Origin of the sequence: Actinopolyspora sp. BKK2 (assembly GCF_011291845.1) — a bacterium.
Taxonomy (GTDB): domain Bacteria; phylum Actinomycetota; class Actinomycetes; order Mycobacteriales; family Pseudonocardiaceae; genus Actinopolyspora; species Actinopolyspora saharensis.
In genome coordinates this window covers 230,687-287,556 of record NZ_JAANTE010000002.1, presented here as the reverse complement: position 1 = coordinate 287,556, position 56,870 = coordinate 230,687, and the positions used below count along the sequence as shown (strand labels likewise).

At 68.3% G+C, this 56,870-nt stretch carries 54 protein-coding genes and 3 pseudogenes (2 of these 57 running past the window's edge); 36 read left to right on the top strand and 21 right to left on the bottom strand.

Annotation, left to right across the window (positions count from 1 at the left end):
* Together G9Q41_RS05110 and G9Q41_RS05105 are read right to left on the bottom strand one after the other, a co-directional pair.
* On the bottom strand, nt 1-1,350 hold the 5' portion of the coding sequence (locus G9Q41_RS05110; RefSeq protein WP_165631943.1) for a biotin carboxylase N-terminal domain-containing protein. It extends 771 nt beyond the left edge of the window; 1,350 of the gene's 2,121 nt are visible here — the first part of the coding sequence; its start codon is at nt 1,348-1,350; the stop codon falls past the left edge of the window.
* 57 nt (nt 1,351-1,407) lie between these two features.
* A complete protein-coding gene (locus tag G9Q41_RS05105; RefSeq protein WP_165631944.1) occupies nt 1,408-3,024 on the bottom strand; it encodes a carboxyl transferase domain-containing protein in 1,617 nt (538 codons plus the stop codon).
* A gap of 145 nt (nt 3,025-3,169) precedes the next feature.
* Between G9Q41_RS05105 and G9Q41_RS05100 the strand changes: the two genes are divergently transcribed.
* Together G9Q41_RS05100 and ctaD are read left to right on the top strand one after the other, a co-directional pair.
* Nucleotides 3,170-3,775: a TetR/AcrR family transcriptional regulator gene (locus G9Q41_RS05100; protein ID WP_165631945.1), complete on the top strand. Its 606-nt coding sequence runs from the start codon at nt 3,170-3,172 to the stop codon at nt 3,773-3,775.
* Nucleotides 3,776-3,988: 213 nt separating this feature from the next.
* Nucleotides 3,989-5,704, top strand: a complete 1,716-nt coding sequence (gene ctaD / locus G9Q41_RS05095) for a cytochrome c oxidase subunit I (protein WP_165631946.1) — start codon at nt 3,989-3,991, stop codon at nt 5,702-5,704.
* Between the two features lie 130 nt (nt 5,705-5,834).
* Here the strand turns inward: ctaD and G9Q41_RS05090 are convergent, their stop codons facing one another.
* The gene (locus G9Q41_RS05090; RefSeq protein WP_092525658.1) at nt 5,835-6,455 is read right to left on the bottom strand and encodes a hypothetical protein; all 621 of its coding nucleotides are present in this window, start codon (nt 6,453-6,455) and stop codon (nt 5,835-5,837) included.
* Nucleotides 6,455-7,450, bottom strand: a complete 996-nt coding sequence (locus G9Q41_RS05085; protein ID WP_165631947.1) for a hypothetical protein — start codon at nt 7,448-7,450, stop codon at nt 6,455-6,457. Before G9Q41_RS05085 ends, G9Q41_RS05090 begins: the two co-directional genes overlap by 1 nt.
* A 457-nt stretch (nt 7,451-7,907) precedes the next feature.
* Between G9Q41_RS05085 and G9Q41_RS05080 the strand changes: the two genes are divergently transcribed.
* Nucleotides 7,908-9,161, top strand: coding sequence for an MFS transporter (locus G9Q41_RS05080; RefSeq protein WP_165631948.1), 1,254 nt, complete (start codon nt 7,908-7,910; stop codon nt 9,159-9,161).
* Between the two features lie 284 nt (nt 9,162-9,445).
* Complete coding sequence (locus tag G9Q41_RS05075) at nt 9,446-10,276, top strand: aldo/keto reductase (protein WP_165631949.1); 831 nt, start codon at nt 9,446-9,448, stop codon at nt 10,274-10,276.
* A 344-nt stretch (nt 10,277-10,620) separates the two neighbouring features.
* Here G9Q41_RS05075 and G9Q41_RS05070 read toward each other — a convergent pair whose 3' ends face one another.
* On the bottom strand, nt 10,621-11,802 hold the full coding sequence (locus G9Q41_RS05070) for an FAD-dependent monooxygenase (protein WP_207630564.1): 1,182 nt from the start codon (nt 11,800-11,802) through the stop codon (nt 10,621-10,623).
* 217 nt (nt 11,803-12,019) lie between these two features.
* Nucleotides 12,020-12,220, bottom strand: a complete 201-nt coding sequence (locus tag G9Q41_RS05065) for a hypothetical protein (protein WP_092525653.1) — start codon at nt 12,218-12,220, stop codon at nt 12,020-12,022.
* Nucleotides 12,221-12,445: 225 nt separating this feature from the next.
* Between G9Q41_RS05065 and G9Q41_RS05060 the strand changes: the two genes are divergently transcribed.
* From G9Q41_RS05060 to G9Q41_RS22240, 4 genes are all read left to right on the top strand, one after another.
* The gene (locus G9Q41_RS05060; protein ID WP_165631950.1) at nt 12,446-13,063 is read left to right on the top strand and encodes a YigZ family protein; all 618 of its coding nucleotides are present in this window, start codon (nt 12,446-12,448) and stop codon (nt 13,061-13,063) included.
* A 178-nt stretch (nt 13,064-13,241) separates the two neighbouring features.
* Nucleotides 13,242-13,448: a hypothetical protein gene (locus tag G9Q41_RS05055; RefSeq protein ID WP_092525651.1), complete on the top strand. Its 207-nt coding sequence runs from the start codon at nt 13,242-13,244 to the stop codon at nt 13,446-13,448.
* 278 nt (nt 13,449-13,726) lie between these two features.
* Nucleotides 13,727-14,671 (top strand): sporulation protein, encoded by a 945-nt coding sequence (locus G9Q41_RS05050; protein ID WP_165631951.1) that lies wholly within the window; start codon nt 13,727-13,729, stop codon nt 14,669-14,671.
* Nucleotides 14,672-14,892: 221 nt separating this feature from the next.
* Nucleotides 14,893-15,021, top strand: coding sequence for a hypothetical protein (locus G9Q41_RS22240; RefSeq protein WP_278250798.1), 129 nt, complete (start codon nt 14,893-14,895; stop codon nt 15,019-15,021).
* Nucleotides 15,022-15,305: 284 nt separating this feature from the next.
* Here G9Q41_RS22240 and paaE read toward each other — a convergent pair whose 3' ends face one another.
* From paaE to paaZ, 6 genes are all read right to left on the bottom strand, one after another.
* Entirely contained in the window at nt 15,306-16,400 is a 1,095-nt protein-coding gene (paaE, locus tag G9Q41_RS05045; RefSeq protein WP_165631952.1) for a 1,2-phenylacetyl-CoA epoxidase subunit PaaE, read from the bottom strand.
* On the bottom strand, nt 16,401-16,940 hold the full coding sequence (gene paaD / locus G9Q41_RS05040) for a 1,2-phenylacetyl-CoA epoxidase subunit PaaD (RefSeq protein ID WP_165631953.1): 540 nt from the start codon (nt 16,938-16,940) through the stop codon (nt 16,401-16,403).
* On the bottom strand, nt 16,934-17,824 hold the full coding sequence (gene paaC / locus G9Q41_RS05035; RefSeq protein WP_165631954.1) for a 1,2-phenylacetyl-CoA epoxidase subunit PaaC: 891 nt from the start codon (nt 17,822-17,824) through the stop codon (nt 16,934-16,936). Before paaC ends, paaD begins: the two co-directional genes overlap by 7 nt.
* A 100-nt stretch (nt 17,825-17,924) precedes the next feature.
* Nucleotides 17,925-18,245, bottom strand: a complete 321-nt coding sequence (gene paaB, locus G9Q41_RS05030; RefSeq protein ID WP_165631955.1) for a 1,2-phenylacetyl-CoA epoxidase subunit PaaB — start codon at nt 18,243-18,245, stop codon at nt 17,925-17,927.
* Nucleotides 18,242-19,210, bottom strand: a complete 969-nt coding sequence (gene paaA / locus G9Q41_RS05025) for a 1,2-phenylacetyl-CoA epoxidase subunit PaaA (protein WP_165631956.1) — start codon at nt 19,208-19,210, stop codon at nt 18,242-18,244. The genes paaB and paaA overlap by 4 nt, the downstream gene beginning before the upstream one ends.
* Nucleotides 19,211-19,280: 70 nt before the next feature.
* Nucleotides 19,281-21,326 carry a phenylacetic acid degradation bifunctional protein PaaZ gene (gene paaZ, locus G9Q41_RS05020; RefSeq protein WP_165631957.1) on the bottom strand — a complete coding sequence of 682 codons (2,046 nt, stop codon included), beginning with the start codon at nt 21,324-21,326 and terminating at the stop codon, nt 19,281-19,283.
* 252 nt (nt 21,327-21,578) lie between these two features.
* On the opposite strand from paaZ, the gene paaI reads away from it, so the two are divergent.
* The 7 genes from paaI to G9Q41_RS04985 all read left to right on the top strand — a co-directional run bounded on the left by paaI (nt 21,579) and on the right by G9Q41_RS04985 (nt 29,667).
* On the top strand, nt 21,579-22,016 hold the full coding sequence (gene paaI, locus G9Q41_RS05015; RefSeq protein WP_207630565.1) for a hydroxyphenylacetyl-CoA thioesterase PaaI: 438 nt from the start codon (nt 21,579-21,581) through the stop codon (nt 22,014-22,016).
* Entirely contained in the window at nt 22,013-23,362 is a 1,350-nt protein-coding gene (gene paaK, locus G9Q41_RS05010; RefSeq protein WP_207630566.1) for a phenylacetate--CoA ligase PaaK, read from the top strand. The genes paaI and paaK overlap by 4 nt, the downstream gene beginning before the upstream one ends.
* Nucleotides 23,363-23,445: 83 nt before the next feature.
* Nucleotides 23,446-24,057, top strand: coding sequence for a TetR/AcrR family transcriptional regulator (locus tag G9Q41_RS05005; protein WP_165631958.1), 612 nt, complete (start codon nt 23,446-23,448; stop codon nt 24,055-24,057).
* Nucleotides 24,058-24,382: 325 nt separating this feature from the next.
* Nucleotides 24,383-26,059, top strand: coding sequence for an APC family permease (locus G9Q41_RS05000; protein WP_165631959.1), 1,677 nt, complete (start codon nt 24,383-24,385; stop codon nt 26,057-26,059).
* A 404-nt stretch (nt 26,060-26,463) separates the two neighbouring features.
* Nucleotides 26,464-28,137 (top strand): APC family permease, encoded by a 1,674-nt coding sequence (locus tag G9Q41_RS04995; RefSeq protein ID WP_165631960.1) that lies wholly within the window; start codon nt 26,464-26,466, stop codon nt 28,135-28,137.
* A 190-nt stretch (nt 28,138-28,327) separates the two neighbouring features.
* On the top strand, nt 28,328-29,254 hold the full coding sequence (locus G9Q41_RS04990) for a lipid kinase (protein WP_139186584.1): 927 nt from the start codon (nt 28,328-28,330) through the stop codon (nt 29,252-29,254).
* A 221-nt stretch (nt 29,255-29,475) separates the two neighbouring features.
* A complete protein-coding gene (locus G9Q41_RS04985; protein ID WP_092525628.1) occupies nt 29,476-29,667 on the top strand; it encodes a hypothetical protein in 192 nt (63 codons plus the stop codon).
* A gap of 91 nt (nt 29,668-29,758) precedes the next feature.
* On the opposite strand, the gene G9Q41_RS04980 is transcribed toward G9Q41_RS04985, so the two are convergent.
* On the bottom strand, nt 29,759-31,414 hold the full coding sequence (locus G9Q41_RS04980; protein ID WP_092525626.1) for an FAD-binding dehydrogenase: 1,656 nt from the start codon (nt 31,412-31,414) through the stop codon (nt 29,759-29,761).
* Between the two features lie 138 nt (nt 31,415-31,552).
* The gene (locus G9Q41_RS04975) at nt 31,553-32,236 is read right to left on the bottom strand and encodes an HAD family hydrolase (protein WP_092525624.1); all 684 of its coding nucleotides are present in this window, start codon (nt 32,234-32,236) and stop codon (nt 31,553-31,555) included.
* Between the two features lie 162 nt (nt 32,237-32,398).
* On the opposite strand from G9Q41_RS04975, the gene G9Q41_RS04970 reads away from it, so the two are divergent.
* The gene (locus G9Q41_RS04970) at nt 32,399-33,616 is read left to right on the top strand and encodes a dipeptidase (protein ID WP_092527908.1); all 1,218 of its coding nucleotides are present in this window, start codon (nt 32,399-32,401) and stop codon (nt 33,614-33,616) included.
* Nucleotides 33,617-33,618: 2 nt separating this feature from the next.
* Here the strand turns inward: G9Q41_RS04970 and G9Q41_RS04965 are convergent, their stop codons facing one another.
* The gene (locus G9Q41_RS04965; RefSeq protein WP_207630567.1) at nt 33,619-34,317 is read right to left on the bottom strand and encodes a hypothetical protein; all 699 of its coding nucleotides are present in this window, start codon (nt 34,315-34,317) and stop codon (nt 33,619-33,621) included.
* A gap of 708 nt (nt 34,318-35,025) precedes the next feature.
* On the opposite strand from G9Q41_RS04965, the gene G9Q41_RS04960 reads away from it, so the two are divergent.
* Nucleotides 35,026-36,597, top strand: a complete 1,572-nt coding sequence (locus tag G9Q41_RS04960; protein WP_092525620.1) for a Na+/H+ antiporter NhaC family protein — start codon at nt 35,026-35,028, stop codon at nt 36,595-36,597.
* Between the two features lie 691 nt (nt 36,598-37,288).
* Here G9Q41_RS04960 and putP read toward each other — a convergent pair.
* On the bottom strand, nt 37,289-38,809 hold the full coding sequence (gene putP, locus G9Q41_RS04955) for a sodium/proline symporter PutP (protein WP_092525618.1): 1,521 nt from the start codon (nt 38,807-38,809) through the stop codon (nt 37,289-37,291).
* 443 nt (nt 38,810-39,252) lie between these two features.
* A complete protein-coding gene (locus G9Q41_RS04950; RefSeq protein WP_165631961.1) occupies nt 39,253-40,059 on the bottom strand; it encodes a helix-turn-helix domain-containing protein in 807 nt (268 codons plus the stop codon).
* Nucleotides 40,060-40,135: 76 nt separating this feature from the next.
* Here G9Q41_RS04950 and G9Q41_RS04945 point away from each other — a divergent pair, with 76 nt between their 5' ends.
* The 3 genes and pseudogenes from G9Q41_RS04945 to G9Q41_RS22600 all read left to right on the top strand — a co-directional run.
* Nucleotides 40,136-40,852, top strand: coding sequence for an SDR family oxidoreductase (locus G9Q41_RS04945; protein WP_165631962.1), 717 nt, complete (start codon nt 40,136-40,138; stop codon nt 40,850-40,852).
* A 434-nt stretch (nt 40,853-41,286) separates the two neighbouring features.
* On the top strand, nt 41,287-41,469 hold the full coding sequence (locus G9Q41_RS04940) for a hypothetical protein (protein WP_207630568.1): 183 nt from the start codon (nt 41,287-41,289) through the stop codon (nt 41,467-41,469).
* A 107-nt stretch (nt 41,470-41,576) separates the two neighbouring features.
* Nucleotides 41,577-41,729 (top strand): annotated as a pseudogene (locus G9Q41_RS22600) (site-specific integrase); the annotation flags it as partial.
* Between the two features lie 729 nt (nt 41,730-42,458).
* On the opposite strand, the gene G9Q41_RS04930 reads toward G9Q41_RS22600, so the two are convergent.
* Nucleotides 42,459-43,382 (bottom strand): LLM class flavin-dependent oxidoreductase, encoded by a 924-nt coding sequence (locus tag G9Q41_RS04930; RefSeq protein WP_207630569.1) that lies wholly within the window; start codon nt 43,380-43,382, stop codon nt 42,459-42,461.
* Between the two features lie 125 nt (nt 43,383-43,507).
* On the opposite strand from G9Q41_RS04930, the pseudogene G9Q41_RS04925 reads away from it, so the two are divergent.
* From G9Q41_RS04925 to G9Q41_RS04915, 3 genes and pseudogenes are all read left to right on the top strand, one after another.
* A pseudogene (locus tag G9Q41_RS04925) lies at nt 43,508-43,765 on the top strand (tyrosine-type recombinase/integrase); the annotation flags it as partial.
* A 289-nt stretch (nt 43,766-44,054) separates the two neighbouring features.
* Complete coding sequence (locus G9Q41_RS04920) at nt 44,055-46,163, top strand: hypothetical protein (protein ID WP_165631963.1); 2,109 nt, start codon at nt 44,055-44,057, stop codon at nt 46,161-46,163.
* A gap of 501 nt (nt 46,164-46,664) precedes the next feature.
* Nucleotides 46,665-47,216, top strand: coding sequence for an HD domain-containing protein (locus tag G9Q41_RS04915; RefSeq protein WP_142074787.1), 552 nt, complete (start codon nt 46,665-46,667; stop codon nt 47,214-47,216).
* On the opposite strand, the gene G9Q41_RS04910 is transcribed toward G9Q41_RS04915, so the two are convergent.
* The 3 genes from G9Q41_RS04910 to G9Q41_RS04900 form a co-directional block, all read right to left on the bottom strand.
* Complete coding sequence (locus G9Q41_RS04910; RefSeq protein ID WP_165631964.1) at nt 47,209-47,679, bottom strand: NUDIX domain-containing protein; 471 nt, start codon at nt 47,677-47,679, stop codon at nt 47,209-47,211. The two genes, G9Q41_RS04915 and G9Q41_RS04910, sit on opposite strands and share 8 nt — an antisense overlap.
* 12 nt (nt 47,680-47,691) lie before the next feature.
* A complete protein-coding gene (locus G9Q41_RS04905) occupies nt 47,692-48,435 on the bottom strand; it encodes a helix-turn-helix domain-containing protein (protein WP_165631965.1) in 744 nt (247 codons plus the stop codon).
* 141 nt (nt 48,436-48,576) lie between these two features.
* Nucleotides 48,577-48,915, bottom strand: a complete 339-nt coding sequence (locus tag G9Q41_RS04900; RefSeq protein WP_092527902.1) for a GntR family transcriptional regulator — start codon at nt 48,913-48,915, stop codon at nt 48,577-48,579.
* A gap of 123 nt (nt 48,916-49,038) precedes the next feature.
* On the opposite strand from G9Q41_RS04900, the gene G9Q41_RS04895 reads away from it, so the two are divergent.
* The 13 genes and pseudogenes from G9Q41_RS04895 to G9Q41_RS04840 all read left to right on the top strand — a co-directional run.
* Complete coding sequence (locus tag G9Q41_RS04895; protein WP_165631966.1) at nt 49,039-49,389, top strand: hypothetical protein; 351 nt, start codon at nt 49,039-49,041, stop codon at nt 49,387-49,389.
* A gap of 614 nt (nt 49,390-50,003) precedes the next feature.
* Nucleotides 50,004-50,207 carry a hypothetical protein gene (locus G9Q41_RS04890; protein ID WP_165631967.1) on the top strand — a complete coding sequence of 68 codons (204 nt, stop codon included), beginning with the start codon at nt 50,004-50,006 and terminating at the stop codon, nt 50,205-50,207.
* A 70-nt stretch (nt 50,208-50,277) separates the two neighbouring features.
* Nucleotides 50,278-50,469 (top strand): hypothetical protein, encoded by a 192-nt coding sequence (locus G9Q41_RS04885; RefSeq protein WP_165631968.1) that lies wholly within the window; start codon nt 50,278-50,280, stop codon nt 50,467-50,469.
* 72 nt (nt 50,470-50,541) lie between these two features.
* A complete protein-coding gene (locus G9Q41_RS04880; RefSeq protein WP_165631969.1) occupies nt 50,542-50,748 on the top strand; it encodes a hypothetical protein in 207 nt (68 codons plus the stop codon).
* Nucleotides 50,748-50,933 (top strand): hypothetical protein, encoded by a 186-nt coding sequence (locus G9Q41_RS04875; protein ID WP_165631970.1) that lies wholly within the window; start codon nt 50,748-50,750, stop codon nt 50,931-50,933. The genes G9Q41_RS04880 and G9Q41_RS04875 overlap by 1 nt, the downstream gene beginning before the upstream one ends.
* 80 nt (nt 50,934-51,013) lie before the next feature.
* Entirely contained in the window at nt 51,014-52,498 is a 1,485-nt protein-coding gene (locus G9Q41_RS22595) for an FtsK/SpoIIIE domain-containing protein (RefSeq protein WP_165631971.1), read from the top strand.
* An 86-nt stretch (nt 52,499-52,584) separates the two neighbouring features.
* Nucleotides 52,585-53,145 (top strand): GGDEF domain-containing protein, encoded by a 561-nt coding sequence (locus G9Q41_RS04865; protein ID WP_165631972.1) that lies wholly within the window; start codon nt 52,585-52,587, stop codon nt 53,143-53,145.
* Nucleotides 53,142-53,327, top strand: a complete 186-nt coding sequence (locus G9Q41_RS04860) for a hypothetical protein (RefSeq protein ID WP_165631973.1) — start codon at nt 53,142-53,144, stop codon at nt 53,325-53,327. Before G9Q41_RS04865 ends, G9Q41_RS04860 begins: the two co-directional genes overlap by 4 nt.
* Nucleotides 53,328-53,338: 11 nt before the next feature.
* Complete coding sequence (locus G9Q41_RS04855; protein ID WP_207630570.1) at nt 53,339-54,301, top strand: hypothetical protein; 963 nt, start codon at nt 53,339-53,341, stop codon at nt 54,299-54,301.
* 91 nt (nt 54,302-54,392) lie between these two features.
* Nucleotides 54,393-55,907: a replication initiator gene (locus G9Q41_RS04850; protein WP_207630571.1), complete on the top strand. Its 1,515-nt coding sequence runs from the start codon at nt 54,393-54,395 to the stop codon at nt 55,905-55,907.
* Between the two features lie 2 nt (nt 55,908-55,909).
* On the top strand, nt 55,910-56,089 hold the full coding sequence (locus tag G9Q41_RS04845) for a helix-turn-helix domain-containing protein (RefSeq protein ID WP_092525590.1): 180 nt from the start codon (nt 55,910-55,912) through the stop codon (nt 56,087-56,089).
* Nucleotides 56,089-56,475: pseudogene (locus G9Q41_RS22590) on the top strand (site-specific integrase); the annotation flags it as partial. The gene G9Q41_RS04845 and the pseudogene G9Q41_RS22590, both read left to right, overlap by 1 nt.
* 3 nt (nt 56,476-56,478) lie before the next feature.
* Nucleotides 56,479-56,870, top strand: the 5' portion of a protein-coding gene (locus G9Q41_RS04840; protein ID WP_242687133.1) for a site-specific integrase. The gene runs 373 nt beyond the window's last position; only the first 392 of its 765 coding nucleotides appear in the window; it begins with the start codon at nt 56,479-56,481; its stop codon lies off the right edge, out of view.

Genomic DNA, 56,870 nt, shown 5'->3' with positions numbered 1-56,870 from the left:
GGTGTCCAGCCCGAGCAGCGTCGTCTCGGCCAGCGCCCCGTCCAACCTGCGCAGCGCCTCGGAGCGGGTCGCCCCCCACGCGATGATCTTGGCCAGCATCGGGTCGTACTCGGAACCGACCCGGTCACCGCCGCGCACTCCCGAATCGATCCGCACCCCGGCCGCGCGCGGCTCGTGGAAGCGCAGGACCTCACCACCGGTGGGCAGGAACTCCCTGGCCGGGTCCTCCGCGTAGAGCCGGGCCTCCACGGCGTGGCCCACCACGTCGAGCTCGTCCTGCCGGAACGGCAGGGTCTCGCCCTCCGCGACGCGGACCTGCCACTCGACCAGGTCGATCCCCTCCGGCCGCCCGTCCCCGCTCCGCGCGGGCCGGGTCGCGCGCTCCTGCTCCCGCCCCACGGAGGTGACCATCTCGGTCACCGGGTGCTCGACCTGCAGCCTGGTGTTCATCTCCATGAAGAAGAACTCCTCCGGCTTGTCCGCCGAGACGATGAACTCCACCGTGCCCGCGCCGACGTAGCCCACGGCACGGGCCGCCTCCACGGCGGAGGCCCCGATCTCCGCGCGCGTGGCCGGGTCCAGCAGCGGCGAGGGGGCCTCCTCGACGATCTTCTGGTGCCTGCGCTGCAGGCTGCACTCCCGCTCCCCGAGGTGGACCACGTTGCCGTGGGAATCGCCGAGCACCTGCACCTCGATGTGCCGGGGGCGCGTGACGAAGCGCTCCACGAACAGGGTGTCGTCGCCGAAGGCCGCGCGGGACTCCCGGCGGGCCGCGTCGATCGCAGGGGCGAGCTCCTCGGCGGTGTGCACGAGCCGCATCCCCTTCCCGCCGCCGCCCGCGGCGGGCTTGAACAGCACGGGGAGACCGGTTTCCAGCGCCGCTCGCCGGAGCTGCTCGTCGGTGGCCCCCTCGGCGCCGCTTCCCGGGACCAGCGGTACGCCCGCATCGGCCACGGTCCGCTTCGCGCGGATCTTGTCGCCCATCGAGTCGATCGCGCCCGCGGGCGGGCCGATGAAGGTCAGGCCCGCCTCCGCGCAGGCCGCGGCGAACTCGGCGTTCTCGGACAGGAAGCCGTACCCGGGGTGCACGGCCTGCGCCCCGCAGGCCACTGCCGCGTCCAGGATCCGGTCGCCGCGCAGGTAGCTCTCGGCCGCCGCTGCCGGTCCGATGCGCACGGCCGTGTCCGCCTCGGCCACGTGAGCCGCATCCGCATCGGCGTCGCTGTGCACGGCCACGGAACGAATCCCCAGCCGACGCAGCGTCCTGATGACGCGCACCGCGATCTCCCCGCGGTTGGCCACCAGCACCGCGTCGAAACGCCGCTCTCCCGACGGTTGTGCGTGCACCATCTCCCACCTCCGGCCTGCGCTCGTACTCGCCGACATCCGCTCTCGCTCCACGTTCGGTCACATGCGGAACACGCCGTTGTTCACCGGCCCCAGCGGAGCGTTCTCCGCCGTGGCCAGGGCCAGTCCGAGCACGTTCCTGGTCTGCTTCGGGTCGATCACCCCGTCGTCCCAGATGCGGGCGGTCGAGTAGTAGGGGTGGCCCTGCTGCTCGTACTGCTCCCGCACCGGTTGCTTGAACTCCTCTTCCTCCTCGGCCGACCAGTGCTGACCGCTGCCCTCTAGCTGGTCGCGCCGGACGGTGGCCAGCACCGAGGCGGCCTGCTCCCCGCCCATCACCGAGATGCGGGCGTTCGGCCACATCCACAGGAACCGCGGCGAATAGGCGCGCCCGCACATCGAGTAGTTGCCCGCGCCGAACGAGCCCCCGATCACCACGGTCAGCTTCGGGACGCGGGCGCAGGCCACGGCGGTGACCATCTTGGCCCCGTGCTTGGCGATCCCCCCGGCCTCGTACTCCTTGCCCACCATGAAGCCCGAGATGTTCTGCAGGAAGACCAGCGGGATCTCCCTGCGGTCGCACAGCTGCACGAAGTGGGATCCCTTGAGCGCCGACTCCGCGAACAGGACACCGTTGTTGGCGACGACGCCCACGGTCCTGCCGTGGATGCGGGCGAATCCCGTGACCAGGGTCTGCCCGTACTCGGGCTTGAACTCCGAGAATCGGCTGCCGTCGACGATCCGGGCGATCACCTCGCGCACGTCGTAGGGGGTCCTGCTGTCCGTGGGGACCACCCCGTAGAGCTGCTCCGGGTCCACGGCCGGCTCCTCGACCGGGGCCGGGAGCGCCGCCGAGGTCCGCCTCCCGCCGTCGGCGGTGCCCACGATGGAGCGCACCATGCGCAGCGCGTCGGCGTCGTCGGCGGCCAGGTGGTCGGTGACTCCCGAGGTTCGGGCGTGCAGCGCGCCGCCGCCGAGCTCCTCGGCGCTCACCTCGGCTCCCGTGGCCGCCTTCACCAGCGGCGGCCCGCCGAGGAAGATGGTGCCCTGCTCGCGCACGATCACGGCTTCGTCGCTCATCGCGGGGACGTAGGCCCCGCCCGCGGTGCAGGAGCCCAGCACGGCCGCGATCTGCGGGATCCCGCGCGCGGACATCGTGGCCTGGTTGTAGAAGATGCGGCCGAAGTGCTCCCGGTCCGGGAAAACCTCGTCCTGGCGCGGCAGGAAGGCCCCTCCGGAGTCCACAAGGTAGATGCAGGGCAGGTTGTTGTGCAGGGCCACTTCCTGGGCGCGCAGGTGCTTCTTCACCGTGACCGGGTAGTAGGTCCCGCCCTTGACCGTGGCGTCGTTGGCCACGACGACGCACTCGCGGCCGGCCACCCGGCCGATCCCGGTGATGATCCCCGCGGAGGGGGCCTCGTCCTCGTAGAGCCCGTGCGCGGCCATCGGGGAGAGCTCGAGCAGCGGCGAGCCGCGGTCCAGGAGCGCGTCCACCCGCTCGCGCGGCAGCAGTTTGCCGCGCTCGACGTGCCGCCGCCTGGTCTTCTCCGGCCCACCGGCGCGGACGCGGGCGAGCTGCTCCTCGAGGTCGGCGACCAGCGCCGCGTGCTCCGCGGTGTAGCGCGCGTAGGAGTCGGCCGTCGGGTCGACGGCGGTGGGCAGTACCGGCGCATCCATCTCGTTGACCGCACCTTCCGTTCTCGTTCCCGCCCCGCGCAGTGGGACTGCCGGCCGAACAGGCACACTCCCGGCAAAGTTGTTAGCATTCGTTAACGTATCTATGTTAACGTTTTCTAACTGACTTCGTCTAGTATCGGAGTCGATGACGAGCAACGCCGCCGAACAGCCTCCCGCCTCGCCCCGGACCCCCTCGCGGCGCGAGCAGATCCTCGGAGCCGCGGCGGATCTGTTCGCACGGTACGGATTCCACGGGGTCGGAATCGACGACATCGGAGCGGCTGTCGGCGTGTCGGGCCCGGCGCTGTACCGGCACTTCCGCAGCAAGGACGCCATGCTGGGCGAGATGCTCACCGGCATCAGCGAGAAGCTGCTCCGCGGCGGCCGCGCCAGAACGACGAGCACCCCGAACCCCGCCGAAGCGCTCGAGAGCCTGGTGCGCTGGCACATCGAGTTCGCGCTCACGAACTCGGCGCTGATCACCGTGCACCTGCGCGACCTCGACAGCCTGACCGAACCCGACCGGCACCGGGTCAGGGAGCTGCAGCGCGGCTACGTCGAGGTCTGGGTGCAGACCCTGCTGGCCGTCCGGCCCGAAATGGACGAGGACACCGCACGCGCCGCCACCCACGCCGTGCTCGGGCTGATCAACTCCACCCCCTACAGCGCGCGGCTGGACACCGGCACCATGTCCGAGCTGCTGCACCGCATGGCCATGGGCGCGCTGAACACCGAACCCGAGCCGGGCTGAGCCCGCCGACCGGAGCGCCCCGGACTCCCGACCGCTGCGCGACCGCCGCGCGACCGCTGCGCGGAGCGCTCCGCCCGCGGCCACGTCGCGCCACCTCGCGAACGGCCCAGCCTCCGAGCCGGACATCATCCCATCGGGCTAAGAGCACGTTTTGCGAGCCAACAGCACCGGCGCAAGACTGGACCGGCGTGCCACCGAGCCGAAGGAGGCGGGATGGCTACTTCCGGTACACGTCCGACACCGGTGCCCACGCGCGCGTCGGAAGGAGCACGCGCCCCGAAGGGCTCGGTGCTCGTGGCGCTGAGCCGCACCACCGATCCGAAGCAGATCGGGATGCTGTACCTGTCCACGGCTTTCGCGTTCTTCCTCATCGGCGGCCTGCTGGCCATGTTCCTGCGCGCGGAGCTCGCCGCACCCGGTCTGCAGGTGCTCTCCCAGGAGCAGTACAACCAGCTGTTCACCATGCACGGCACCATCATGCTGCTGCTGTTCGCCACCCCGATCCTGTTCGGGTTCGCCAACGTGGTGCTGCCGCTGCAGATCGGCGCCCCGGACGTGGCCTTCCCCCGGCTGAACGCGTTCTCCTACTGGCTGTTCCTGTTCGGCGGGCTGATCGTGATCGGCAGCTTCATCACCCCCAACGGAGCGGCCGACTTCGGGTGGACCGCCTACACCCCGCTGGCCAGGAGCGAGTACAACGCGGGGATCGGCGGGAACCTCTGGATCACGGGGCTGATCGTCTCCGGCCTCGGCACCATCCTCGGAGCGGTCAACATGATCACCTCGATCGTGTGCATGCGCGCGCCGGGGATGACCATGTGGCGGATGCCGATCTTCACCTGGAACATCCTGGTCACCAGCCTGCTGATCCTGGTCGCCTTCCCGATCCTGACCGCAGCGCTGTTCGGGCTGCTGGCCGACCGGCACCTGGGCGCGCACGTCTTCGACCCCGCCAACGGCGGCAGCGTGCTGTGGCAGCACCTGTTCTGGTTCTTCGGCCACCCCGAGGTCTACATCGTCGCGCTGCCGTTCTTCGGCATCATCACCGAGATACTGCCGGTGTTCTCGCGCAAGCCGCTGTTCGGCTACACCGGCCTGGTGTACGCGACCTGGGCGATCGGGTTCCTGTCCGTGGTGGTCTGGGCCCACCACATGTTCGTCACGGGTGCGGTGCTGCTGCCGTTCTTCTCGTTCACCACGTTCCTGATCGCCGTGCCCACCGGCATCAAGTTCTTCAACTGGATCGGCACCATGTGGCGCGGTCAGATCACCTACGAGTCGCCGATGCTGTTCAGCGTCGGCTTCCTGGTGACCTTCCTGTTCGGCGGGCTGACCGGGGTGCTGCTGGCCTCACCACCGCTGGACTTCCACGTCTCGGACACCTACTTCGTGGTGGCGCACTTCCACTACGTGCTGTTCGGCACGATCGTGTTCGCCGTGTTCGCGGGGCTGTACTTCTGGTTCCCCAAGATGACCGGCCGGATGATGGACGAGCGCCTGGCGAAGGCGCACTTCTGGCTGACCTTCATCGGGTTCCACACCACGTTCCTGGTGCAGCACTGGCTGGGCAACGAGGGGATGCCGCGGCGCTACGCCGACTACCTGCCGACTGACGGGTTCACCACGCTCAACGTGATCTCCAGCGCGGGAGCCTTCCTGCTCGGCGCCTCGATGCTTCCGTTCCTGTACAACATCTTCAAAAGCTACCGCTACGGCGCGGTCGTCAACGTCGACGACCCGTGGGGCCACGGCAACTCGCTGGAGTGGGCGACCTCCTGCCCGCCCCCGCGGCACAACTTCCACGAGCTGCCGCGCATCAGGTCCACCCGCCCCGCGTTCGAACTGCACTACCCGCACATGTCCGAGCGGATGGAGCTGGAGGCCCACGTCACGCGGCAGGGCGGATCCGGCGGGGAGCACCGGGCCTGACCCGGCCGGACCGCCCCGCACCGCGCTGACGACGGCGGAGCCGAGCCACCCGGCCGCGGGCGAGGCGGCGACTCGACGCGGTTGGAGCGCTCCCCGCTGAGCGCTCCCCGCCGGGAACTCCCCGGGGGAACTACTCCTCGGGCATCGGTGCGGCTCCGGGGATCTCCTCCCGGTACTCCCTGGTGCGCGGCGGCATGGTCGGACGCTGCTGCTCGATCCCGGCCGCGTCGAAGCGGGACGGGTGGGAGTTGTTGTTCGACAGGGGCTGGATCCGCTTGCCCGTGTTGACCACGCAGCCCTTGCCGGGAAGGGCCTTGCAGACGGGGCACTTGACCTGCAGCACGGTACGTCGCGCCCGGATGTCCTCGATCGCTTCGTCGGCGTCCTGTCCTCTGGCCTCCAGCAAAGCGGCCGTGGCCCGCTCCCAGCCGCGCAGCGACTCCTCCGCCGAGGGACGGCGCTTGGCCTTGATCTCCGCGCTCTCCGCCTTCTGGATCTGCTGGTTCCGGTACTCCACCCACTCCCGGTGGATCACGCTGGTCGTCACGGAGGTGGAGTTCCTCCGGTAGTGCTCGACGACCACGGACTTGGCGAAGTCGGCCGGGATGTCACCGAGCGCCGCGGCCCACGACTCCGCGGACAGGTCGGCCTTGCCCTGCTGCTGCTCCGTCTTCGGATAGGCCAGGGACTCGAACGACTTGTCGTAACTGGCGACGAGCTGGAAAAGCTCGGGCAGCTCGTAGGTCTCCATCAGACTCCTCCCTCGTTCGAGGACCCGTCGACGTCGACGACCCTGGAATCGTCCTCCCGCTCACGAATGTTCGCACGCAACCGCTGCTTGTTCTGCGCGGCGACGTAGTGCGCCTGCCTGGGCAGGTCGAACGCCCTGCGCCCGAACGTCGGCTCGGGCAGGCACTTCGGGCACTTGCGCACCCGGCCGTCGTCCTGCTCGATGTAACCGTTGTCGCACTCGGGGGTGCCGCAGTGCCCCGGCAGCGGCCGCGTGCGCGCGACGGTGCTGCCGGACGTGGAGAAGTTCGGAACGGTGACCTTCCGCTGCTCGGAGCCGCCGGGGCGTTCGGGCTCGGGAGAGCTGCTCTTGGCGACCTCCCTGCTCGAGGAGCCGCTCGAGGAGTTGTCGTAGACGTCGCGCGCGGAGCGCTGGAGCGCCTCCCCGTAGCACTCGGGGAACTTGCTGGGGGCGGCCTTTTTGTCCCTCCAGATGTTGAGCGCAGCTATGAGGTCACCGGTGTTGGCCAGCGGGGACAGCTCCCGCTTGGCCCGGATCTCCTTGGCCAGCTTCTCCAGTATGGAGTCGGGGAACGGCGTCTTCTGCTGCTCGGCCCACTGGCGCACGATGCTCTCCGAGGTCATCGTGTTCGCCGAGGGGGTCTCGCCCGCGGGCTCCTGCTCGGGCTCGCGCTGCGGGGTCTGCTTGGCCACCGGAGCGGTGACCTCGGTCGCCAGGGTGGTGCGCTCACCGCGGGGCACGGCGCCGGAGTGGACCGTCCAGCGCACGCTGCCCGACTCGGAGGCCCCGGTGAGCCAACCGCTGCCCTCCAGCTCGGCCACCAGCGCTATCGGGTCGGCGGCCCCGGCAGAAGCGAGGTCGTCCAGTCGAACGCGGCCGTGGGCCTGGATGAGTGCGTACGCTGCTCGGGCCTGCAGGCTCACGGAATTGTCCAGAGCCAGTTCGATCGGGACGGCCGTCCAGCCGTCCCACCCAACAGAAAGCGCACCATCCATAGGACGACTCCTCCATCGGTGTCACAACGCCGTGCCGGGACAGGCTATACCTGCGGACACGGGGCTCCGACAACGTGAGTCGCACTCGGGCCACGTCGCGTCGAGGCGTTCCGCTCGGGTCGTCGCGGATGTTCGGGCGGCTCCCGGAGCCCACCCTGCCGCACCCCCGCGGGAGTTCGGGGACACCACTCCGAGCTTGTCCTCCGGTCGAGTGAAACAGGGGCGATCACGTACGTGGCGCCGTTCATAATCGATGCAGGAACAAATCCCGAACGGGTAGCGTTGTGGTGTGCCGGGATGCGCGACGACGCGCGACCCGCATCGATCATGAACGGTCCGGGCCGAGGGCCCACGCTCATTCGACTGTCGTCCATCTCTCAACCGCCGGTGAGGACCAGATCAAGTCCCGCGGCGGACGAAGCTGTCGGCGTGTTCGCGCTACACCGGAGGAGAAGCGTTGCCTGTTGCCCTGCTGGCACTAGCCATCGCGGCGTTCGGGATCGGCACCACGGAGTTCGTCATGATGGGGCTGCTTCCCGAAGTGGCCACCGACATGGACGTGACGATCTCCGCCGCGGGCGGATACATCTCGCTCTACGCGCTGGGGGTCGTCGTCGGCGCACCGCTGCTCACCATCGCGGGCATGCGCGTGCGCAGGAAGACCATGCTGCTGAGCATGCTGGGGTTGTTCATCGTGGGCAACCTGCTGTCCGCCTTCGCACCCACGCACCTCTCGCTGCTGGGCGCGCGGTTCATCGCCGGGCTGCCGCACGGCACGTTCTTCGGCATCGGCGCCGTGGTCGCCGCGAGCCTCGTCAGCAGGGACAAGCGCGGACGGGCCATCTCGATGATGTTCGTCGGGCTCACCGTGGCCAACATCGTCGGCGTGCCGCTGGGCACTCTGCTGGGACAGGCCATCAACTGGCGCTGGACCTTCGGCTTCGTCGCGCTGATCGGGGCCGTGGCGCTCCTGGCGGTCAGCGCGCTGGTGCCGCGCCAGGCCAAGCCGACCGAGGCCAGCCTGCGCGGCGAGCTGACCGCGTTCAAGCGCCCGCAGGTGTGGCTGGCCTTCGCGGTCGTGGTGTTCGGCTTCGGCGCGATGTTCTCCTTCTACAGCTACATCAAGCCGCTGCTGATCCAGGTGAGCGGTTACACCCCGGTGGGGGCGACGGTGCTGCTCGCCCTGTTCGGAACCGGTATGACGCTGGGGACCGTGATCGGCGGCAGGTTGGCCGACCACTCCCCGATGCGCACGCTGTACGGCTTCCTGACCGCGCTGGCGATCGTGCTGATGATGTTCACCTTCACCGCGGAGAGCACGGTCCTCGTCGCGGCCAACGTCTTCCTCGTCGGCCTGACCGGTTTCGCCGCGATACCGAGCATCCAGGCACGGATCCTGGACCAGGCCAAGGAGGCCCCGTCCCTGGGTTCGGCGAGCATCCAGTCCACCTTCAACATCGCCAACTCCCTCGGCGCCTACCTCGGCGGGCTGGTCATCGCAGCCGGCTTCGGGCTCATCGCCCCGAGCTGGGTCGGCGCCACGCTCGCTCTCGTGGGACTGGCCTTCGCGGTGCTGTCCGGCAGGCTGGACCGGCTGGGCCGCGCCGGAACCACCGTCAAGGCGGAGGCGCACGGCAGGCACACCGCCACCCCCCAGAGCAGTGCGGAACCGGTGGACGCGGGGAGCGGTCCCGGCGACCGCACCGGCTGACCGCACCCATCCCGGCCGCCCGTCGGAGGGGTGCGCGGACCACTCCGCTCCGACGGGCGGGCACTCCTCCGCCGGGGAGAGCGGAAAACAACGACGCACCGCGACGCGCGAACGAGCACGCCGGGCGCGCACCAGCGAGAAGTGCTGAAATCAGCGCACCGGGAATGCTTGATCGATTCCAGTGGTTGACCGGAACGGTGCCGCCTCATCCGCACGGACGTCTCCACCCCGTCCGTGCGGGTGAGTCGTGCTGCTAGTCGACATTCGCGAAGGGAAAAGACCGCATGAGCCAGGTTCCGAACATCACGCTCAACACGGGCGCGAAGATGCCGCAGCTGGGTTTCGGCGTTTTCCAGATCCCGTCCGAGGAGGTCGTCGCGCCGGTGCAGACCGCCATCGAGGCGGGCTACCGCAGCATCGACACCGCGGCTGCGTACGGCAACGAGGAGGGGGTCGGCAAGGCCATCTCCCAGTCCGGCGCGTCCCGTGACGAGCTGTTCGTGACCACCAAGCTGTGGAACGACAGCCAGGGCTACGACAACGCGCTGCGCGCGTTCGACGACAGCCTGAACAAGCTCGGGCTGGACTACGTCGATCTGTACCTGATCCACTGGCCGATGCCCGGTCAGGACGCCTACGTGGACACCTGGAAGGCGTTCGAGAAGCTGCACTCCGAGGGCAGGGCCAAGGCCATCGGGGTCTCCAACTTCCACAAGGCGCACCTGCGCAGGCTGTTCGACGAGACCGGCATCGTGCCCGCCGTGAACCAGATCGAGCTGCACCCCAACCTGCAGCAGGCCGAGCTGCGCGAGTTCCACGCCGAGAACGGCATCGTCACCGAGGCGTGGAGCCCCATCGGCCAGGGCAAGGGCCTGCTGGAGGACTCCAGGCTGCAGACGCTGGCCGAGAAGTACGGCAAGTCCGCCGCCCAGGTCGTGCTGCGCTGGCACGTCCAGCTGGGTCACGTGGCCATCCCCAAGTCCGCGACTCCTTCGCGGGTGCGGGAGAACCTCGACGTGTTCGACTTCGAGCTCAGCGAGGACGACATGGCCTCGATCGGCGAGCTGGAGACCGGCAACCGCGTCGGCCCGGACCCGGACGTCTTCGGGGCGTGATCTCCGACCGTCCCCGCCGCACCGACGTCACGTGGACGTCGCCCCGACGGGGACGGCTCCCCTGCACAGGAGCGGGGCGTGCCGCGGCACGCCCCGCTTTTCGTGCTCGGTCCGCGGGGACGGGCACGGCTCACCGCTGCGCTGCGGTGGGTGCCCAGCTTTGCCCATAACTGCGAGTTTTTCCCCGGGAACCAGCCCGAGCAGCACCGGTGGCGGCACCGCGCCGTCGTCGACGGGGTGCGTCGACGGGGCTCGTCGACCGGGCGCAACGAGTGGCCGAACAGCGCAGGCGCACTGGCGCGCTCTCCACCGAACGGGTACCGGAGGGTCCCCGAAAACCTCGCTCAGGCCATCCCCACGCGCACGGAGGGATACGCCAGACCGCGCAGGATGTTGCTGCCGGAGCGCAGCGAGATCACCTGGCTGCGGGTGGCGATCCAGCCGGGGAACTTGCCGATGCGCTGCAGCGGGGTGCGCCGCTGTGCCGAGGTCAGCGCCGCCGTGCGGGAAACCTTGGCCACCCTGGGGCGACGTTGCTGCTCGTAGTCCCGCAGCATCGGCTCCGGATCCCCCTCCACGCGCGACAGCGCGGAGGAGAGCAGCCAGGCGTCCTCCATGGTCTGGTTGGCGGCCTGGGCCACGGCGGGCGGCATGGCGTGCGCGGCGTCCCCGATCAGCGTGGTGCGGGGCCCGCCCCACACCTTGGGGATCTGGTGGCGGATGTGCGGGAAGAAACCGAGGTCCTCATCGGTGACGGAGGCCAGCAGCTCCTCGACCGGATCCGGCCACCCGGCGAAGGCCGCCCGCAGGTCCGAGACCGTCAGCTCGGGGTGGTCCTCGCTCCACGGCATGTCGAACCACCAGTGGAGCAGACCGTCCCCCGCGGGGATGAGCCCGCAGTGCCCGTCCCGTCCCGCGATGTTCAGCGTCTGGTAGCCGTGCGCTATCGGGAGGTCGCTGTAGGTGAGGCCCTGCCAGCTGGCCCAGCCGGTCAGCCGCGCGGGCTCCCCGCCGAGGACCGTGCGCCGCACCATCGAACGCTGCCCGTCCGCACCGACCACCACGTCCCCGGTCTCCGAGCTGCCGTCCTCGAAGTCGGCGACGACGTGGTCGGCGTACTCCCGCACACCGACGCAGCGCCTGCCGAAGCGGAAGATCCCGTTCGGCAGCGCCTCCGCCATCCTGTTCAACAGCTCACGTCGGGGAATCTCGACCGTGGGTGCCCCGAGACGCTCCGTGACCTCGTCGAGATCGGCTTCCCAGAGCATCCTGCCCGCCGCGGTCATGGCCCGCAGGCTGTGCAACTCACGACCGACACCCTCGAGGGAGATCCCCAGCCCGCTCAACGCGGCCGTACCGTTGCTCCAGATGGTCACCCCGGCCCCGCCGTCCCGGAGCCGGTCCCCGTGCTCGTAGACCCGAACCCGGTGGCCCTTGTCGAGCAGGCCTTTGGCCACGGCGAGTCCGCCTACGCCTCCCCCGATGACCAGAACCCGCATCGTCTCCGTCCGTTCGAAAACCGGCATCCCTGCAGAGTGGGCGGGTCACCCGCCGGAGGGCCCCGGGCCCGTCTGCGACGCCGATTTTATCCGGAACGTTTCGGACGGAGTCATTATCCTTGCTCACATCGGGATCATCCGGTTCGCTCGGCCGAGCCGTGGGTCGGCGCGCAGCGGACCACCGCGAACCGCTCGTCGTCGGCTCCACCCCGGGGTCGGGGTTGCGGCCGACCGGCACTGGCGTTCAGCCTGTACGCTCAAGGAAACGACCGGCGACCAGGCCGGGTTCTTCGTCCCCGTCGAAGCGCACCCACAGCACGGGACCGTCGAACACGTCCGGTAGACCGGTCGCGGTCTCGACCACGGTCCCGATCTGATCCTGAAAGCGACCGAACGAAGCGCGCACACGCGTGCCGGGCTCCAACGGACTCGATGACTGCTCCATGAGAGTGGACGGTACGTGCCCGCTCCAGGCGACGAAAATCGCACCCACCGCTCCCGCTGCTCAAGCACGTGCGCAGGGAATAAACCCCCCTCACGCGAGGTGCCGGAGATCACACCCGATTCGGGGTGACCGCCGTCACGAATTCCGGCCGCGAGGCCGCCCCGCGGATCCGTTCACGACGAAAGCGGCGACGATGGGGCGGGGCGCCGAGAACGGGAGGGGGACATGCGCACCATTCGAGAAGCGGGATCCGCCGAGCTCGTGGAGAAGAAGTCACGCTTTCTGTGCCTGCTCGAACGCGTCGAGTCCGAGCAGCAGGCCCGGGACTTCATCGGCCGGTGCCGCAAACAGCACCCGGACGCCCGCCACCACTGCTACGCGTACGTGCTCGGCGACTCGGGGGAGAGCCAGAAGTCCAATGACGACGGCGAGCCCTCGGGAACCGCGGGCGTGCCCATCCTGGAGGTCCTGCGGCGCAACGAGCTGACCAACGCGGTCGCGGTGGTGGTGCGGTACTTCGGCGGAGTGCTGCTCGGCTCCGGCGGCCTGATCAGGGCGTACGGCACCGCCGTCACCACGGCGCTGGACGCGGTGGGAACGGTGCGGCGCCTGCGCGCCCGGACCGTGGTCGTCGCGGTGGAGCACTCGCTGGCGGGTAAACTCGATCACGAGCTGCGTGCCGCCGGGTACGCGGCCGCCGAGATCCGCTACGGGTGGCGCGCCGAGTTCGACGTGCCGATCGCCGAGGACTCGCTCGAGCAGTTCCGGCAGTGGGTCACCGAGAGCACCGGGGGTTCGGCGGAGATCACCGTTGGCGACGTCGTCTTCGCCGAGGTCGAGTGAGGACTCCCGAGCGCGACCACCGCAGAAGCTGACTCCACAGCAGACATTCCGCTCTCCCGCATTCGGACGAATCGGACGTGAGAAGATCAACATCTCCGTGTTCGGACGACTCCGCTGCGTGTTAACAACTCACGGGGCGATCGACCCCGCCCCGCAAGCACGCGTCCGAAGGAGTCGTATGACCGACATCGCAGAGAAGCTGAACAAGGCGTACGAGGAGTACGCGATCTCCGACCTCGCCGACGCCCCGGTGTCGGCCCTGAAGGGGGTCAGCGAGAACGACGCCAACCTGCTCGAAGAGGCGTTCGGGATCCGCACGGTGCGGGACCTGGGGACCAACAAGTACTTCCGCTGGGCACAGGCGGTAGCCAACCTCGTCGACTGACTCGGGGATCCACGACTCGGCCTGCTCGGCGCCCCGGGGAACCCCGGCCGAGGTCTCGTCGCGAGTCCCACGGCTGATCCCCGGCGGCGCCGAGAAACGAGGTGGGCATCGCGGCTCCGCTCATCCCGGGGACGCCCCGCGGCCCCGGAACGGACTCACGATGAAGTAACGATCACCGGACGTGGCCACGCCGGGGGAACCTTTCACGGAACCCTTCCGTTCGCGCGACGAATTCGCCGTCGAACCCGGCGAGACGGCCCGCTACGGAAGGACTGGACATGTTCAAGCGAATGCTGCAAGCGGTCGGCATCGGCGGCCCCTCGGTGGACACCGTCCTCCGGGAAGGACCCTGCCAGCCCGGGGAGAGCGTCTCCGGCGAGGTGCGCATCGGAGGGGCCAGCGGTAGCACCCGGATACAGCGGATCGACCTGGTCCTGATCGCCCAGGTCGAAACCGCCGACGACCAGCAGGGGGCACTGGAGTTCCGGCGAGTGACGGTGGCCGAGGACTTCCAGCTGGAAGCCGAGCAGCACACGAACATCCCGTTCGAGATCCCCCTGCCCTGGGAGACCCCGATAACCGCGCTGCGGGGTCAGGCGCTGCCCGGAATGCGGGTGGGCGTGCGCACCGAGGTGGCGGTCGCGCGCGCGGTCGACACCGGTGACATGGACCCGCTGCACGTGGAACCGCTGCCCTGCCAGCTGCCCGCGATCGAAGCGCTGTTCGGCATGGGGGCCCAGTTGAAGAGCGCCGACGTGGAGCACGGCACGATCAGCGGAGTCGCCCAGGAGTTCCCCTTCTACCAGGAGCTGGAGTTCTTCGCTCCGCCGGAGTTCTCCGGCCGGATCAACGAGATCGAGCTGACCTTCGTCACCCGCGCCGACAGCGTCGACGTCGTGCTGGAGGCCGACCGGCGCGGCGGGTTGTTCACCTCGGGCGGGGACGCGCTCGGCAGGATTCACCGCTCCCACGAGGAAGCGGTGCACACCGACTGGACCTCCGAGATCCGCAGCTGGCTGGAGGCCGTGGCCCAGTCCGCGGGCGGTTTCTTCGGCGGAGGGCACGACTCCCACGGCAAGCACGAGCACTCGGGCCACTCCGGAGGGCCCGGAGTCGGGGGCATGGTCGCTGCCGGAGCCGCCGGAGTCGCGGCGGGCGCCGTCGGCGGGATGATGCTCGACGAGGCGTTCGAGGGCGAGGAAGAGGAAGGCGACGAGGAGTGATCGAGGCCGCGCAGCGGTGCTCTGCGCGCAGGTGATTGCTCAGCAGGCACGTGAGTCGGCGCCTCGGGAGCGTTGGGCCGCTGGTGCGCAGCCACCTGCGCGGCGAGCGGCTTCGCCGCTCGACCGGACGACCGGACGACCGGACGACCGGCGCAACCGGGGGATCGACACCGCAGGACGAAGCGAGAGACCTAACGCCCACCGGAGGAAAGGGGAGAGTCGTGAGCTGGTTCGGCCAAGCACTCGAGGGAATCGGGGACATGGTGGAGGACTCGGCCGAGGAGGGCAGCGTCACCTCGGCGCTGGGAGACCTCGTCGAGGACCTGGGCGAGTCGATGCAGGAGGAGTGAGCGGTCGGCGCGAAGCGGCCCGCGTAGCGGGACGACGAACCTCGGCCGGGTCCTGACTTGTGTTTTCCGGCCGGTCTACCCCGCCCAGGGGTTCCTTTCGGCGCCGACAGCGTCGAAACGCCCCGAGCAGTCGGCACCGCCGCGGGTTCTCAGCCGAGTGCCCGGCGAGGACGGCCCCGACGTTGTGTAGGCCGCTACCCGATGTCGGGGCACCCGCAGCCGGGCGCCGGCTGAGGTTCCGCCACAGAACCCACTACGCCAACCGAGCCGCGATCTACACGACCTCAGACGTCGTAATCCACCGCCACTTCCTCCGACACGGGAAGCGCCTGACAGGTCAGCACGAAGCCGTCGTCCAGTTCGGACTGCTCCAGGGCGAAGTTGCGCCGCATGCGCACCTGTCCCTCGATCACTCTGGCCCTGCAGGTGCCGCAGACCCCGCCCTTGCAGGCGAACGGGAGATCGGAACGCACCCGCTGCGCCGCGTCGAGCAGCGGAGTTCCCCGGTCCAGCGCGATCTCGGTGGTGCGCCCGTCCAGGGTGACCCTGCCCGTGCCGGCGGAACCGTCGCCGGTCGTCTCCTCGTGCCGCACGGGCTCGGGAGGGAGTTCGTCCACGTAGAACAGTTCGCGGCGCACCCTGCCCGGGGGAACTCCCAGATCGTCGAGCACGCGCCCGGCCGCTTCGACCATTCCGTGCGGCCCGCACAGCCACCAGCGCTCCGAACCGTCCAGCGGGATCAGCGTGCCGAGCAGCCCCCGCAGCTTGTCCTCGTCCAACCTGCCGGTGACCAGCTCCGAGCCGCGCGGCTCCCTGGAGAGCACGTGCACCAGCTCGAACCGGGCCGGGTACCGGTCCTTGAGGTCGGCCAGTTCGTCGATGAACATCACCGTGTCGCTGCGCCTGTTGCCGTAGACCACGGCGACCGTGGAGTCCGTTTCGGCCAGCAGCGAGGAGGCGATGGACAGCACCGGGGTGATCCCGGATCCGGCCGCGATCAGCACGTGCCTTCCCGAGGTGTCCGGTTCCGGGGTGAACCGCCCGGAGGGGGGCTGCACCTCGATCTCGTCGCCCACGTCGACCTCGCCGGTCAACCAGCCGGAGAACAGGCCGCCCGGGACCAGGCGGACACCGATGCGGAGGCGTTCGCCGCGCCGAGCGCAGATCGAGTAGCTGCGGCGGTGCTCGCCCTCGGCCGTCCACCGCCGCAGGGTCAGCGTCTGCCCCGGCCGGAAGTCGAACAGCTCGGCCAGCTCGGTCGGCACGTCGAAGGTGACGGCGACGGCGTCGTCGCACAGCTTCTCGACGTCGGCCACGCGCAGCGCGTGGAAGGCGTTGCCGCTCCGCGTCCTCTGACTCGAAACCGTCGGCGTCGACACTCAGATCTCCTTGAAGTACTCGAAGGGCTCCAGACAGCTCAGGCAGCGGTACAGCGCCTTGCACGCGGTTGCGCTGAACTCCGAGGTCCGCTCCGTGCGCGTCGATGCGCACCTCGGGCAGCTGACGCGCCTGCGCGGTGGCTCCAGGGTCAGCGGGACCGGTCCTCCCGCTGTGCCGGGAATCCCCGCGGCGCCCGCCGCGGAGTCGTCCGGGGGGTGTATGCCGTGCTCGGCCAGCTTGCTCCTGCCCCGTTCGGTGATCCAGGAGCTGCTCCACGGCGGGGAGAGCTCGGTGCGGATCCGCACGTCGGTGAAACCGGCCTGGTTCAGCTCGCGCAGCAGGTCGGTGCGCATCTCGGTCAGCGCGGGGCAGCCGGAGTAGGTCGGCGTGATCGTGACCAGCACCCCGCCGTCCCCGCTCGGGCTGACGTCGCGCAGCACGCCCAGGTCCGCGAGGGTCAGCATCGGCAGCTCCGGGTCGGTGACCGTCTCGGCCACGGCCCGCGCCGCGGACGTGTCGACTTCACCTCCGGTCACCATGTCGCCTCCGGATCGCTGCGAGCGAGGCTCTGCATCTCGGCCAGCAGGTAGCCGAAGTGCTCGGTGTGGACCCCGTCCCGGCCCGCTCTGCCCGCGAGCGTGCCCACGGGGGTGACTTCGGGACGGGTAGCGGTGGCCCGCGCGCACACCTGGTCGAGCACCTCGTCGAACTCCCGGCGCAGCGCAGCGGGGTCGACCGCTACACCGGCCCGTTCGAGGCGGTGTTCCACGGAGTGCGGGGTGAACAGCTCCTCGGCGAACGGGAGCACATCGGCCAACCCCGCGTGCAGCCGCTCGGCCGAGTACTCGGTGCCGTCCCCGAGGCGCACGGCCCAGCGGGCCGCGTAGTCGCGATGGTAGGTGACCTCCTTGACCGCCTTGGCCGCCACCGCCGCCAGCACCGGATCGGCCGATCCGGTGAGCCGGTTCAGCAGGGCCAGTCGCCAGGTGGAGAACACCAGCAGCTCGGCCACGGTCCTGCCGAAGTCCCCGCGCGGCAGCTCCACCAGCCGCACGTTGCGGAACTCGTCCTCGGAGCGGAAGTGGGCCATCGCGTCCTCGTCCCGGCCGCTTCCGTCGACCGTGCCCGCGCGTGCCAGCAGCGCGCGTGCCTGGCCGAGCAGGTCGAGCGCTGTGTTCGCCAGCGCCACCTCGTCCTCCAGCTCGTGGGCGCGGGTCACCCACTCGGTGAGCCGCTGCGCGAGGATCAGCGCGTCGTCACCGAGCATCAGGCAGTAGCTCGCCAGATCGGCCCGGTCGACCCCGCCCGGAACGGTGGTGTCCACCCCGGACAGCGGGTCCTCGAAGCCGGTGCCGAAGGCCCAGCGCGCGTCCCCTTCCGGGTGCGCTTCGGCGATGGCCTCGTAAGCGTTGTCGAAGGACATGGTGTGAACCTCCGTCCGGGGCGACGTCCGCTGTGCTCACTGATGCTTCCCCGCCCTGTCGTGTCGATGGACCGAATCGGGGGCGAGCGGAAGATCTCGGTCAGATGTGCGGGACGTCGTCCGGTATCTCGTAGAAGGTGGGGTGCCGGTAGACCTTGTCACCGTTCGGCGCGAAGAACGGGTCCTTCTCGTCCGGGCTGGACGCGGTGATGTGCTCGGCACGCACCACCCAGATGCTGACCCCCTCGTTGCGCCGGGTGTAGAGGTTGCGCGCGTTGTGCAGCGCCATCTCCTCGTCGGGGGCGTGCAGCGAGCCGACGTGCACGTGGTTGAGTCCGCGCTTGCCGCGCACGAAGACCTCGAACAGCGGCCACGCGGCCCGCGCGCCCTCGGTGCCCTCCCGGTCCGGTCCGGTGCTCACAGCGCCGCCTCCCCTCGTTCGGCCTGCTTGGCCGCGTGGGCCGCGGCGGCCTCGCGAACCCACGCTCCCTCCTCGTGCGCGGCGCGCCTGCGCTCGACCCGCTGGGCGTTGCAGGGGCCGCCGCCCTTCAGCACGCGCCGGAACTCCGCCCAGTCGGGTTCGGAGAAGTCGTAGTGCCCGCGCTCGGGGTTCCACACCAGGCCGGAGTCCGGCGGGCTCACCCCGAGCGCCTCGGCCTGCGGCACCGTCATGTCCACGAACTTCTGGCGCAGCTCGTCGTTGGTGTGGCGCTTGATGCCCCACTCCATCGACTGGCGGGTGTTGGGCGAGTCCCCGTCCGGGGGACCGAACATCATCAGCGAGGGCCACCACCAGCGGTCGGTGGCGTCCTGCACGGCGGCCCGCTGCTTCGCGGTACCGCTCATCATGGTCATCAGCAGTTCGTAGCCCTGTCGCTGGTGGAAGGACTCCTCCTTGCAGATGCGGATCATCGCCCTGGCGTAGGGGCCGTAGGAGGCGCGGCACAGCGGCACCTGGTTCACGATCGCCGCGCCGTCCACCAGCCAGCCGATCACTCCGATGTCGGCGAAGGTCAGCGCGGGGTAGTTGAAGATCGAGGAGTACTTCTGGCGCCCGGTGACCAGCTTGTCGGTCAGCTCCGAGCGGTCGACGCCGAGCGTCTCCGCCGCCGAGTACAGGTAGAGGCCGTGCCCGGCCTCGTCCTGGACCTTGGCCAGCAGGATCGCCTTGCGGCGCAGGCTGGGGGCACGCGTGAGCCAGTTCCCCTCCGGCTGCATCCCGATGATCTCGGAGTGGGCGTGCTGGGCGATCTGACGCACCAGGGTTTCGCGGTAGCCGGAGGGCATCCAGTCCCGCGGTTCGATGCGCTGGTCCCTGGCGATCCGGTCCTCGAAGTGGTCCCGCAGCTCCGACTCGGTGCCGAGCGTGGCTTCTTCGGTACTCACACCGCTTCACCTCTCCCGCTGGGAACCGCCCCGCCTCGGCCGGTTCCGATTTCCGATTCCCGTCGACGACTCACTCGGAAGTCGCCCCCTCCTTGGCGACCAGGGTCAGGACGTCGTACTTCGCCACCGACTCGCCGTGCTGGTTGGTCACATCCGCGTCCCAGCGCACCTCGCCGTAGTCGGCGTTGTGCCGTGGTGTGATCCGCTTGGCCGTGAGAGTCACCGTGATCTCGTCACCCGGATAGGTCGGGGTGAGGAACCGCAGGTTCTCCAGCCCGTAGTTGGCCAGCACCGGCCCCGGCTCGGGGGAGACGAACAGCCCCGCCGCCAGCGAGACCACCAGGTAGCCGTGCGCCACCAGCCCCCCGAAGAACGGGTTGGCCGCGGCCGCCGCCTCGTCGGTGTGCGCGTAGAACTCGTCGCCGGTGAAGTCGGCGAAGTGCCGCACGTCCTCCGCGGTGATCCCGCGCGGTCCTCCCACGACGCTGTCCCCGATCCGCAGCTGCTCCAGGTGCTTGCGGAAGGGGTGGGCATCGGTGGTGGTCCGCGTACTTCCGGGGAACCACTGCCCGGTCAGCTCCGTGAGCGTGTCCGGATCCGCCTGGACGGCGGTGCGCTGCATGTGGTGCAGCACCCCTCGGATGCCGGCCATCTCCTCGCCCCCGCCTGCGCGGCCGGGGCCGCCGTGCACCAGCTGGGGCAGCGGGGAGCCGTGCCCGGTGGACTCCTCCGCGTCGGAGCCGTTGAGCACCAGCATCCGGCCGTGCCGGGAGGCCGCGCCCAGCACCACCTCGCGGACGAACTCGGTGTCGCCGGAGACCACCGAACCGACCAGGCTCCCGCCTCCCCGGTTGGCCAGTTCGACGGCGTGCTCGGCGTCCCGGTAGGGCAGCACCGTGGCCACCGGTCCGAACACCTCGATCTCGTGCGGCTGGGGCTGTTCGGGGTCGTCGCAGCGCAGCAGCATCGGGGGCACGAAGGCTCCCTGCTCGTAGTCGGCGTCGACCGGTTCGAAGGGCTGCCACGGATCGCCGTGGACCAGCCGTCCGGCCTCCAGCAGCCCCTTGAGGCCGCGCCGGACCTCCTCCCGCTGCTCCAGGTCGGCCAGCGCTCCCATGTCCACCTCGGGGTTGCGCGGGTCGCCCACCGCGACCCCGGACAGGCGGTCCGCGACGGCCTCCACCACCTCGTCGACACGTCCTTCGGGAACGAAAGCCCTGCGCACAGCGGTGCACTTCTGCCCGGCCTTGACCGTCATCTCGGTGACCAGCTGCCGCACGAACAGGTCGAACTCCGCGGTGTCCCGCGTGGCGTCGGGTCCGAGCACCGAGCAGTTCAGCGAGTCCGCCTCGGCGTTGAAGCGCACCGACTGCCGCACCACGTTGTCCTGGGCGCGGATCCGCTGCGCCGTGGCGGCGGAGCCGGTGAACGAGAGCAGGTCCTGCTCGGTCAGGTGGTCCAGCAGGTCCCCCGCGTTGCCGCAGAGCAGTTGGACCGAGCCCTCCGGCAGGATTCCCGACTCCACGATCAGCTCCACGAGCCGGTGGGTCAGGTGCGCGGTCTGCTCGGCGGGCTTGATCAGCGTGGGCACCCCCGCGACGAAGGCCGGTGCCAGCTTCTCCAGCGGGCCCCACACCGGGAAGTTGAAGGCGTTGATCTGCACCGCCACTCCCCGCAGCGGGGTGGCGATGTGCTGCCCGAGGAAGGTGCCCTGCTTGCCCAGCGGTTCCGTTCCCCCGTCGACGTGAACGGTGGAGTTCGGCAGCTCCCGCCTGCCCTTGCTGGAGTAGGAGAACAGCACCCCGATGCCGCCGTCGACGTCGAACTTGGAGTCCCCCCTGGTCGCGCCGGTGCTCGCCGAGAGGTCGTAGAGCTCCTGCCGGTGCTCCCTCAGGTGCGAGGCCAGCGACTTGAGCAGGGCTGCGCGCTGGTGGAAGGTCAGCTCGCGAAGCGCGGGACCGCCGACCTCCCTGCCGTGGGCGAGCGCGGCGGCCCTGTCGATGCCCGCGGTGGACAGCCGGGCCAGCTCCCCGCCGGTGACGGCGTCGTACAGCGCGGTTCCCTCGTCCGCGGGACTCCGCCACCGGCCCGCGGTGTAGCTGCGCAGCGGTTCCATCCTCGCGCTCTCCCTCGAAAATCACGTTCGCGTGGTTGTCGGCCCCGCGGCAGGCGCACTCGGCCCACTCTCACCAACCGACCAATCGGTCAGTAAGCATTGTGACGTAGAACAAGCTCGTGCACAATCACCGCATCAAAAGTTGCCCACGGCACAACCGGCAACCGAACAGCGGACACCTCGCCGAGAACCCGGTGAGAGGTGAAAACCAGTGACCGACTGTTCGGTCAGTATTCAAGGTGGTGAAGCCAGTTGGACGCGGAACGGGCACCGATAGCCGCCGCGGCAGCGGCCATGTTCGAGGACGACCAGGCCTCCAAGGCGCTCGGAGTGGAGCTGCTGGAGGCCACCGACGGCCGGGCGCTCACCCGGATGCGCGTCACCCACGAGATGGTCAACGGACACTCGATCGCCCACGGCGGCTACGTGTTCCTGCTCGCGGACACCGCCTTCGCCTGCGCCTGCAACAGCCACGGTCCCGTCACGGTCGCCGCGAGCGCGCAGATCACCTTCCTGGCTCCCGTGCACGAGGACGACGTGCTCTACGCCCGAGCCGTCGAACGACACACCCGGGGCCGCGGCGGCATCTACGACACGACGGTGTTCCGCGGCGAACCCGACTCCGAGACCGTGGCCGAGTTCCGCGGGCACAGCCGCAGCGTCGAGTCCCGAAAGGACGGCGAAACATGACCGACACGATCCGCGGAGAAGTGGGAATCCGACACGCGGGAGCGGACGGGAGTGCGCACGGGCGCGTGGAGTCGACCCCGGCGGAGGAGCTGAACCGTTCCGAGCTGGCCGAGCTCCAGCTCGAACGACTGCGCGAAACCCTGCACCACGCCTACGAGAACGTGCCGTGCTACCGGCGCAAGTTCGACGCTGCCGGAGTCCGCCCGCAGGACTGCCGCCGACTGTCCGACCTGGCGAAGTTCCCCACCACCACCAAGGAGGACCTGCGCGCGAACTACCCCGACGGGATGTTCGCCGTGCCGCAGGAACGACTCAGCCGCGTCCACGCCTCCAGCGGCACCACCGGCAATCCCACGATCGTCGGCTACACCGAGCGGGACCTGAACCACTGGGCCGAAGTGGTGGCGCGCTCCATCAGGGCGGCGGGCGGGCGCCCCGGGCACAAGGTGCACATCGCCTACGGGTACGGACTGTTCACCGGCGGACTGGGCGCGCACTACGGAGCCGAACGCCTCGGCTGCACGGTGATTCCCGCCTCCGGAGGCATGACCGAGCGCCAGGTCCGGCTCATCCACGACCTGCGGCCCGAGATCATCATGATCACCCCCTCGTACATGCTGACGCTGCTGGACGAGTTCCGCCGCCAGGGGATCGACCCCAGGAGCACCTCCCTGCGCATCGGCATCTTCGGCGCCGAACCGTGGACCGCCGAGATGCGCGCGGAGATCGAGGAGTCCGCCGGGATCGACGCCGTCGACATCTACGGCCTCTCCGAGGTGATGGGCCCCGGAGTCGCGAGCGAGTGCGCGGCCACCAAGGACGGACCGCACATCTGGGAGGACCACTTCTACCCGGAGGTCATCGACCCCGCCACCGGGGCGAGCCTGCCCGACGGCACGCACGGCGAGCTGGTCTTCACCTCGCTGACCAAGGAGGCGACTCCGGTGATCCGCTACCGGACCAGGGACCTGACCAGGCTGCTGCCCGGAACGGCCCGCCCCGCGATGCGCAGGATGGAGAAGGTCACCGGGCGCACCGACGACATGATCCTGCTCAGGGGGGTCAACGTCTTCCCAGGCCAGATCGAGGAGCTCGTGCTCCGGCAGCCGGGACTGTCCCCGCACTTCCAGCTCGAGCTGACCCGCCGCGGGCGGCTCGACGAGCTGTGCGTGCGGGTCGAGACCGACGGGGAAACGGCCTCGGGAGACCCCGCGGCCTCCACCGCGCTGGCCACGTCGATCAAGGACGCGATCGGGGTCAGCGCCGCGGTGGAGCTCGTGGCCCCCGAGACGCTGCAGCGCTCGACCGGCAAGTCGCGGCGAGTCGTGGACCTGCGCGAGGGCTGAGTCCGGGCTGGATCGGGCTCCCGGAGATCGCAGCGGGCCGGGCCCGGCGACGTCGGTGGAAGGACACTGCGAGACTGGCGAACATGGTGGGTGCGAGCACGAGCGACGGCGCGGGACGGAGAAAACCCGGTTACGACCTCGATTCCCTGCTGCGCACCGCCGTGAAGGTCTTCCACGAACGTGGCTACGACGGCACGAGCATGGAGGACCTGGCCAAGCGGCTCGGCATCACCAAGTCGGCCATCTACCACCACGTCTCGAGCAAGCAGGAACTGCTCCGCATGGGCGTCGACCGGGCCCTGGACGCGCTGTTCGCGGTGCTCGACGAACCGCGGTCCCGCGAGGGCGACCCCATGGACCGGCTGCACCACGTGGTGTGGCGCAGCGTCGAGGTGCTCATCGACGAGCTCCCGTTCGTCACGCTGCTGCTGCGCGTGCGGGGCAACAGCAAAGTGGAGCGTCAGGCCCTGGCGCGGCGCAGGGAGTTCGACCACCTCGTCGGTGAGCTGGTCGCCGAGGCCGAACGGACGGGAAACCTGCGCTCCGACCTGGACCCCGCGCTGACCAGCAGGCTGCTGTTCGGGATGGTGAACTCGCTGATCGAGTGGTACCGGCCGCGGCAGGGACTGAGCAAGGACGAGATCGCCGAAACCGTGACCCGGATCGCCTTCGACGGGATGAAGCGCAGGCAGTAGCGGGGCCTCCTCTTTCCCCGCCTGCCCGGAGGATCGTTCGGCGGGGCCGTCACCGGCTCCCGCGACGGGGAACACGGCCCGCGGCGCACTGCCTCCGGACGCCCCCGATTCGCGCGGTTTCGCGCGGAACGTTCCTTCTGATCGGGCCGGAAGCTCCCGCACCGCCGCGCACCGACTGCCCGCGACCCCGCCACCCTGGGACAGGGTGGCGCAGTTCCGAGCGGAAAAGCAGGCGCTGCCGCTCCGTGTTGCCGAGCACCGCTTCGTGACCGAGAGTGCTAGGCAAACACCTTGGTGTTTTCAGTCACTCGAATGAGGTGGACAGATGGGAACACCGACCGCTTCTCCCACCAGCGCCACTGTGCAGCTCGATCACGGCGTGCGCAGGGACGTCAACAAGATCAGCCTGCTGTTCACCGGGGTCGGCGCGATCATCGGCTCCGGCTGGCTGTTCGGCGCCCTGTACGCCTCGCAGATCGCCGGTCCGGCAGCGATCCTGTCCTGGATCATCGGCGCGATCATGATCATGCTGATCGGATTCTCCTACGCCGAGCTGTCGGTGATGTTTCCCGTGGTCGGGGGCATCATCCGCTTCCCGCACTACTCCTTCGGCTCCTTCGCCAGCTTCAGCGCGGGATGGATCAGCTGGCTCGCAGCGGCCGCGGTAACCCCCATCGAGGTGCTCGCCACCATGCAGTACGCCTACCCCTACGCGGGATGGCTGATGACCCCTGTGGAGGGTGAGTACCTGGTCAGCGGATACGGCTGGTTGATCGCGATAGCGCTGATGGCGCTGTACAGCACGATCAACGCCCTGGGGGTGGGCGTTTTCGCCCGGCTGAACAACATCCTGGTGTGGTGGAAGCTCGCGGTGATCGTGCTGGTGATCATCGTGTTCTTCGCGGTCTCGTTCAACCCGGGCAACCTCACCGCCTTCGGCGGCTTCGCCCCGGAGGGGCTCGGCACGATCTTCACCGCGATCCCGGCCGCCGGGGTGGCCTTCTCCTTCCTGGGCTTTCGCAACGGTGTCGAGTTCGCGGGCGAGACCAACAATCCCCAGCGCAACGTGCCCTTCGCGCTGATCGGATCGGTGCTGATCACCGCGGTGATCTACGTGCTGCTGCAGATCGCCTTCGTCACGGGGCTGCCGCGGGAAGTGCTGGGGCAGGGCTGGCACCAGCTGACCTTCGCGGAGAGCGCCGGGCCGCTGGCGGGGCTGTCGCTGCTGCTCGGGGTGGTCTGGCTGGCCTGGCTGCTGCGGGTGGACGCGATAATCTCGCCCGCCGACACGGGGCTGATCTACGCGGGCGTGACCACCAGGCTGTCCTACGCCAACGCCCGCAACGACAACGCGCCGCAGGCGCTGACCCGACTCAACCGGCGCGGGGTTCCCTGGGTCTCGGTGCTGCTGATGTTCGTGGTCGGCTGCTTCTTCTTCCTGCCGTTCCCCGCCTGGTCGAAGTTCATCGGCTTCATCACCTCGGCCTTCGCCGTGTCCTTCGCACCGGGCTGCCTGGTGATCGGAGCGCTGCGCCGCCAGCTGCCGGACCAGCACCGTCCCTTCCGGCTGCCCGGCGGGGACACCATCCCGCTGCTGGCGTTCTTCTCCTCCAGCCTGCTCGTGTTCTGGTCCGGCTGGTCGATCAACGAGAAGATGCTGATCGGACTGCTGGTCGGCTACGTGGTCTTCGCCGCCTACAACCTGTTCGGCAAGCACGCCAAACCGCCGATCGACTTCAAGTCCGGCTCGTGGTTCCCCGTGTGGCTGCTGGGCATACTCGTGCTGAGCTACTTCGGCGAGGTGACGCCCAACGAGCCCGCCGACCCGGCCCTGGTCCTGCCCGGTGGGGACGGCCCGGTCAACGTGGGGATCGGAGCGCTGATCATCGCGGGCTGGAGCGTGCTGATCTACTACTACTCCATGGCCGTGCGGCTCTCCTCCCGGCGGGCCGCCGCCTACATCGAGAAGACTCCGACCGACGCGCCGAACACGGCCGGGTGAGCATTCCCGAGTAGGACGTTCCGCCACCGCCGTGGCGGTTTCCGCGACTCGTCGCTCGCTCGTCGGACAAAAGGAGCAGCCGCTTCTGCTACCGGCGGGCGCCGAACCGCCTGCCCGCCGAACGAGCCGGCCGCTGTCCAGCGCCCCTTTCGGTGGGGGACGCCCGCGGGCCACGCGCCCCGCGAAGTCGTGCCCTCCGAGTTCGCCCGCCCGACTCCGTTGCCGTCTTTCCCGGAGTCCGATTCGCGCACGTCCGTGCGGGGGCAGAACACAGCTCTGTACACAAAATGTTACTTATTGGCTTGAACATTTAACCGTTTCGTGTTGACGATCCCGCTCGAATCCTAGAGAGTCCACGCTCAAAGTAATCATCTACCTTGCAAAAGCTTGGAAAGGGCGAATAGATGGCGACACCAACTGCGCAACCGACGCAGGCTAAGGTGCAGCTCGATCACGGCGTGCGCAGGGACGTCAACAAAATCAGCCTGCTGTTCACCGGGGTCGGCGCGATCATCGGCTCCGGCTGGCTGTTCGGCGCCCTGTACGCCTCCCAAATCGCCGGCCCAGCAGCGATCCTGTCCTGGATCATCGGCGCGATCATGATCATGTTGATCGGATTCTCCTACGCCGAGCTGTCGGTGATGTTTCCGGTCGTAGGCGGAGTCATCCGCTTCCCGCACTACTCCTTCGGCTCCTTCGCCAGCTTCAGCTCCGGTTGGATCAACTGGCTCGCGGCCGCGGCGGTGACGCCCATCGAGGTGCTCGCCACCATGCAGTACGCCTACCCCTACGCGGGATGGCTGATGAACAAGGTCGACGGCGAGTACCTCGTCGACGGTGCGGGCTGGTTCGTGGCGATCGGGCTGATGGCGCTGTACAGCGCGATCAACGTGCTCGGCGTACGACTGTTCGCCTACCTGAACAACCTGCTCGTCTGGTGGAAGCTCCTCGTGATCCTGCTGGTGATCGTGGTGCTGTTCGCCCTGGCGTTCAATCCGGGCAACCTCACCGAGTTCGGCGGGTTCGCACCCAGCGGCCCGGGAGCCGTCTTCACCGCGATCCCCGCCGCGGGCATCGCCTTCTCGTACCTGGGCTTCCGCAACGGCGTCGAGTTCGCGGGCGAGACCAGCAACCCCCAGCGCAACGTGCCCTTCGCGCTGATCGGGTCGGTGCTGGTCACCGCGGTGATCTACGTGCTGCTGCAGATCGCGTTCATCACGGGGCTGCCGCAGGAGCTGCTCGGTGACGGCTGGGCGAACCTCTCCTTCGGTGAGAGCGCGGGCCCGCTGGCCGGGTTGGCCATCGCGCTGGGGGCCTTCTGGATGGCCGTGCTGCTGCGCATCGACGCGGTCGTCTCCCCGGCCGACACCGGGTTGATCTACGCGGGCGTGACCACCAGGCTGTCCTACGCCAACGCCCGCAACGACAACGCACCGCAGTCCTTGGCCAAGCTGAACAACCGCGGCGTCCCGTGGGTGTCGATCCTGCTGATGTTCGTGGTCGGCTGCTTCTTCTTCCTGCCGTTCCCGGCCTGGTCGAAGTTCATCGGCTTCATCACCTCGGCCTTCGCCGTGTCCTTCGCACCGGGCTGCCTGGTCGTGGGGGCCCTGCGCCGCCAGCTGCCGGACCAGCAGCGCCCCTTCCGGCTGCCCGGCGGGGACACCATCCCGCTGCTGGGTTTCTTCGCCTCCACGCTGCTCGTGTTCTGGTCCGGCTGGTCCATCAACGAGAAGATGCTGATCGGACTGCTGGTCGGCTACGTGGTCTTCGCCGTTTACCACGCCTTCACCAGTCACGACACACCGCCGATCGACTTCAAGTCCGGCTCGTGGTTCCCGATCTGGCTCGCGGGGCTGATGGTGGTCAGCTACTTCGGTGAGGTGGACCCGACCTCCGAGGCCGGGGGCAGCTTCCTCGGCGGCGGGGACGGGGCCATCGGCATCGGTCTCGGCGCCGTCGTGCTGGCCGTGTGGAGCGTGGCGATCTACTACTACTCCATGGCAGTGCGGCTGCCCGCGCACCGTTCCGTGGCCTACATCGAGAAGACGCCGACCGACGCGCCGACGACCGCGAGCTGAAGGCCGCGGCCGCACCGTCGGAAGCACCCGCGGGGGCGGGCCGCCACGCGCGAGCCCCGCCCCCGTTTCTCGTTCCGCCCCGCCGAGCGGAGGCAGCTGCGAGTAGTGCGCACCACACACCGCGGAGCACACGCCCGTCGTCCGCATACACTGCGAAGTGTCCGGCGCAGCCGACCCGACAGGAGCAGTGGTGTCCACGAACGGCGAAACCGTGAACAGGGTGGCGGTGGTGGTCAACACGCTGTCCCGCACCGGTAGCATCGCCTACTCCCAGGCGATTCGGAGCCTGACCGCCCAGGGGGTCCCCCTCGGGACGACCTATCCGCTGCGGGACCCCGCCCGGCTGGTGGAGACGGTGCGCTCGGCCGTGGACGACGGGCACGACTTCGTCGTGATCGGCGGCGGCGACGGGACCATCAGCTCTGTGGTCGACGTGCTGGCGCACACCGGGGTGCCGATGGGCCTGCTGCCCCTCGGCACGGCCAACGACTTCGCCCGCACGCTCGAGATCCCCACGGACCTGGAGCAGGCGTGCCGAACGATAGCCCACGGCAAGGTCGTCGACATCGACCTCGGGCTGTGCGGCAACAACTACTACGCCAACCGGGCCTCGATCGGTATCGGCTCCAACGTGGCCACCGCCATGTCCCCTGCCCTGAAGAAGCGCATCGGGTCGCTGGCCTACCCGATCGCCTCGCTCAAGGGATTCGTGCGGCACCGCCCGTTCCCCGCCCGGTTGAGCTTTCCCGACGGCGATCACGAGCCCAGGGAGTACAACAGCCTGCTGCAGGTCTCCGTGGCGAACGGGCGCTACTTCGGCGGAGGCCAGCTGGCCGTTCCCGACTCCGGCATCGACGACAGCACGCTGGACATCACGGTGATCAGGCACGGCAACGTCCGCGAACTGCTCACCGTCGCCCGGAAGTTCAAGAGCACCGAGCTGCTCGAAACAGACCAGGCCGAGCACATCCGAACCCGGCGGGTGCGGATCGAGACCAAGCCGGACATGCCCATCAACATCGACGGCGAACTGGTCGCCAGCACCCCGCAGGAGGTGTCCGTGGCGCGCAACGCACTGCACGTCGCCGTTCCCCAGAGCTGGGTCGACGGCGGGTGACCTGGGACCGCCGCCCCGGTCAGCGTGGTCCGGTGCTCCCCGACGCGGCAGCGCCGCTCCGCCCACGCCGCCCGCTCCCGGCCCGGTCCGGCGAAAACCGCGCATTCCCCGAGTGCCGTTCGGCACACGCCCCCCGGCCGGGTGGCTTCGGCCCGGTCGAACCGGTAGACCGGGCGCCGAACCGGCCGGCCCCGACTTCGCAAGGGACGTCCTCGTTGACGATGTGGAACTACAGCAACGCGCCGCGCTGCACCGTGTGCTCACACCGCGCGATCATCAACAAGAAGCAGGCGCAAACCCTGGTCAACTCCTCGGAGGGGAGACTGGTGGCTTACCAGTGCCCGATAGAGCTGTCCAGCTGGCACGTCTGGGCCCCCGAGCTCGACAAGGCGGCCGAAACGGGTTCGGAGTAGCAGCGCCGGGGTACGGACACCACCCGGTGGCCGGTTTCCGAGGCTTCCCCGTCTCCGAGTCCGCCCGGGGCCGCTCCTCGCGAACGGTCGCTCAGCCGAGGTCCCGCACCAGCGCCCTGCCCGCGTTCCTGCCGGAGAAGACGCACCCGCCGAGGAAGGTGCCCTCGAGTGCGTTGTACCCGTGCATCCCGCCCCCACCGAATCCTGCGGCCTCGCCCGCGGCGTAGAGCCCCTCCAGCACCTCGCCGTCCGGGCGCAGCACCCGGGAGTCCAGGTCGGTCCGCATACCGCCCAGGGTCTTGCGAGTGAGCACGCGCAGCCGCACCGCGATCAGCGGCCCGTGTCGGGCGTCGAGCAGTTCGTGCGGGCTCGCGACGCGCAGCACCCGGTCGCTGGCGAACCGGCGTGCCGAGCGGATCGCGGTGATCTGCGCGTCCTTACCGTAGGGGCGCCGCATCTCGCGGTCCCGCGCCACCACCTCGCGGCGCACCCTCTCGTGGTCCAGCAGTCGGTGCCCGGTCAGCTCGTTCATCCCCGCGACCAGATCGCGCAGGTTGTCCCGCACCACGAAGTCCGCGCCGCGACGTTCGAACGCCGCGACCGGCCCCGGCGGCCCACCGCCCACTCTGGACAGCAGGTCCCGCAGTCTCTTGTTGGTCAGGTCGGGGTTCTGCTCCGAACCGGAGAGGCCGAACTCCTTGGCCAGGATGCTCCGGTCGAGCAGGAACCAGCTGTGGTCGTGGCCGGTTGCCAGGATGCGCCGCAGCGTTCCCATCGTGTCGAAGCCGGGGAAGTACGGCGGGGGCAGCCGGTTGCCCGTCGCGTCCAGCCACAGCGAGGAGGGGCCGGGCAGGATGCGGATGCCGTGCCCGGGCCAGACCGGATCCCAGTTGGCGATGCCCTCGGTGTAGTGCCACATGCGGTCGCGGTTGACGACGCTGGCCCCGGCCCGCTCCCCGACGTCCAGCATCCGGCCGTCCACGTGGGCGGGCACTCCGGTGAGCATGTGCTCCGGGGGCCGGCCGAGCCGTTCCGGCCAGTTCCGCCGCACCAGATCATGATCTCCCCCTATGCCACCCGAGGCCACCACCACTGCCTGCGCGCGGCGCTCGAACTCGCCGACCACCGTCCGCGAGGAGGCGACCCCACGTCGTTCGGCCGAGGGCTCCAGCACGCTGCCCCGCACTCCCCGGACCGCGCCTCCGGAGACGAGCAGCTCGTCCACCCGGTGGCGGTACTCGAAGCGCACCAGACCGGCGCGCTCGGCCTCGCGCACCCGCTCGGCGAACACCCGCACGATCTCGGGTCCCGTTCCCCAGCCGAAGTGGAACCGCGGGACGGAGTTGCCGTGGCCGGTGGCGGTGCCGTCCCCGCGCTCGGCCCAGCCGACGAAGGGCATGAACCGCATGCCCAGCCCCCGCAGGTAGGCGCGTTTCTCACCGGCCGCGAAGGCCACGTAGGCCTCGGCCCAGCGGCGCGGCCAGTAGTCCTCCGGCCGGTCGAAGGCGGCCGAGCCCATCCAGTCCCGCAGTGCCAGCTCGTGGTCGTCCCTGATTCCGATCCTGCGCTGCTCGGGACTGTCCACGAGGAACAGACCTCCCAGCGACCAGTGGGCCTGCCCCCCGAGGTTGTCCGCGTTCTCCTGCTCGACCACCAGCACGGAACGCCCGGCACGGGTGAGTTCGTAGGTGGCGACCAGACCCGCGAGCCCGGCACCGACCACGACGACGTCCGCCTCCGCCACGATCCCGCCTCCTGTCCGCTTCGACGACCACGGTTGCGAAAAGCTCTCGGAGCGAGTCGCGTCACATTATCCGGAGCGGAGGCGATTCGGAACAGTGCTACCGGAAACCGCGCGGAGCGCGGAAGCTCCAGAGGAGCACGATCACTCCCACGGCAGGGCTTCGGGCAGCTGGGCGAGTCCGTCGAGGACCAGCTCCGGTTCCGGGGCGAACGGGTACTTCGGGCTCGCTGGCGAAGCCAGCTGCGCCACCCGCATTCCCACCAGGGCCGCCCCGGCGCAGTCGAACGGGTTGGCCGAAACCAGCCAGATCCCCTCGAGCGGGGCCTCCAGTCGCGCGGCCAGGTGCCGGTACGTCTCCGGCGCGGGTTTGAACGCCCCGACCTCGGAACAGCCGACCACCTCCTCGAACCGGTCCGCGATCCCGTGCTCGGCGAGGATCCTGTCCAGTCCCCCGACGTCCCCGTTCGAGAACACGGCCATCCTGACCCCGCGGCCGACGAGCTCGTCCAGCACCTCGGGCACGCCCTCGAACAGCTCGGGCACGGCCACCCGCTCCAGCGCGGCCGCGCGCTGCTGCTCGCCGAGCTGAACGTGAGTGGCCGCCAGCGCCATGTCCAGGGCCTGAGCCGTCACCGTGGACCAGTCGAGCTTGCGGCCCGCCGCGGTGAGCAACCAGGAGATCTCCAGCTGGTAGCGCCGCCACGAGGCCGCTATCACCTCGGGCTCGCTCGTGTGCGGTCGCAGCCCCAGCGCGTAGCTCGCCGGGTCGGCGAGGGTCCCGAAAACGTCGAACGCCACTGTCGGTGCCACTGTCGGTGCGGACACGCCCCAACTCCTCACGCGCTGCTCACCGGCGGTGGTTCCGGATCCCGCCGTCCACCTCGAAAATCGCAGACCCGCCCCCCGGCGGCAACGCCACCGGGAAGTGCTGCGCAGCGAGCTGGGATCATCGCGGTGTCGGCCGAGAACCGAGAGAACGGTGCCCCCATGAGCGAGACAGCGCGCGCCGAATCGCGCGACCGCGCCCGAAGGCTGCTGGCCACCACCCCGGTCCTGGACGGTCACAACGACCTGCCCTGGGCGCTGCGGGAGCAGGTCGGCTACGACCTCGCCCGCAGGGAACTCACCGAGGACCAGTCGGAATCGCTGCACACGGATCTGGGGCGGTTGGAGTCCGGCGGGGTCGGTGCGCAGTTCTGGTCGGTGTACGTGCGCACGGACCTCGCGGGCGAGACCGCGGTGACCGCGACGCTGGAGCAGGTGGACTGCGTGCGCGCGCTGCTCCAGCGCTACCCGGAGCGACTGGCGTGGGCCGGTTCGGCCTCCGAGGTCGAGCGGGCCCGCGAGCTCGGCAGGACGGCCTCCCTGATGGGGGCCGAGGGCGGGCACTCCATCGCCTGCTCGATGGGGGCGCTGCGCGGGCTGCACGAGCTCGGGGTGCGCTACCTGACGCTCACGCACAACGACAACGTGCCCTGGGCCGATTCGGCCACCGACGAACCAGTCGCGGGCGGGCTCACCCGATTCGGGGCCGAGGTGGTGCGCGAGATGAACCGACTGGGCATGCTGGTGGACCTGTCGCACACCTCCGCCGACACGATGCGCGACGCGCTGCGGGCAAGTCGCGCCCCGGTGATCTTCTCGCACTCCAGCGCGCGGGCGGTCTGCGATCACCCCCGCAACGTGCCCGACGACGTGCTGGGCGCGCTGCCGGACAACGGCGGGGTGGCGATGGCGACCTTCGTGCCGAAGTTCGTGCTTCCCGAGGTCGCCGAGTGGGACGCCCGGCTCGACCGGTACCTGGCCGAGCGGGGGCTGCACCCGCTGGCCGAGGAGGACGAGGCGTGGCGGGCTCGCCGGGAGTTCGAGGAGGCCGAACCGCGCCCGGTCGCGCGCGTGTCCGATGTGGCCGACCACCTCGACCACATGCGCGAGGTGGCCGGGGTCGACCACATCGGGCTCGGCGGCGACTTCGACGGCACGGTGTTCACCACTTCGGGGCTGGGGGACGTGTCCTGCTACCCCGAGCTGGTGGCCGAGCTGCTCGACCGCGGCTGGTCCGAGCAGGACCTGGCCAAGCTGACCTGGCACAACCCGATCCGCGCGCTGCGCGCGGCCGAGGAGGTCGCCGACCGGCTGCGGCGCACCGAGTCACCGTCGATCGCCACCGTGGAGCAGCTCGACGGCGGGTCCGCTTCCCGGTGAGGTCATCCCTTCCCGGGGGCGGGCAGTTTCGTGGCGACCTCGGGGACGGTCTCGAGCACCTCCTCCGGTGCTCCTCCGCCTGCCGGTTCGGCCTCGGCCACCACCACGGTGCTGCCGCGCCGCTGCGAGTCGTAGTGGTGCCCGGTGAACCGGGTCCCGGGCACCACGGGGCGGATGTCGCCGGTGCCGTGCACGTCGATGAGTTCCCTGAACTCGCGGGCCCGCCTCCTGCCTGGCATGCGCACCCAGGACACCAGCACCACGACGGTGCCGCCGTTCGCGTCGGTGAGCGGGAACTGCACGCGGTCCAGCCCGCGGCACGGATTCTCCAGGAAGAAGTCCCGCACCCCGCCGTGGGAGAGAACCGCGCACTCCGCCGCCTCGTGCGGACGTCGGGGTCCTCGCCGCAGGCGCAGTCTGCTCCACGCGCGTTTCCTCTTGCCCTTGCGGGCTGCTCGCTTGCTCGCGGTGAGGTTCTGCCGGACCGTGCGCACCACCGCGGAATCGGCCGCCGACACCCCGGCCGATTCCCCGCCGCCGACCACACCGCCGAGGGATGTTGTTCCCAAACCTCCCCCCGAGTACACCAGCATCGCCGCCACGCTGGCACCGAGGATTTTTCCTCCTTTCCCCCTCTTTCCGTCTCCTTCCTCCATCGGGTAAACCACCCCGTCCTTGCGGCGGGTACGAAATCTCACCATGGCTCTCCCTTCGACACGTTCAGTCGAATCCTGCCGCGAATGTGACTGAACGTGCCCCCGAAGAAGCCGGGTATCACTCGTTCAGATCAGGTTTTGATCGAGTTCTCACTCGTTCGGAGCAGCATCCGAGTTCACTGCGTCAGCTTTCGCCGCCGGAGGGAAGACTCGACCGAGCCGGCGAAGCAGCCGCCGCGGCCCGCCACCCGCCCGGAGGAGCGCGGAGGAGCTCCGCAACCACCCGACGGCTGAACACCCCCTTCGCCCCGGAGCCCGCAGCACCCGGAACGATTCCCGCAGCGGAACGAAAAGCGCACCGAGCGTGTTCGAATCCTGTTTCGGCGCCGTGAACACCGGGTCAAGAAAGTACGGGAAATCATCGCGTCACCAGCAGGGTATCCGCCGAGAGCGCCAGTCGGGGAAAAATAGTTTCACCGGCATTTTTGCTATCCTGGTCGAGGCGGCCACGGCCCGGACCGCCCGATGAAACGGGCCACTCCCAAGCACGCCCCGAGCAGATACGACGCGGAGAAATGTAACCGACAGCGAACCCGACTCGACTCGATCCGAAGCCGCATCCGGCCGGGAACCACACCCGGAAAGTCCGGACCGAGCGAGCACCTCGCCCCCTTGCGGCCTGTCGGTACCGTATCCTCCACGCCGCGGTGCGGCCACGTCAAACAGCCCCGAGAATTCTCCAGGAGCGCGCCGATGTCCGACTCGTTCTTATCCCTGATCCCACCGATACTGGCTCTCGGGCTGGTCGTGCTCTCACGAAAAGTTCTGCTTTCGCTGAGCATCGGAATCATTTCCGGTGCGGCGCTGCTGAACGGGTTCGAACCGCTGCCCTCCCTGGGCATGCTCTACGAGATCGTGACGGGGATATTCGTGTCGGACGGCGGGGTGAACACCGGCAACGTGTTCATTCTCTGCTTTCTGATCGTCCTGGGGATGACCGCGGCCATCATTTCGACGTGCGGCGGCAGCAGATCGTTCGCGGAATGGGCCGCTCACCGCTTCGCGACGCGCCGCGGGACGCTCTCCTTCCCGGCGCTGCTCGGGGTGATCCTGTTCATCGACGACTACTTCAACGCGCTGGTGGTCGGCAACGTCTCCCGCCCGGTTACCGACCGGCACGGAATATCCAGGGCCAAGCTCGCCTACACCGTCGACTCCACCTCGGCCCCGATCTGCATTCTCATGCCCATATCCAGCTGGGGCGCCTACATAATCTCCGTGTTCGCCGGCATGGCCACGGTGAGCGGATTCGCGGGCGCGGGCGGGCTGGAAGCCTTCCTCAGGACCGTGCCCGTCAACTACTACGCCCTGATCGCACTGCTCATGGTCGGTTGCGTGGTGTTCTTCGGCCTCGACGTCGGTCCGATGCGCACCCACGAGAAGCGGGCTCTCAGCGGCCGGGGGCTCACCGATCCGGCCAAGGGGACCGCCGCGGACGGGACCGGGGACGAGCCGGTCAACCCCGCGGGCAGGATCAGGGACCTCGTGCTGCCCATCGCGGCCCTGGTGATCGCCACCGTCACCGCGATGATCGTGACAGGGGCGCGGGCGAGCTCCGAGGTCACTCCGCTCTCGGTCCTCGAGAGCACCGACGTGCCCACTTCGCTGCTGTGCGGCGGGCTCGTCGGCTGGATCGTCGCACTCCTCCTCGCCCGTCGCCGCGGCACCGGCAACGCGGCCCTGGGGCGCGGGCTGTGGTCCGGGGTGAGGTCGATGATGCCCGCCATCTGGATCCTGCTGTTCGCCTGGACCATCATCGAGGTGATCGACCAGCTGGGCACGGGGGAGTACCTCGCCGGCCTGGTCAGCGGGCGCATCGACACCGCGCTGATCCCGCTGCTGATCTTCCTCATAGCGGGGTTCATGTCGTTGTCCACCGGCACGTCCTGGGGAACGTTCGGCATCATGCTGCCGATCGCCGCGGACATAGCCGCCTCGACCGATCCCGGGCTGATGTTCCCCGTGCTGGGGGCGGTGCTGGCCGGTGCGATCTGGGGCGACCACTGCTCGCCCATCTCGGACACCACGATCATGTCCTCGGCCGGTGCGCAGGCGCACCACATCGACCACGTGGTGACCCAGCTGCCCTACGCGCTGATCATCGCGGGCGTATCCGCGATCGGCTACCTGGCTCTCGGGCTGACGGGCAGCGGCTCGATCGGCCTGCTCGTCGCGCTCGCGTTCTTCGCCGCGGCCGTCGTCGTGCTGCGGAGGCTGTCCCGCGACACGCGCACACCGGCGGGTGAGCCCTCCGAAGCGGCGTGAGTGCAGCGCCGCCGGTCCCGGCCCCCGTCGGTGACCGGCGGCGTTCCCTGGCTCGTCCGCCGCTCGTCCGCTCGTTCCCGACGCGCCGAAGGCCTCTCATGCCCGGGGCCCCTCCGGGACGACCTCTTCGACCTCCTCCGCCGGCCGAACAGCACGAGCAGGCAGAGCACCAGCAGAACCCAGGGCCAGTACCAGCCGTAGTTGTCCCCGACGTAGCGCGCGGTCAGGTACCAGCCGACGAACAGCGCGAGGGCGGTCACCACCCAGTCCGGGGAAACCCCTTCGTTCGCGCGAGTGCTCTCCCGGGTCGCACGCCCGGAGGAATCGCTTCGCCGCACCGACACTCTCCCGTTCACTCGTCCGGTTCCAACCGGGGAGAGCTCCACGCCTCAGACACGATCGTGTGAGTTCCGCCCCTCGGGAACTCAGCACATCATCAAGATCGTGGACGGGGCATCAGTACTCGCACCGAGCGAACTCCGGGAAAACACTCACCTCGGAGAGTGCGTACGGCGGTTTGCGCAGGTGACCGGGCAGCCGGCACGTGAGTCGGCACCTCGGGAGCGCTGGGCCGCTGGTGAGCAGCCACCTGCGCGGCGAGCTGCTCGGCCTCGCACTGCATCCGACTCACGCACCGGAGCTTCTTCCGCTGATCGGGCCGAAGCGCCCGCTCCGGCCCGAACGAGAGGCATCAATCAGCGGCCGCGGTCGTGCGCTCCTCGACGGGCTCGCTCATGTCCCCGGACCAGAGCCGCTCGGGGCGCTTGCCTAGCCCGTTGAACACCACGATGGCCAGCAGCGCCACGGCCCAGCCCGGGATCATCGCGTAAACGCCCGTTCCGTTGAGCACGTCCACGTTCTGCCAGACCACGACGGTGACCGCGCCGCCGACGATGCCGCCGAGCGCTCCGGTCCAGGTCATGCGCGACCAGAACAGCGAAAGCAGGATCACCGGGCCGAAGGAGGAACCGAAGCCGGCCCACGCGTAGGACACGATGTCCAGCACAGCACCACCGCCGAGCGCGATCACGTAGGCGACGATCGCCACCACGATCACGGCGCCCCGCCCGACCCACACGAGGGCCCGCTCCGAGGCGGTCCTGTTGACGAAGGCGCGGTAGAAGTCCTCGGTCAACGCCGTGGAGGCGACCAGCAGCTGGCTGTCGGCCGAGGACATGATCGCGGCGAGCACGGCGGCCAGCAGGACGCCTGCGATCCAGGGGTTGAGCAGCTGCTGCGCCAGCGCGATGAACACCCGCTCCGGGTTGTCCAGCGGCTGGTCCAGCAGACCGATGCCGACCAGGCCGACCAGCGAGGTCCCGGCCAGGGTCACCAGCACCCAGCTGATGCTGATCCGGCGGGCCACCGGAATGTGGTGCACGCTGCGGATGCCCATGAACCGGGCGAGGATGTGCGGCTGGCCGAAGTAGCCCGGCCCCCAGGCCAGCAGGGACACGATCGAGATGAACCCGAGCTCGCTGCCGCTCGACCAGCTCCCGTCGGTGAAGCTCGCCTCCTGCCCCATGTCCAGCAGCGCCGGGGAGTGCTCGGCCAGCGAGCTCCCCAGCCCGCCGAACCCGCCGAGCAGGGTGATTCCGATCAGCGGCAGCACCAGCAGGGCCAGGAACATCAGCGTTCCCTGCACCACGTCGGTGAAGCTCACCGCGAGGAAGCCGCCGAGGAAGGCGTACAGCACGATCACCGCCACGGACACGGTGATCGCCAGCCTCGAGTCCACGCCGAACAGGTCCTCGAACAGCACGCCGCCCGCGACGAGACCGCTGGCCACGTACACGGTGAAGAACACCACGATCACCAGGGCGGAGACCATGCGCAGCGCCCGACTCCGATCCTCGAAGCGCGACTCCAGGTAGGCGGACAGGCTCACCGCGTTGCTCGCCCGCTCGGTGTAGGTGCGCAACCGTGGAGCGATGAACAACCAGTTGAGGTAGGTGCCGAGGGCGAGTCCCACCGCGATCCAGGTCGCCCCCACCCCCTGGGCGTAGACCGCTCCGGGCAAGCCCAGCAGCAACCATCCGGACATGTCGCTGGCCTGCGCCGAGAGCGCTGCCGTCGGGGCGTTCAGGCGACGGCCGCCGAGAGCGAAGTCCGCGAGGGTGTTGGTTCGTCGGTACACCCACACCCCGATCACGATCATGACGACCAGGTACGCGGCGAAGGTCGTCAGTACCGATGGGCTGATCTCAAACACTGCTACTCCTTCAGCCGAGATGGCACATGCACTCCCGACGAGGCGGACTGCTGGATCGACGTTCGTGTCGCGAGGCCAACACGTGTATTCGCGGTAAGTGTGCGGTGGATAGTAGGTGACCTCACCCACGGCGTATTCATGTGGTCCCACACGAGTTTTCCCGTTTCCTTGTCCGCGCGGACAACGCGAAAGCCGGGCGAAACGGTCGAACACCGCGATCCGGCAGGACGCGCGGATCAGTGCGCACTGCGTAATACGATCCGCACGATTCGTGCCCGAGCGCGGTCATCACGGCACTTTTCACGCCCTGCGCGATTATCGATTCCCCCGGCAGCGCCTCGGGGATTCGACGGATTCCCGAAAGCCGGTGCCGGGGTTTCCGCGTTCCGGCGGTGCGTGGTCACCGGTTCCCACCGCTCCCGCGGCGGGTGAGGCCGCCCGAACTACGAGCCGTGCCGCTCGCCCAGCCGGGCGAACACCTCGGCCGTTGGGGACCCGGGATCGGCCGTGACGAGGACGAGCTGCTGGTCGTCCTCGTCCATCGGCAGCACGTCGCAGTTGACGCGGAGCCGACCGAGCTCGGAGTGGGTGAGAACTTTGCGCCGGTTCCCGGGGGTGTGGACCGGGTGGGTGTCCCACAGTCCGCGGAACTCGGCGCTGCGGGCGAACAGCTCGGACAGCAGCCGGGAGAGCGGTTCGTCGTTCGGGTACCGCGCGCTGGCCGCGCGCAGTCGCGCCGCCGCGATGGGCCCGAACGCCTCCGTCTCGGGACTCTCGGCGGGCCCGAGCCGCAGGAAGTGGCGGCGGGCGAGGTTCGGCTCGTCCCGCAGACCTTCGAGCAGGGCCTCCGCCAGGGGGTTCCAGGCGACCGCGTTGTAGGTGGCGTCGGTGACGAGAGCAGCCGTGCCCGGGACCCGGTGCAGCATCGCGGCCACGTGGGGGCGAACGCGACGCACCGGTTCGGCGGGAGGTACGGGGGCCGCGCCGGCCAGCCGGAAGAGGTGCGCTCGCTCCGCCAGCGAGAGGTGCAGAGCTTCGGCGAGCGTGTCCAGCACGCGCGCGGAGGGACGCGGTCCGCGGGCCTGCTCCAGGCGGGTGTAGTAGTCGACGGACATGTGGGCGAGCCGGGCCACCTCGTCACGACGCAGCCCCGGTGTGCGCCTGCGCTGCCCGGAGGGCACGCCCACGTCGGCCGGGGTGAGGCGAGCCCGCCTGGTGCGCAGGAAATCCGCGAGTTCCGCACGTGGCACGTCGCCTCCTGACCTCACTCACGGGGGGATCGTTCGTCCCTGGCTGAGCCGGGGGTCGGCTGGAACCGTCGGAGGCATGAGGCATTCGACAGCTCTGGTCACCGGCGCCAACAAGGGTATCGGCAAGGAAATCGCCAGGCAGCTGCTCTCCACCGGGATGACGGTCCACCTCGGTTCCCGCGACGAGGAGCGCGGCCGCCGAACCGTCGAGGAGCTCGGCGGTGACGCCCGGCTCGTGCGGCTGGACGTCACCGACTCCGCCAGCATCGCCGAAGCCGCCGGCGCGGTGGGCGCGCTGGACGTCCTGGTCAACAACGCCGGGATCTCGGACTCCTTCGCGGAGGCCCCCGAGTCCGGGGCGGAGGAGTTCCGGCGCGTCTACGAGACCAACGTGTTCGGCGTGCTGGAGGTCACCAACGCCTTCCTCCCAGCGCTGCGGCGCTCGGAGCACCCGCGCGTGGTCAACGTCTCCAGCGGCACCGGGTCGCTGACGTGGAGCACGGACACCAACCCCCAGTTCGCGACCGGAGGAGGTGGTGCCGCCGCCTACCGCTCGTCGAAGGCAGCGCTCAACGCGCTGACCGTTCTCCACGCGCAGAGCCTCGCCGGGGAGGGCTTCAAGGTGAACGCGCTCGCCCCCGGGCTGCGGGCCACCGAGCTCAACGCCAGGGCGGCGCGCGACGGCGGAGACCCGGGCGAGGCCGCCGAGCAGGCGGTCCGGCTGGCGCTGCTGGACGACGACGGCCCCAGCGGCCAGTTCTTCTCCTGGGACGGGACGTCCGTTCCGTGGTGAGCTAACGGCCCGGCCCGTCGCCGGGCCGGGCCTTCCCGGGGGCGAGCGGTGGTCCTCCGCCGGGAAGGCCGGGGGCCACCGCGAACGCTCCCGTGGGGACGCGCTGCACCGGGTGGGCGATCAGCAGGTCCAGGAGCACTTTCGCCTTGCCGCCGCGACTGGGTGGTAGAAAGCCTCGGCCACGGAAATGTCCCCGTGTTCGTTCCACCCCAGGTAGTCGTTCCCCCGTTCACGGAGCGCGTGCTGCGCCCACAACGGATGGTCGTCGGGCAGCGCGAGCCTGCTGTCCGTCTCGTCGCCCGAGGGCTGAATCCCCAGCTGCGCACTCAGGGGGCTTATTGTCTCCCTCGCCCGCTCCCGCGACATCGCGATCTCCACACCGGCCCCGGTGGACAGCCGGACATCCTGGCAATGCGGCTGCGGACTCGAACCGGGTGCTGCGTGATCCTGACCCGAAAAGCCGAGCGAGCTACATCCGGATCATCGGTTACTCCGCGAGCGCCGAGTTCGTAATCACCGTCATCGTTGACCCCGCGGACTTCTCCGGGGTCACGGCCCGGAAAACGCGCGGGGCCGACCTGCGCGACCATCTGGAGAACAAGGAGGCCGGAACATGACGAAAACCGAGGACGACCGGGCGAACCGCCGTACCAGACATGCCGCGATCCGTGCCGAGGTCGCCGCGGAAGCGGCCGAGAACGCCGAAGCGGAAGCAGCCGAGAACGCCACGACGCTGGACGAGGCGGGCTTGAGTGCTCGTCACATCGCCGACCAGCTGGGGCACTCGCGGCCGTCGATGACTCAGGATGTGTACCTGGGTCGTAAGGCTGGCAGCGGTGGTGCGGCTGATGCGCTGGAACGGGCCATCGATAACTAGTTCACGAGTTTTGTGCACCTAAAGTGCACTCGTGATCTTGGTCGATTACCAGTGAATCTCGCTGACCAGGAGTTTCGGTGGGACGCCAGGGACTCGAACCCCGAACCCGTGGAGTATCAACAGGTGCTTGCCAGTGTTTCGCGTTGGCAGGCGGCAACGGGCATGAGCTGCATGCATAACACGTGCAAATGACCACTGAGGATGATCCACCGGCGTCCTCTCTCGTCGTTTCCTGGGGCAAAGATGGGGCCGCACGCCGCTGGCCGCCGACGCGCATGCGCTTCCATCCTGCTGTCCTTGCCACCTCACTGCCGGGGTTATCGGTGTCGTCCCACCGCTATGGCCACTGGCACCGATCGCTCACTGGCGGGCCTGTTCGAAAGCCGGCCACCTACGTAAGCAGTGGGTTTACTCCGATGTTCCCGGCTTTGACAATGCGGCGACAGCGGGATGGGGGCCTACCAAGCGCACCCGGTCGGACAGCCATGGTGTGCGCAACTGGATTCCGCTTCAACTCCGCCCCGCGTGGGTGCTTCTTCCGCGAGCCAATCCGGGCGCGACCGTCCGGCGCAGAGCGCAGCCTGCGGAGCGGCGCGCCAGGTCGCCCGGCTCTTGGCCGCGTCCCGCCCCGCCTCGCGGGGCGGCTTGAAGACGTACAGAAAGTTCTCACAGACAGTATCGTGAGCGCTTGCTACAGCATGGGTAGTGGATGGTCCCGCTGTGTACGTATCAAAGGGCAGCCAAGATACTGGCAAGATCGTCTAGGGCATCGGCTCGTACAACCCATCGCCTGATACCCCACCTGTGCCAGGCGCGCTGGAGTTGCTCAACGATCTCAGCCACCGTGCCGATCCACAGGTATGGCACAGCTAACAGATCCCGGACCGGAATATTCAGTCGTTCCGCTAAGGGCTCCGCCGCTGCCTCGCGATCATCGGTAATGATGATCTGCTGCACTAGAAGCTCCACGGGCGGCATAGCCGCACCAGCGGTATCGGCACCGTGTTGGACCAGTGCTACATGGTTATCAACCTGACCGGGTGACCAGGACACCGTGTGTGAATGCCCGTCGGGCAAGGTCCGTCCCAGCCCGGATAAGCCCACAGCATCAGCATGCGCACCACCCCAACGGAGTAATGCTGGATTCCCCCCACCCACCAGCAGGGGCACCCGTTGCTGCACCGGTCGAGGCCCGTCCAAAACCACGTCGGTCAATGCATCCAGCTCGGAAGCTGGAACAATTCCCCCGTCGAGCAAGGTGCGCACCGCGGATGCGACTGTATGTAGCCGTTGTACCCGGTCGGCCGGTGCAGGACGTTGATACCCAGTCATTTCCCATTCAGCCGGGGTATGACCAGCGCCTAGTCCTACTTCGGCTCGCCCGTTCGAAACGACGTCGAGTGTGGACACGTCAGCGGCAATAAACAGCGGATGACGCACTCCGGTGTTCACGACATAGCTACCTAACCGCAACGTTGACGTGGCGACCGCAGCGGCGGCTAGTGCCACGAAAGGGGAAGGGCCGATACCGGGATGGTCAGAAACGAGCAGCGCTCGACATCCAATCTGCTCACATCGGTGCGCCAACTCGGTCCATTCACCTTGATCACCCGGAGATGCCTGCACTGACACCTCGATCCGCTGCTCAACCACAGCGCTATCCTGTACTTGCGAGCACTCCCGCGCAAGATCTACTTTCTTGCTCGAGGTTGCCGGTGCAGACCAATACGCTCCTTCACATGATGTTGTTCGTGTGGGCCTACGAGGTTGCCGAGTTCAACACCCGGCGGGGCCTTCGCAATGCGCGAGGGAACGACGGTTTCGCCTGGGTGACTTCGCACGTGTTCCGCAAGACTGCGGCGACGGTGTTGGACGAGGCGGGGTTGAGTGCTCGCCGGATCGCTGATCAACTGGGGCACTCGCGGCCGTCGCTGACTCAGGACGTGTACATGGGGCGTCAATCCCTCGACCGGGACGCAGCTGAGGCCCTGGAGTCAGCCTTGGATATAGAAGACCCGAATGTTTCGGGGGGATAAAAGGGGGATGCGGCTTCGCCGCCTAACACCCTGCAACCCTCTGAACAGGGATTTCGGTGGGCCGCCAGGGACTCGAACCCTGAACCCGTGGAGTAGCGGGTCGGTTCCTGCCGTTGTTTGCCGGTGGGTGCCGACACCCGCTGTCACCTGGTCCGATACTGGCACCGCACTGATCACTGTGGCTGGTCAGCACTCGTCGTCTGTCGTCGTTTTGTGTGGGAAAAGTGTGGCTGTAGCTGTTTGAGGTGAACAGGCCCCGGCATGGGGTCTGGCTAACTATGATCTTGGCATGGTGTCTGAGGCGGTGTCGCTGGAAAATCGATTGGCCAACGCCGCGCGGGCGGGTGAACTGCTCGACGTCAGCGACGAGACCGAGCGCGAGATTCCGGCAACTGCGATCCGCAAGTTGCTGTTTGGCTCGGATGCCGAGAACATCGACCCGCGGGGAGTGCGACTGCAGGGCGCGCACATCACCGGAGAACTGGACCTCACCGATGTGCGGGCCGCCGCGCCGTTGATGCTGCACCAGTGCGAGTTCGACGAAAGTATCGAGGCCACGCGGGCCCATCTTCCACATCTGGACCTGTCCGGAAGCCGGTTTCCAGCTCTGGACGCCGACGACCTCGTCTGCGAACACGACGTCCGCCTTCGGGGGGGTCGTTGCGAGTGGTTGAGTCTGGTGGATGCCAACATCACCGGAAACCTCAGCCTCAGCGATGCTCAACTGATCGCAGCCGATAAACCTGCTCTGGATATGGAAGGAGTCATCATTGGCGGTGATTTCTTTCTCGATGAGGGGTTCACCGCCAGCAGCGATAGCTACCTCGGCACGCTGCGGCTGCCCGGGGCCAACATCACTGGGCAACTCAGCCTGCGTGAGGCGCGGTTGATCGCCACCAACGGGCCCGCCCTGAACGCTGAGACCCTCACCGTCGACAGCGACGTATTCCTCGATGAGGGCTTCACCGCCAACTCCGACAGCAACGATGGCACGCTGCGGCTGCCCGGGGCCAACATCACTGGGCAACTCAGCCTGTCCGGGGCGGAATTGATCGCCACCAACGGGCCCGCCCTGAACGCCGACACCCTCACCGTCGGCAGCAGTGTGCTCCTCGATGAGGGCTTCACCGCCAACTCCGACAGCAACGATGGCACGCTGCGGCTGCCCGGGGCCAACATCACCGGGCAACTCAGCCTGCGTGAGGCGCGGTTGACCGCCCCCAACGGGCCCGCCCTGAACGCCGACACCCTCACCGTCGACAGCGACGTATTCCTCGATGAGGGCTTCACCGCCAACTCCGACAACAACGATGGCACGGTGCGACTGCCCAGGGCCAACATCACCGGACAACTCAGCCTGTCCGGGGCGGAATTGATCGCCACCAACGGGCCCGCCCTGAACGCCGACACCCTCACCGTCGGCAGCAGTGTGCTCCTCAACAAAGGCTTCGTTGCCAGCAGCGGTAGCTATCTCGGCACGCTGCGGCTGCCCGGGGCCAACATCACCGGGCAACTCAGCCTGCGTGAGGCGCGGTTGACCGCCCCCAACGGGCCCGCCCTGAACGCCGACACCCTCACCGTCGACAGCGACGTATTCCTCGATGAGGGCTTCACCGCCAACTCCGACAACAACGATGGCACGGTGCGACTGCCCGGGGCCAGTGTTTCTGGGGACCTGGTCATGGTCTTGACAAATGTGGGCAACACTGGCGAGAACTATTTGGTGCTGACTCTGCGGGGTGCCCAGGTATCCGGGGGTCTGGGCATACTGTTGGATGGGTTGGTCGCCGAGTCTGGCGAGCTGTTGCGGGTGCGTGTGGACGGGTTGCGGTATCCGTTCATACCTCGTTTTGCGACGTACGGCGAGTGGCTACGGGTACTGCGGAAGCACACCGTGGGGTATGCGGCGCAGCCGTATCAGCAGTTGGCCAGTGTGTACCGGGCGGCCGGGCACGATCGGGAGGTCCGCGAGATCCTCATCGCCCAGCAGCGTGACTTGCGTCGCCGAGGTGATCTCGGTGGGTGGTTTCGCAGGTTGTTACACCGGTGCAGCGGGGCCTTCATCGGCTACGGGCACCGCCCCTTCCGCGCCCTGGGCTACCTGGCCGGACTCTGCGCGACCACCGTGGGGCTGGTGCTGCTGGCCGGAGCGCTCGGCCTAGCCGTGCGGGCCCATCCCAACACCGGGCCGTGCTCGGTGGCTGAAAGCATCGGGCTCGGCATCGACACCGCCGTTCCGCTGCTGAAAACCGGCGGCGGGAAACGCTGTGAGATCGCCACCACCACCGGCTTGGGCCAGACTCTCTACCTCGGCAAGTACCTGCTCACCATCCTCGGCTGGGCCTTCGCCACCCTGTTCGTGGCCGGATACACCGGACTCGTCCGCAGAAACAACTGAGCACCAAGATCCGACCAACAAATGAGCCCAGCTGGGTGAGTGGCTACGCCGCTGGCTCGGCGGGCTGGCCGTAGGAAGTAGCCGGGTGAGGGAGTCCGCGGCGGGACCACACCTGCTTCGTCACTGCTTCCCGACCGACCACGGTGCCCGGCCCTCCGGTGGACGTACGGGCGAGTTCTCCTCGGCGGCCCCTGCCGTGGTCTCGGGCCGCCTGCCTTCCGCTACGCGTCCGGGAAGCCGCCCGCCCACCGCTTGGCGGTCGGCCGCCGGCGCCGGGACCGGCGCCAGCCGCACGCCCGGCGTCGGCCTGGCCGACCGCACCAGACAAGCGGGCGGGCGGCTCTCCCTGGACGCACCGGGCAAGCAGGCAGGCGGCCCCGGCAGGGGCCGCCCTTGATGAAGAAAAGAAACTCTAAACACACGCACGCTGGGACTGGATCGATCGGTGGTCATCCACGATTTGCCCATCCGGGTGTCGGTTCTGATGGATAGGGTCGAGCTATGACGTTGTATGCGTGGGCGTTCGAGATCTCGCGGGACAAGTTGGCGGAGACTCTGCCGCGACGTTGGTCGCATGTTCAGGGCGTGGCCGAACGAGCTCGGGGACTTCGTCCGGTCTCCGGCGAGGATGCTGATCTGTTGGAGGCTGCTGCGGTCCTGCACGATGTGGGCTACGCCCCGGACTTGGCCACGACGGGTTTCCACCCGCTAGACGGGGCGGTCTTCCTCCGGGAAATCGGGGCTCCGGCTCGTCTGGTGCATCTGGTCGCGCACCACTCGTACGCGGTGCTGGAAGCCGAACTCCGCGGGCTGTCGGACGAACTCGCGGACTTCGTCGATGAAGGCGGCGTCCTTCGTGACGCGTTGTGGTACTGCGATTTGAACACCACTCCGGACGGCACGGAGGTGGATGCGCGGGACCGCATCGCCGAGATTCAACAGCGCTACGGCCCGGAGCATCTGGTCACCCGGTTCATCACCGATGGCTCACCGGAACTGCTCGCGGCCGTGGACCGCACGCGTACACGTCTGGAGTCCGCGGCGGTCAGCTGAGATATGGCCCGGAACGCTGCTGCAACGCGTGGTCGATGCGCATCCGCATGGTGGGGTGCATGGTCAGCGCGTCCAGCTCGTCGGATCGGATCCAGTGCACCCGGCGGCTCTCCCCGCTGGGTCGTAGTCGACCCTCCATCGGCCGGGCAGTGAACACGATCGAGAACTCCTGGCGGACCTCACCGTCGTCGTAGGCGATCACGTGCCGCGGGTCGGAGTAGATGCCGACGATGTCGGTGACCTCCACGGTCAGCCCGGTCTCCTCGGCGACCTCACGGACGGCGGCCTCGCGGGTGGTCTCACCAAGATCCTGCGCCCCGCCGGGCAGCGCCCACAGCCCGTTGTCGGTGCGCTCGATCAACAGCACACGGCCGGACTCGTCGCGGACCACCACGGCCACGGCCACCACCAGGCTGTTGGCGCTCGGGGCATTCGGATCGCCGTAGTAGTCCCGCTTGCTCATGGTGCCTGCCTCTCACGTCAACGCCGAAGCGCCGTCCCAGACGACGTCGAAACTGTCCGCGTAGGTGCTGAACAGGTCACCCGCGGAGAGACGGCGAACATGCATGGCCGGCGCGTGGGCGGCGAGTTTGCCGAACACGTGCGGGTTGACGATCATCTCGTCATCGAAGCGGTAGATCGAGTTGTACAGCACCGTCGCGTGCGTGCGGATCTCTATGCCCGGAGTGTCGGCCAGAGGTTTGAAGAAGGCCAACGCGTGGTCGATTTTGGCCGAGATCGTGTTCCGCCCGATTCCCTCGTCCAAGCTGCGTTGAATCACGGCGTCGCTGTCGCGGTCTCCGAACAGCAACCGGACCCGTGCTCCGTTGGCGGCCTTGTCCCTAAGCTGTTCCAACAGAGTCGGCTTCTCGGTCATGAACATGCCCACGTAGACCAGCATGTCCACATGGGACGTCGCCGCACCGAGCAACCGGTCCCACAGGTCGTCGGGTACCGCGTTGCGATGCGGGTACAGCTTGACCATCTCGGACTCACTGACCTGCTGCGCCTTGTCCTCCGAGACAGCACCGGGCCACAGGTAGCGTTCCATCTCCCCGAGTTTCGCGGCGATCGCGTGCCGTGTTCGCGCATGTGGCTTACGCCCGGTGGTGACCCACCGCTCGGCGGTTTTCGGATCCACCTGAAGTTGGTCGGCCAGTTCGGACGGGGTTATCCCCTGTTTGAGCAGGGCGTCTCGTAACCGTTCGTTCGGGGGCATCGCTGCCTTCCAAGTACGTCCGGGGACGTCACGATCATAGCCGAGACGTCCCAAAACGTCCTGTCATGCGGTGAATACGTCCCGTTGATCGCGGGAACCTGGAACCATGACAGCGCGATGGAACGACCTTCGGGAGCGGGCTTACCGCTGCTGCTCGAGAGCGTCCAGGCGGGCGGACAGGTCCGCGACAGTGGCGCGCAGTTCGGCGACGGCCGAAGCGAGGTCCTCACTCTTCTGTGCGGGTTCGGCAGGGACCGAGTTCACGAACGTGCCCACGGAGGGGGTTGTCGTGATCCAACCGTCTTCCTCCAGGGCGCTCAACGCCTTCTGCGCGGTCCCGAGTGCCACCTCGTACTTCTCGGCGACTCCGCGGTTGCTGGGAAGGCGGTCGCCAGGACTCAACGCACCTGAGCGGATCTCGCGCTTGATGGTCTCGGCGACACGCTGATACGCGGCAAGCCCTGGGGTTTCCTGCTCCATGGCAAACAGTCTAACCAAGGCGACCCACACCGACATAGCTCATTGGGGCACACCCCCTTGCAGACCAATATAGTCCGATGTATATTGGAATATGTCGGCAACGAACAACGGAGGTATTGAGCCATGCTGCGAAACATCCCGGTGCTTCTGGAGGGCTACAAGTTGCAGGTCTCCGAAGAGCCGACGATGAAGACCCGGTTGGATGAGCACGGCAACGAGGTGGTTGCTACCGATTATCACGGGGCCACGCAGTACGTGGTCAGTCTGTTCGCCAAGCCGCTGGACGAGAACGGCAAGGCTCGGGGCAAGGGCGAGGAGATCAAGGTGACTCTGGAGACCGAGCCCGAGGAGATCGAAGACGGTACGCGGGTGGAGTTGATCAACCCGCGGGTGTCGCACTGGCAGAACGATTTCGGCAATGGCACCACGTCGGGGCTGTCGTGGAAGGCCACCGGGATCAAGCCGGTCCGCTGATACGCCGATCCGGTTCACATTTCCCTGATTAGTTTTTCCGCCCGTTCGGGCATGGTTGTTTGAGAATTCCATAGTGGGGCCGAGCTGTGTCTTTTTCCTGGCGCTTTGGGCGCCGGGGAATGGTGTTGACTCCCGGCTGCGTGGTGTGGCCGGGGGTTTTCATGGTTCCCCGATGGAAAGGAGGTTCTGTGTCGTTGCGGTATTGCCCGGCGTGTCATTGCGACCGGTGGTTGTATGCGCACTCCGGCGACGGTTTTTGTGAATCGAGCACGGTGTGAGCGGTGTTGATTCGGGATTCTGATCGGGTTTCTGGGAACGGATGTCCGTCAGTTGAGTAGTGTGCCCGGCCAGATCCCCTGCGGCAGTTTTCTGGCCGGGCTCTCCCAACAGTAGGAGGGCTTCATGTTTATCACAGGTGATGACGAGGTTGAAGACCTGGCCAAGCAGGTCGGGGTGCTGCGTCGTGTTCGGGGTGGTTTGTCGTTCACGGCCACATGTGCGGGTGGTTGTGGCACCCCGTTGTCGGATTCGACGCAGATCATGTGCACCCGGTGTGCGCGGCAGTGATGATCACGGGAAAGGGGTGATGGTTCGTGGTCTCGGGGGAGTCTTCGGTGGTGCGGCATCGGGAGATCGTGGCGGAGCTGCTCGAGCGGGCGCGTGCGGTGCAGGCGGATGTGGAGCGGTTGAGTCGCCTGCTGGGGCGGGGTCGTCCGGAGGTGGCGACGTGGTTGCCGTTTGCGGCCTCTGATCAGGAGGCGGTCATTGACCGGTTGGAGGGTGTGCTTGACGAGCTGGATGGAAAGGACGCGCGGTGATGCTTGGTTGTCACGGTGCGGGCTGTGTGGGGCCGACTCGGTTCGGGAAGAAGTTCTACGAGGGGCGAATATGGACAGTGCGGAAGAGGAATTCATCGCAAGTGTGAATGCGGCGTGGTATCGCTACGTGCGTCGGGTTCATGCGGAAGACAACGAGCAGCGTGATCTTGTTCGGGCGGATGTGCGGTTGAGTCCGCGGGTGGCGGACGTGGTGGCGAGTTTCGCCGAGTACGACTGGCGCATCAAGCACGGGTGCAACTGAGAAGGAGGGTGACCAGTGGCAACGGTTCCGGTGGGCCGTGGGGTGCCGAAAATCAAGATGAACACTCCGGCGGTGAACAGGCTGCATCTGATCGGCAAGCTCATGGATGATCTGCACGGGCAGCTCAACCAGGTGTATTCACTGGAAGAGGAGTTCTCCGAAAAGCGCCAGTTCAACGAAACTGTGGACATGGTGAGCAAGGCCCAGGACTCGATCAAACGCGTGCGGGACGCGATCGGTAAAAAGGGCGGGCAGTCGGTAGCGAAGGGATACAAGTGATGGGGCTGCGCGGCAGTGATGATATCCACAAGATGGCGAAGAAGGTGGATGCCTCGATGGCCACGTTGAATCAGGCGTTGCGTAAGTTCGGCGTCCCGAAGGGGATCGGTAATTCGTTGACGACCTTGAAAACTCGCACCGGTAATGTGATCTCGCAGTTGGAAATGAGCCAACGACGGCAGTAACGCGAATACGGAACGGGGCACTCGGTCTTCTCGACAAGGCTGGGTGCCCCTTTTTTGTGTCTGGAAAGGGGTGTGTGGCGGTGCGGGAGACGCGCGTCAACGCTGGGGATACGGAGCGGACTCCGGCTCGGGTGGCGATCGGGTTCCTCCTGCGCCACCCCCGGTCGGTGGGGTCGCTGGCCGCGGTCGGGATCACCGGCTGCTACATCGGGTTTCACACGATGCTGATCGGCGCCGGGGTCGCCGTGGTGGCCGGTGCCTCGTGGGCGGTGCTGGACCGGCCCACCTTCGACCGATTCGCCGGGCGGTTGCTGCGGGCCTGGTGGCGCCGGTGGGCGGTGTATCGGCGTAAGTGGGCCGATGTGGCCTTCCGCTGCGGGCTGGCTAGCTCCAACCGGCACGGGCAGAGCCTGGTGCCGACACTGCTGGCGGTGCGCTCAACGTGGTGTTGGGACTCGGTGCGGGTGCGCATCCTCGACGGGCAAGCCGCCGAAGACTTCGAGCAAGTCCTGGACCGCCTGGCGAATGCCTACAACGCCCGGCGGGCCACGCTGCGCACGCTGAAACCGAACATGATCAGCTTGGATTTCCAGCGACGGGAACCGTTCGACACGCTGATGGTGCCGTTGCCGGAGATGCCCCGTGAGGAGTCCGCGGTGAATCTCGAACGGCTGCCGCTGGGCCGAGACGAATACGGGCGTGACTTCGCGCTGGATCTGGTGGGCGGGATTCACTACCTCATCGCCGGGGCCACCGGCGCGGGCAAAGGCTCGTGGATGTGGGGACTGCTGCGGGCGCTGGCTCCGTGGATCCGCTCCGGGCTGGTGCGGCTGTGGGTGATCGATCCCAAGGGGGGTATGGAGTTCGGCCAAGGCGCGGAGCTGTTCCACCGGTTCGCCACCGACGATCAATCCGGCCTTGACGTCACTCGCGAGTACGTCGACGCCCTGGACGAGCGTAAAGAGGCCATGGGGCGGGCCGGGCTGCGTAACTGGACTCCCTCGGCCGAGCACCCGTTGGACCTGCTGATCGTGGACGAGCTGGCCGCCATGACCGAATACACCGACCGCGACATCAGCCGCGAGTTCGTCAAGCTGTTGTCCAAGGCACTGACCCAGTTCCGCGCGCTCGGCGGGCGCGTGGTCGGTGCGACTCAGGAACCCACCAAAGAGGTGATCCCCATGCGGGGGCTCTTTCCCACCACGGTCGCCCTGCGGCTGGAAGAGGCCTCGTACGTGGACATGGCCCTCGGGGAAGGCGTGCGCGACCGGGGCGCCTTCGCCGATCAGATCCCCGAGTACATGCCCGGCGTGGCCTACCTCAAACAAGACGGCAAACGAGAGCCCCTGCGGGTGCGGGCGGCCTACACCACCGACGACGACATCACCGAACTAGTCCGCTTCGCCACCAGCGAAGACGCCACCGTCCTCGACTTCCCCACCGATACGGGCTCCGGCACCGACTCCGCGGACGCCGCCGACACGGAACAGACCGAGACTGGCTCGCTCGATGTCGAATACATCGAGGATGACGGCGACGACGATGAGGACTTCGACGTCGCCTGACCCGCTCGAACACGCAAACGGCCCCGCTCCTACCTCCGGCAAGAGTTCCAGGAGCGGGGCCTACCTCACTCATGGAGGCAGGTTTCATGTTGGCAGAACTCGCCCTGGGCGCAACCACCCTGTCCACCTCCGGGCTCGGACTCTGGGCCCACCGGCTGTGGCATCGGCTGCACACCGACCCGCTGACCGGGCTGGCCAACCGCGCCCGGATGCACCGGGCCTTCCACCGGGCCCGGCGACTGCGCCGCTCGAACAGCCCGCTCGGGGTGCTGTTGATCGACGTGGACCGGTTCAAACACGTCAACGACACCCACGGGCATCGCACCGGGGATGCGGTCCTGCGCACGATCGCGACCGAGTTACAGGCGGCCACCGGACCGGGAGAGTTACCGGTGCGGCTGCACGGCGACGAACTGGCCGTGCTGCTAACCCGCCCCGATGCCGGCCACGTTGCCGAGACCCGCGCGGCCGAGATTCACCGCACCGTCCGCGGTACTCGGGTGATCGACGGGCACCCGATCGAACTGTCCTTATCGGTCGGAGCGGCCACCACTTGCCCGAACTCCGGCGAGTTATCCGACCTGCTCGCGCTGGCCGATCAGCGCATGTATCAGACCAAACCGTCCCGAAAGGCGGTCACACGATGATCCTGTTTCACCTCTCCGGCCGCGGACTGCTCGGCCTGCTGGCCACCACCTTGCTCGTGCTCGGCGTGCTGGCGCTGCTGTGGGCCCTGGCCGGGCCCGCCTGGTCGATCGGGCTCGGGCTGGTCCTGGTCCTGCTCATCCGGGGCGTGCTCGCCCTGCTCACCCCCAGCAACAGTGAATAAGGAGGCCGGTCGTGTCCAAGCCCGCTGTTGATTCCCAGACTGGGCGTACGCGTCGGGTCAGTGATCTGGAACGGCGCATCGCCGAATCCCGACACCTGCGCAGCCTGGTCCGGGACCCGGATCTGGTGGCGGTACGGATGGATACCTCACGCAAGCGCACCCTGGCCGGGCTGTGGACGTTCCTCGCGTTGGGGCTGGTGTTCACCACCACCGGGGTGCAGCAATTCCTTGCCGGAGACCGGGTGATCTCCGACCCGATGTGGTGGGCCGCCTGGTGCGTGGAACCCATGTTCGCCGGGCTGTTGATCGTGCTGCTCAACTTCGAGGCCGTGATCCTCTCCCACGGGATCACACCGGATCATGCCTGGTGGACGAGGCTGAAACACACGCTGTTGGCCTCCACACTGGCCATGAACGTCATTCCACAGTTGGCCCCGCTGACCGGAGACGGGGCCTTCAACCTGGGCTCGCTGGCCGTCCACGCCATCATCCCGATCATCGTCTACGGCCTGGCCGAAGTCATCCCGGTGATCCAAGCCCGAGCACGGCAGGTCATCCACCACAGCTACGACACCACCGACCACCACACCCCTACAGAACCCGAACCGTCTCCGGAGGGAACCGAGCCCTCGCCGGTGCCGGACTCGGACACTCCCGAACCCTCCGAGACCGCTCCGGAGGAGTCCGCGGAGTCGGCAGCGGTCGAATTGGCCGATAAAACCTCGGGGTCTGAGCCGTCAGAGTCGGACTCGGAACCGGGGCCGGCGCGATTGGCTCCGGTGCGGCCTTCGTCGGTGCGGCTGCCCGAGTCCGTGTTGAACACGCTCACCACAGCACGCGAGGAGGCCTACTCCTCGGGGCGTTCGCTGAGTGCGACCGATATTCAGCGGCTGACCAAACTGCCCGAGAGAACCTCCGCTCAGCTGGCCGAGGAACTCGCGGTGCCCGACACCAACGGGCACGCGATGTCCTGATCCCGTACTCGTCTCTGATCACTGCTCGGCGGAAACCCCGCGGTCTTCGTGCCCTGGGGTTTCCGCCTTTTTCATGTTGGGAGGTGGCTGCATGGTTCTTCCCGTCTCCCCGGAAGTGGACCGGCTGACCCGCCGGATGCGCTCGCCGGACTTCGAGGACTGGAAACGCAAAGTCAAGTCGGTGGCCGGCTGCACTCGCCCGGTGCACCTGTCCGGCCGCTGGGCCATTCAGGACGCCCACAGCGGGGCGGAATTGGCCACGCGCTCGGGCCAGGTCATGACCCCCTGCGGCAACCGCCGTGAATCGGTCTGCCCGGCCTGCTCGGACCGCTACGCCGCCGACGCGTTCCACCTGCTGCGCGCGGGCCTGTCGGGTGGCTCCAAAGGTGTTCCCGACACCGTGGCCGAGGCTCCGCGGGTGTTCGTCACCCTGACCGCGCCCTCCTTCGGCGCGGTGCACAACCGGCGGGTGAGCCCGACAACGGGCAAGACCATGCCGTGTGCCTGCGGCTCGTTTCACCACGAGCACGACCCGGCCCGCGGGCAACCGATCGATCCGGACTCCTACGACTACCTCGGGCATGTGCTCTGGCAAGCCCACGTCGGCCCGCTCTGGAACCGGTTCACCACCTATCTCCGCCGGCATCTGGCCCGGGCCGCCGGGATCGGCTCCCGCGAGATCGGCCACCACGCTCGCGTGTCGTATGCCAAAGTCGCCGAGTACCAACGCCGCGGCGTGATCCACCTGCACGCGGTGCTCCGCCTCGACGGGCCAGACGGTCCCACCGACCCGCCCCCGGGCTGGGCCACCACCGCACTCCTCACCGATGCCGTGCGCTCGGCAGCGCGGGCCGTGTCGGTCACCGCCCCCGAAGTCGACGGGCAGCGGCGCGTACTCACCTGGGGCGAGCAACTCGACGTGCGCCCCATCCGCGCGGCCAACGCCTCCCAGCTCGAAAACGAGCGGGGTGAGATCACCGAGGATCGGCTGTCGTCCTACGTGGCCAAATACGCCACCAAAGGCACCTCCACCGCCGAAGCCGTGGACAAGCCGATCCGCTCGCAAGGGCATCTGGACCTGCTGGCCATCAACCCGCACCACCGGCGCATCATCCAAACCGCCTGGGACCTCGGCGCCCCAGTGGCCTGCCCGGACTGCCACCCGAACCACCCGCACACCGGGGACGGCTGCCCCCGCCACTCCAGGACCGGTAGCTGCCCGACCTGCCACGGCGGCGGCCAGGTGTCCCGCACCACCCGCGAGCACTACCTACGTCCCGACACGGCCCCCGAGGTGGACCCACTCGACGCGCTCAAACTCCGCCGGTGGGCCCACATGCTCGGCTTCCGCGGGCACTTCCTGTCCAAGTCCAAGCACTACTCGACCACGTTCCAGCGCATCCGGGCCGACCGGCGCGACTACCGGCACCACCAGGCCCTCGACGAACTCGGCGTGACCGACGACCAGATCACCGTGATCAACCACTGGGACATGGTCTCCGTCGGCCACGACTCGCCGGAGGAAACCGAACTGGCCGAAGCCATCGCCCACCGGATCCGGCTGGACCGCCAGCAACGCTACGAACACGAGAAACGGAGGAACTAACCATGCGCAACCTCTGGGGCCCCTCCGACGTGGCCGACTACCTCGGCATCCCCGTGCAAACCCTCTACCAATGGCGCAGTCGCGGGGCCGGCCCACCCGGACGCCGCGTCGGCAAACACCTGCGTTTCAAACCCGACGACGTCGAAACCTGGTTCGACCAACAACCCGCGGAGGTGAACTGATGCCACGCCCACCACTGCCGATCGGCTCGCACGGGAAGATCCGGGTATACCCCTCGGGAGCGATGTGGCGGGCCCTGACGAAATTTCGTGACTTCGATGGGATCACACGTTCCGTCGAACGGGTCGGGAAGACGAAAGCAGCTGCTCAACGCGAGCTGAAGCAAGCTTTGACGGAACGCACTTCGCAGGTGGCCGACGTCGTAAGTCCGTCCACACGGTTTCGTGAAGTCGCCGAGCAGTGGTTCAACTCGGTGCAGGCGGCCGCCGCGCAGGGAACACGTTCTCCGACGACAGTGGACGTGTACCGGAGCCAACTGGATCGCCACGTTCTCCCCGCATTGGGGGAGCTGCGGGTTCAAGAGGTCACGGTTCCGCGGGTGGATTCGTTCTTGTCCACGCTCCGAAACCAGAGCGGAACGGCTACTGCGAAGACGAGTCGTACCGTCGTTTCCGGTGTTCTCGGCCTGGCCGTGCGGCACGGGGCGATCTCGACCAATCCGATACGGGAAACGGCGAGGATCGAAGAGGGCCCCAAGTCTGCTCCGCGCGCGTTGACGGCGGCCGAGCGGGCACGGTTCCTCGACCAACTCGAATCGGACGAAGCGGCAAGTGGCAGGGACATTCCCGATCTCGTTCGCTTCATGCTGGCCACGGGAGTACGGATCGGGGAGGCTCTGGCCGTGTGTTGGCCCGAGGTGGACTGTGACAGCGGCTTGGTCGCGGTGAACTTCACGGTGGTCCGGGTCAAGGGCAAGGGACTGGTCAGGAAGTCGACCAAGTC

Coding starts and splice junctions, on each gene's coding strand:
- G9Q41_RS05105 (WP_165631944.1), bottom strand. CDS start 3,024: ATGGATGCGCCGGTACTGCCCACCGCCGTCGACCCGACGGCCGACTCC.
- G9Q41_RS05100 (WP_165631945.1), top strand. CDS start 3,170: ATGACGAGCAACGCCGCCGAACAGCCTCCCGCCTCGCCCCGGACCCCC.
- ctaD (WP_165631946.1), top strand. CDS start 3,989: ATGGCTACTTCCGGTACACGTCCGACACCGGTGCCCACGCGCGCGTCG.
- G9Q41_RS05090 (WP_092525658.1), bottom strand. CDS start 6,455: ATGGAGACCTACGAGCTGCCCGAGCTTTTCCAGCTCGTCGCCAGTTAC.
- G9Q41_RS05085 (WP_165631947.1), bottom strand. CDS start 7,450: ATGGATGGTGCGCTTTCTGTTGGGTGGGACGGCTGGACGGCCGTCCCG.
- G9Q41_RS05075 (WP_165631949.1), top strand. CDS start 9,446: ATGAGCCAGGTTCCGAACATCACGCTCAACACGGGCGCGAAGATGCCG.
- G9Q41_RS05070 (WP_207630564.1), bottom strand. CDS start 11,802: ATGCCGGTTTTCGAACGGACGGAGACGATGCGGGTTCTGGTCATCGGG.
- G9Q41_RS05065 (WP_092525653.1), bottom strand. CDS start 12,220: ATGGAGCAGTCATCGAGTCCGTTGGAGCCCGGCACGCGTGTGCGCGCT.
- G9Q41_RS05060 (WP_165631950.1), top strand. CDS start 12,446: ATGCGCACCATTCGAGAAGCGGGATCCGCCGAGCTCGTGGAGAAGAAG.
- G9Q41_RS05055 (WP_092525651.1), top strand. CDS start 13,242: ATGACCGACATCGCAGAGAAGCTGAACAAGGCGTACGAGGAGTACGCG.
- G9Q41_RS05050 (WP_165631951.1), top strand. CDS start 13,727: ATGTTCAAGCGAATGCTGCAAGCGGTCGGCATCGGCGGCCCCTCGGTG.
- paaD (WP_165631953.1), bottom strand. CDS start 16,940: ATGGTGACCGGAGGTGAAGTCGACACGTCCGCGGCGCGGGCCGTGGCC.
- paaC (WP_165631954.1), bottom strand. CDS start 17,824: ATGTCCTTCGACAACGCTTACGAGGCCATCGCCGAAGCGCACCCGGAA.
- paaZ (WP_165631957.1), bottom strand. CDS start 21,326: ATGGAACCGCTGCGCAGCTACACCGCGGGCCGGTGGCGGAGTCCCGCG.
- paaK (WP_207630566.1), top strand. CDS start 22,013: ATGACCGACACGATCCGCGGAGAAGTGGGAATCCGACACGCGGGAGCG.
- G9Q41_RS05005 (WP_165631958.1), top strand. CDS start 23,446: ATGGTGGGTGCGAGCACGAGCGACGGCGCGGGACGGAGAAAACCCGGT.
- G9Q41_RS05000 (WP_165631959.1), top strand. CDS start 24,383: ATGGGAACACCGACCGCTTCTCCCACCAGCGCCACTGTGCAGCTCGAT.
- G9Q41_RS04995 (WP_165631960.1), top strand. CDS start 26,464: ATGGCGACACCAACTGCGCAACCGACGCAGGCTAAGGTGCAGCTCGAT.
- G9Q41_RS04985 (WP_092525628.1), top strand. CDS start 29,476: ATGTGGAACTACAGCAACGCGCCGCGCTGCACCGTGTGCTCACACCGC.
- G9Q41_RS04970 (WP_092527908.1), top strand. CDS start 32,399: ATGAGCGAGACAGCGCGCGCCGAATCGCGCGACCGCGCCCGAAGGCTG.
- G9Q41_RS04965 (WP_207630567.1), bottom strand. CDS start 34,317: ATGGTGAGATTTCGTACCCGCCGCAAGGACGGGGTGGTTTACCCGATG.
- G9Q41_RS04960 (WP_092525620.1), top strand. CDS start 35,026: ATGTCCGACTCGTTCTTATCCCTGATCCCACCGATACTGGCTCTCGGG.
- G9Q41_RS04945 (WP_165631962.1), top strand. CDS start 40,136: ATGAGGCATTCGACAGCTCTGGTCACCGGCGCCAACAAGGGTATCGGC.
- G9Q41_RS04920 (WP_165631963.1), top strand. CDS start 44,055: ATGGTGTCTGAGGCGGTGTCGCTGGAAAATCGATTGGCCAACGCCGCG.
- G9Q41_RS04915 (WP_142074787.1), top strand. CDS start 46,665: ATGACGTTGTATGCGTGGGCGTTCGAGATCTCGCGGGACAAGTTGGCG.
- G9Q41_RS04910 (WP_165631964.1), bottom strand. CDS start 47,679: ATGAGCAAGCGGGACTACTACGGCGATCCGAATGCCCCGAGCGCCAAC.
- G9Q41_RS04905 (WP_165631965.1), bottom strand. CDS start 48,435: ATGCCCCCGAACGAACGGTTACGAGACGCCCTGCTCAAACAGGGGATA.
- G9Q41_RS04900 (WP_092527902.1), bottom strand. CDS start 48,915: ATGGAGCAGGAAACCCCAGGGCTTGCCGCGTATCAGCGTGTCGCCGAG.
- G9Q41_RS04895 (WP_165631966.1), top strand. CDS start 49,039: ATGCTGCGAAACATCCCGGTGCTTCTGGAGGGCTACAAGTTGCAGGTC.
- G9Q41_RS04885 (WP_165631968.1), top strand. CDS start 50,278: ATGGACAGTGCGGAAGAGGAATTCATCGCAAGTGTGAATGCGGCGTGG.
- G9Q41_RS04875 (WP_165631970.1), top strand. CDS start 50,748: ATGGGGCTGCGCGGCAGTGATGATATCCACAAGATGGCGAAGAAGGTG.
- G9Q41_RS04865 (WP_165631972.1), top strand. CDS start 52,585: ATGTTGGCAGAACTCGCCCTGGGCGCAACCACCCTGTCCACCTCCGGG.
- G9Q41_RS04860 (WP_165631973.1), top strand. CDS start 53,142: ATGATCCTGTTTCACCTCTCCGGCCGCGGACTGCTCGGCCTGCTGGCC.
- G9Q41_RS04850 (WP_207630571.1), top strand. CDS start 54,393: ATGGTTCTTCCCGTCTCCCCGGAAGTGGACCGGCTGACCCGCCGGATG.
- G9Q41_RS04845 (WP_092525590.1), top strand. CDS start 55,910: ATGCGCAACCTCTGGGGCCCCTCCGACGTGGCCGACTACCTCGGCATC.